Below are 56891 nucleotides of genomic sequence, written 5' to 3' on the forward strand. Positions count from 1 at the left end.
CACAGCGAACGTCTGGGCGGTGGCGTTTTTGATGCGCTGGCCGTAGGAGCCATTGAGGGTCAGGGTGCTTCCGCCGGTGACAAAGGATCCGCCGATGCTGTTCCATCCGCCGCCGAGCAGAATTCCCTGGCCACCCGCATCGAGGGTGCCGGCGGTGAAGGTCATGGTGGAAGTGACGGTCATGGAATCCTGCAGGGTCCAGTAGCCGCCGGAGCCGCCGAAAGCGACATTGTTAAAGCTGGTTCCTTTGGTGGTGATCTTGAGCCCGGCGTTGGTGCCGCTGAAGGTGACGGTGCTCCCCGCCACAAAGGTGCCGCTGGCGCCGTTGAGCCAGCTGCCGGCGGCGAGCATGTTATAGCCGGCGGTATCGAGGGTACCGGCAGTGATCGTCATGGACGAGGTTAACGTCATGGAGTCGACCATGGTCCAGTAGCCTGTGCCGCTGATGTGGACGCTGCTGAAGGGGCTGCCGTTGGATTGGATCGTATTGGCGACGCCGGTGCCGTTGAAGGTGACGGTGCTGGTCTGGGCGGCGAAGAGGCCGCCGGTGTTGGACCAGGAGCCGGCCACAGCCAGATTCAGATTCGCGGTGTCGAGTTTGCCGGCATTCATGGTCAAAGCGGAGGTGACGGTCATGGAGTCGGCCAGGACCCACGAGCCGGAGCCGTTTACGGTGATGTTGTAGAAAGGTTGGCCGCGCGAGGTGATGGTCTGGTTGGCGGCGCTGCCATTGAAAGTGACGGTGTTCGTGCGAGGCGTGAAAATGCCGCCGGTGTTGAACCAGGTTTTGCTGACACCGATATCGTAGTTATTGGTTGTGGCATCCAGTTCCCCGGCTCCGAGCGTCAGATTCTCGTTGACCGTCAGAGAGCCGCCCAGGATGCTGAAGGTCCCGGCGCCGCTGATGATCAGGTTTCGGTAAGTCCAGGTGGAGAGCACAATAGATGTGCCGGCGCTGTTGTAGACGACGGTGGATCCGGCCTGGTTGTACGGAGCCGAGGTGACGGTATCGGTCCCCATGACGACCAACGCTCCGGCGTTCGTAAAGCTGGATAAGGTGAGCGTATAGCCGGCCAGCGTCATTGTGGAGCCGGACGTGATGGTCAATGTCGAGAGGGACACCGCCTGAGTCAATACCGGCATAAAGGCGGCCGGCGAGATTGTCGCGGCGTCGTTGGTCCCCGGGACAGTCAGGGCATTCCAGTTATTGGGATTCGTCCAGAGGGTGCTGCTCCCCGCTCCGGTCCAGGTGAACTGCCCGAAGTTCCATCGCGAGTTATTTCCGGAGTTCCGGGAGTTCGAGGCATAAATCGTGTTGAGGGTGGCGCTGGAATCCTGCACATCGACGAATGAAACATTTTCTGACGTCGTGTTCGTCAGCTTCCAGACCGTGCCGTTGGTGGTGGAGCGCAGCGTGATGATCTGCGCGGCGGAGCCGGTGAGCGTGAGATTGGCGATCGTGTAGCTCGAGCCCGCGTTGAAATAGACGGTCATCGCGCCGACATCCGCCGCGTCAACGATCAGGCGGTTTGCCGTAAAGCTCGAGACGAAGATCACCCCGCCGGGGGTTGTGTTGGAGTCGAGCAGGACCGCGAACGTCTGGCCGGTGGCGTTTTTGATTCGTTGGCCGTAATATCCGTTGAAGGTCAGCGTGCTTCCATTGGCGACAAAAGCGCCCGCGGTGCTGTTCCATCCCCCGCCAAGCAGTATTCCCTGGCCATTGGCATCGAGGGTGCCGGCGGTGAAGGTCATGGTGGAGGTGACGGTCATGGAATCCTGCATCGTCCAGTAGCCGCCGGAGCCGCTGAAAGCGACGTTGTTGAAGCTGGTCCCTTTGGTGGTGATCTTGAGGCCTGCGTTGGTGCCGTTGAAGGTGACGGTGCTGCCGGCGACGAAGACGCCGCTCGTGCCGGTCAGCCAGCTCCCGCCTACGGCCACATTGAGACCGGAGGTGTCCAGGGTGCCGGCGGTGATCGTCATGGTGGAGGTCACCGTCATCGAGTCCGCCAGCGCCCAGTAGCCTGCGCCGTTGATCTGCACGTTGCCGAAAGGATTGCCGTTCGATTGGATCGTGTTGTCCGCGCGAGTGCCATTAAACGTGACGGTACTCTGCTGCGGCAGATAGGTTCCGCCGCTGTTGGTCCAGTTGGCCGCTACCCCTATCGTATAGTTGTTGGCGGTTGCATCGAGCGTCCCGGCGTTCAGAGTCAGATTCTCATTGATTGTCAGAGAACCGCCCTGGATGGAGAACGTTCCACCGTTTCCATCAATAATCAGGTTGCGGTAGGTCCAGGTGGAAAGCACGATGGAAGCCCCGCTGCTGTTATAGGTTACGGAGGAGCCTGCCAGATTGTTGGGCGCCGGGATAACGGTTTCAGCGCCGCGCAGCGCCAGCGTTCCCGCGTTGGTAAAGCTCGAAAGGGTCAGGTTGAACCCGCTGAGCGTGACGGTGGATCCGGCGTTAATCGTCAAGCTGGAAATCGATACGGCCGCTGTCAGCGCCGGCATGTTGGTCGCGGTGGAGACGATCAAAGCGGAGTCCTGGGAGGCTGGAATCCCTTTGTCCCAGTTCCGGGCGTTCATCCAGTCCGTGCTGATGCTCCCCCACCAGGTCTTGCGCTGGCCCGAAGCCCCGGTAAAGTTCCAGTTCTTGTTGTTGTCGGTATCGGACGAGTTGGCGGCCGTAATCTGGTTCCCGGGACGGGCGTCGGAATCCCGGGCATCCGCGTAAGAAACGCTGTTGGTGCCGGTATTGTTCAGCAGCCAGCTTGTGCCGTTGGTTGTGGAGCGCAGGCAGACCAGCTTGCCGTTGGCGCCGGTGAGCGACAGATTACTGATCGTGAAGGTGGCTCCGGCCAGGAAGTAAACAGTCGTCGCATTATTCAGTCCTGTTGCCGAGCCGTTGATGATCAGTTGGGCCGCCGAGAAACTCGAGAGGAAAATGACTCCTCCTGCCGCCGTATTCGAATCCACCAGGACGTTGAGGGATTGTCCGCTGGTATTGATTTTTTGGGCAACGGCGCCGTTCAGCGTTAACGTGCTTCCGTTCACGGCGAAAACCCCGCCGTTATTAAACCATCCGCCTCCCAGCAAAATATTAAAGTTGGACGCCGACGTGTCCAGACTTCCGGAGGTGATCGTCATCGTCGACGTCACGGTCATGGAATCCTGCATGACCCAGGATCCGGTCCCGTCCGCGCTGTTGATCTGGACGTTGCTGAAGGGGCTGCCGTTCGATTGGATCGTGTTGCCCGCGCCTGTGCCGTTAAAGGTCACGGTGCTGGAACGGGCGGTAAACAATCCACCGCTGTTGGTCCAGTTCTTGGTCACGCCGATCCCGTAATTGCTGGTGGTCGCGTCCAGCTTCCCGGCGGTCAGCGTTATCGTCTCATTCACCGTCAAAGAACCGCCCTGGATGTTGAAGGTCCCGGTGCCGCTGATGTTCAGGTTGCGGTAAGTCCAGGTCGAGAGCACGATGGAGGTCCCGGCGCTGTTGTAGGTCACGTTGGATCCCGTCAAGTTGCTGGGCGCGCTGGTCACCGTTTCTGTACCAACCATGACCAATGTCCCCGCGTTCGTGAAGCTGGAAACCGTCAAGCTGTTGCCTCCCAGGGTCAGGGTGGCGCCGTTATTGATCGTGACCACGGAGGCGCTCAAGGCATCCGTCGGCGTCCAGTTGCCGCCGGTCCCGCTGAAGGCGATGCCTCTGAAGGGATTCCCCGCCGAACCAATGGTGCGGCCCGGGTTCGTGGAGGTAAATGTCACGGTGGAGCTTCCCAGGGTGAAACTCGCGCCGCCGCCGGTCAACCAGTGGCCGCCGACCGTCATTAAGGAGTTGTTCATCGCGAGAGCCGATTGACCGCCCTGGATAGAGACGTTGCCCGTGACAGCCACGGCATTGTTGCCGGATCCGACGTTAACATTTCCGGCGCTGATGGTCAGGTTTTCGTTGATGGCCCAGCTGGAGGCGCTGGTCAGGTTGAGCGTCTCGCACCCGGCGTTGAACACCAGATTGCGGTAGGTCCAGGTCGAAAAGACCAGGAACGTATTGCAGGACCCGCTGTCGCTGTAGGTGATCGTTGAACCGGTCTTATTAAAGGTCGTTGGGTTGGGGAACGATACCGATTCGTTGCCGTAGAGGGCCATAGTCCCGTAGTTGGTCACGCTGTTGCTGACCGTCAGGTTCTTCCCGTTTAACGACAGCGTCGCAGCTCCGGGGAGAATCGTCAGATATCGGATCGACGCATCAGCGGTCAAAGCGGGCTGAGTCGTTGCTGTTGAAAGGATAATAACGGTGTCCTGAGCGCCCGGGATCCCCCAATCCCAGTTCAATCCGTTCTGCCAGTCGTTCTGGTCCCCGGACACCGCCCCGCCGAACCAGGTCTTTGTTTTCTGTGTTCCCACCGCCCCGAAATACCAGTTCCGGTTGTTGCCGGAATCTGTTGAAGGGGGAACCGCCACAATCTGTTTTCCAAGCCGGGCATCGGAATCCTGCGCGTCGACGTATATGACGTTGTTGGCCCACGTATTATTGAGATACCAGTGCTGGCCTGAGGCGGTCGATCGCAGCGTGACTATCTGGCCGCTGTCGCCGATCAGCGTCAGGTTGGCGATGGTATAGGTGGATCCCGCTTTAAAATATAAGGAAGCGGCGCTGAGATCGCCTGCATTGACGTACAGCTGCGTGGCAGAGAAGCTCGATGGGAAGACCACGCCGCCGGCGGTGGTATTGGAATCAATCAAGACGCCGAAGGCCTGTCCCCTGTTGTCGATGATCTGGCGGCTGGTCCCGCTCAGGGTCAAGGTGCTTCCCGCCGCGGTAAAGAGCCCTCCGGTGTTGGCCCATCCCCCTCCTATCCCAATGGCCTGGCTGCTTCCCGCATTCAGCGTGCCGGCGGTCAGCGTCATGGTGGAGGTCACCGTCATGGAGTCTTGCAGGATCCAGGAGCCGGTGCCGTTAAACGTCACGTTGTTGAAGGCCTGGCCGCGCGAGGTAATCGTCTGGTTGGTGGTGCTGCCATTAAAGGTTACGGTGCTGGTGTTGGCCACAAAGATACCGCCGTTATTGAGCCACGTTTTGGCTACGGCGAGGTTGAAGTTGGAGGCGGACGTGTCGAGTGTCCCGTTGGTGAGGGTCAGGTTGCTCAGAACGGTCATGGAATCGGCCAAAACCCAGGAGCCGCTGCCGGTAAAGGAAATATTATTGAAGGCGGAACCATTGGACCGGATCTGCTGCGCATCGCCGGCGGTAAACGTCACGGTATTGGTACGGGGGTTGAAGGATCCGCTCGTATTCGTCCAGCTTCCGCTCACTGTCAGGCTCAAGTTGTTGCTGTCCAGCGCGCCCTGCGTGAGGGTCACGTTCGCCGCTGTCAAGGCGTCCTGGAGGACCCACGCGCCGCCTGATCCATTAAAGAGCACGTCAGCAAAGCTGTTCCCATTCGACCGGATCGTGTGCCCGGCTGTGGTGGCGTTAAAGGTCACGGAACTGGCGTTGACCGTAAACGTTCCGCCGTTATTGATCCAGTTGGAACTGACCGTGACGGCATAATTGGACTCGGTGGTATTCAGCGTCCCGGCTGAAAGCGTGAGGTTCTCCTTGATGGTCAGGTTCCCGGCCGCGTTGAACGTCCCTCCGCTGCCATTGATGATCAGGTTCTGATAGGTCCAGCTGGAGAGCACCGGGCTCTCGCCGGAGCGGGCGGTATAGGTAATGGTGGAGCCGCTCAGGCTGAGCGGGATGGAGCCAACCTGCTCCGTTCCTTTAAATAGGAAGTTGCCGGCGTTGGTGAAACTGCTCAGCATGAGGTCGAATCCGTTCAGCGTTACGCTGGAGCCCGCGATAATGGTCAACGTGGAGATTGTCACGTTCTGTGTCAGGGTCGGCATGCGCGCCGCGTTAGCGATGATGGCCGCGTCTTTTGTGCCGGGAACGGTCCTGGAGTTCCAGTTGAGAGGGTTCGACCAATTCGTGTTGATCCCGCCCGTCCAAACGAACTGTCCAAAATTCCAGTTGTAGTTGTTGGTGGAATCCTTTGAATTGGTGGCGTAAATGGGATTCGCGGATGAGCTGGCGCTGGAATCTCTCACATCGACAAACGAAACGGTTTCAGAACCGGTATTCTTCAGCCACCAGACATTGCCGTTGGTGCGGGAACGCAACGTCACCGATTGGCCATCGCCGCCAGTCAGGGCCAGGTTGGCGATGGTGTAGCTGGAGCCGGCATTGAAATAGAGGGCCATGGCGCTGCCCAGTCCCGCCCCATCGGCGGTCAGGCTGGTGGCGGTAAAGCTCGAAAGGAAGGTGATTCCGTTCGCGGAGGTGTTGGAGTCAACCAGAACGCCAAAGGATTGGTTGTTGTTATTGATCATTTGGGCGGCAGAGCCGTTGAAGGTAATGGTGCTGTTCCGGACCAGCAGTGTGCCGCCGTTGGTGAGCCAGCCCCCGCTCACCAAAAGGTTGCAGCTGTTGCTGCCGCAGGCCGACGCGCTGGTGTTGGTGTCCAGGGTGCCCTGCGTGAGAGTCATGGTGGACGTCACGGTCATGGAATCCTGCAGGACCCAGGAGCCGGAGCCGTTGAACTGAATATGATTAAACGGATTGCCGCCGGATTGAATGGCTATGTTTGACGCGCTGCCTGTGAAAACAACGGTCGAGGCGTTCGCATTGAATAACCCTGCGGAATCGGTCCAGGCGCCTCCAACGGTCATGGACGATGTGTTCAAGGTCAGCGTCCCCTCGCTGTTGGGCAACAAGACGTTTTTGGCCACGGCGACGCTGTAATTGCTGGCGGTGGTATCGAGCGTCCCGGCTAATACGGACAGCGACTCGTTGATGTTGAGTCCGCCTCCGGCGTTGAACGTTCCGTCGCTGCCGTTGATGAGGAGGTTGCGGTACGTCCAGCTGGACATGACCATGGACGTCCCGCTGGCGTTGTTGTAGGTCACGCTTGATCCGGTCAGAAGGTTGGGCCTGATGGTCCCGAACTGGGTGACCGTTTCAGTCCCCCTCATGACCAGGTGGCCGCCGAGGGTAAGGCTGGAAACCGTGACCCCCAGCCCCGCCAATTCCAGTGTATTGCCCGTATTGATCGTCATGGTGGATACGGTCATGGAGTCCAGCAAAGTCCAGTAGCCTGTGCCGTTGAAAATCGCATTATTAAATTTCTTCCCGTTCGATTCGATGGCCAGGCCCGTGGATGTTCCGGTGAAGGCGGTGGTCGTGATCCGGGCCACGTAAGTCCCGCCGGTATTGAGCCAGGATCCACCGAGACTGATGTCTCTGTTTGAGCCGCTGTCCAGCGTCCCGGCGGCGATGGTCATAGTAGACGTCACGGTCATGGAATCCTGCATCGTCCAATAGCCGGAGCCGGTGACGGCGACGTTGTTAAAGCGGTGGCCGCGGGAGGTGATCTTCTGCGCGGTGGTCGTGCCGTTGAAGGAAACGGTGCTGGCGTTCGCGACAAAGGTGCCGCCGTTATTGAGCCAGGTTCCGGCTACCGAAATATCATTGCTGCCGGTGTTGAGCGTCCCATTGGTGATGGTCATGGTAGACGCGACCGTCATAGAGTCTCGCATCGTCCAGTAGCCGGAGCCGTTGAATGTGATGTTGGAGAAATTGTTGCCGTTGGTTGCAATGGCCTGCCCGGAGCTCGAGCCGTTGAAGGTGACAGTGCTTGCGCAGGCATTGAAAGATCCGCCGGCGTTGATCCAGCTCTTTCCCACCGCGATGTTGCTGGCGGTGCCGCCGCAGCTCCCGCCTGAGCCTGTCGCGGAGGTGTCCAGGGTGCCCCCATCCGTGGTCAGATTGCCAACCACGGTCATGGAGCTCATCAGGTTCCAGTAAGCGTTCGATCCGCTTCCGTTGATGTACAAATTGTAAAAGTTCTTGCCGTTGGAGCGGATCCGCTGGCCGCTGAGGTTGCCCGTGAATGTCACGGTGCTTGTCTGGGGGATGAACGACCCGCCGGTGTTCATCCAACTGGCACCCGAGCCGCTACCCGCGCTTCCCCCAATAACCATGTTGCAGCTTGCGCTTGCTCCGCCAAAAGTACAGTTGCCAGCTGAAGCATCCAATGTTCCCGCGCCAATGGTCAGGAGCCCCGTCACCGTCATGGTGTCCTGAAGGGTCCAGTAGCCGCCGCCTCCGTTGACATACAGGTTGTAAAAATCGCTGCCATAGGTTGTGATCGTGTTGCCAGTTGCTGTGCCGTTCAAGGTAACCGTACTTTTGTTGGCTGTGAAGAAGGCGTTGGCGCTGTTCAGCAGCCAGCTGCCTCCGACCGTCACATCGCAACCGGCGGTAGGACATGTCGTCGTAATGGAGTCCACTGTGTCCAGAGTACCTTGGGTGATAGTGAGGTTACGCGTCACCGTCAGGGGGTCATACAGAAGCCAGGTCGAGCCCAGCTGATTCAGTTGCAGATCGTAGAAACTTTTGCCATTCGAGCGGATGATGTTGCTTGAGCCGGTGCCGTCCATGAGTACTTTGGCGGTTCCAGGAGTAAAAAGCCCGCCTGAGATCTGGAAATTGCCGTCAAATTGAGAAAGAGACCCTGAATTCGTCAACGTGAGAGCGCCGGCGTCCATGGAGAAATTTCCCTCGACCAGCAGGGATCCGCCGGATTGGATTGTGACCGAGGCGGCGGAGATGGCGAAATCGGAAGCCGCATCAATTGAACCGCCGCTGGCAACGGTAAAGGCTCCGCTGTTAAAAGAAGAACTGCCTGACGTGTCAGAATTCATCGTAAAAGCAGCTGAAATATTAAAAATAGTTGCGACGTTTGGAGAGAGACTCACGTTGCCGGTAACGGTCAGGTTGTTTGAAATAGTCCATGTCCCGTTACTGTTTACTGCCACGGAGAGCTGGGCGATGGTTATGGGTACATTAATCGTGTATCTGCGATTGGTGCTAACCGTGGCCGTATCCGTGGGGTCACTTGCGCCGGGGTAAGTCCCCCCGCAGCTGGTCCAGGCAGCCGTGTTGTTCCAGTTGACGGCCCCTGTTCCAGTTGAAGCGCAGGCATTGCCTGCATACACCCGGGTGGTCATAGAGAGGCAGAGGAGCAGAACACTACCCTGCAGGAGAATGGCGCGCATCAGATTGCGCTGTTTAGCGCCCATTCGCCCCCCCCTTGTTTCGGGAGCCGCTGCAGATGCCGGAGTGTGCCGGATGCGTCAAAGCCGGGTCTGTGTAGAGTGTGTCATCGGTGCCCAGGTAGAAGCGCAGAAGGCCTTCGCTTGGGATCGTCATTTCAGGCAAGGCATACGTGTAAAGCTGGTAGTCGGCCTTGATCACCAGATAATCGCCTTTTCGAATGACCAGGCTGTCTTTCCCTGCTGGTAGAGCCGCTATCGTGATGGCGAGCGGGCGCCGGGGGGACGGCTGCAGGGTTTTTCCCGGGCGAATCGATTTTGGGTAATTCCCGTACGATCCGAGGAATTCGATATCCAAGGGCTTTGGGTCCGCCGCGGCCTGGAGGCCTTCCAGCACAACAACCCCGAGAACCGATTGGATGTGGGGAACAACCGCCGCGCCTTCCGAGCCAACCAGCGCCATCGCTGTGGGCTGGTTCTTTGCCCATTGGCAATTGTCCGAGATATGCATTTTCTGGCGGGTGGCCGGTTCCTGGCTGTGATTCAGATCAAATTTGAGTTCCTTGGCGAAAGACGGCAGAGTGGGGAGAGCGAGGTAAATAAATGCGAGGGGCGCCACCGCCAACGACCCGCGGTGCCAGCGCGCTATAAGAAATTGCGGAAGCGCAGGCAGCAGGCGCCCCCTACTATATTTACGCGCGCGCGCACGCGCGAAAAATAAAACTCCCTCGCTTCTGATGGATTGAAAAACGTCCATTGCTTCTCCCGATTTTTGAAATGATTACCCGTGACCGAACAGCTGAGCCTCCCCGTTAGGCAAAAAATACGGGGCGACAGGAAAGATTAACAGCGGAGATTGAGCTTTAGAACGGACCTTTCAAGGCAGAAATTTTGCGAGAGGAGAATACCGATCAAAATCCCGACGGAAATTGTTATCCACAGGTTATGAACATTGTGCACAACACGTCTTTTTGATGATAAGAACGCCTCATCAAGAACCTTTAAAACAGGAGCCATAAAATCAACAAACAGGTTGTTAAATAGACGTGAAAATAACGAGGCTGATTCAGCTGTTTCGCGCCAGGAATGAAGCGGCGCTACCACCGCCAGATTGAATAGATTTTCCATGAAGAGCATGGATAAAATCCGCTGATTTTCAACGCTTTTCAGCGGCCGGTTTTGAGTGTCTCTGGCATCCAGGTTTGAGAAATCAAGATCAGCGATCGGAAGGAAAGCAGAGGCATAAGAAATCCCTTTTGTTGGCGCCGTCTGGAGAGATTGGACCCCCTCCCAAAGGCCAGCAAAAGGGACAAATAGTAACAGAGATATAGCGAACTTCTTTAATTTCATTCGAATTCGGTAACCCCGCTGCCCCCGCGAACAACGCAGGGGCCGGAAGCTTTGCGCCCCGTTTCAGATGTTCATTTGAAACGGGCGGCCACCATCCGCCGGTAGCCGTCGCCAGCTTACGCTGACTTTGCCTTTATCGTTCTCGACGGTAGTTTCATGAAACCCAACCGCCGGCACTAGTCAAAGATCAGACTCCTTAAAGGGAACCGGCTCGCACAGTCTCGGGGAATCCGAGGGGTGGCCGGTTCGTTAGTGCGAGTCTAGCCCCGACTCTTTGGACTGTCAAGGATTAATCGATACTGTAAATTAATATGAATTTGAAAGATGTGATCCTAGTTAAACCCGACTGGAAAAGAAGAAAAGATGTTTTTGAGATGCAGCTTGCCTAAGCAATTTTATGACTTGAGGAATTTCGCCTTATTGATCTCCCTTAAAGGGCAACAGGGGACGTAGTTGCCTTGTTGCCTTTCAGTTTGTTTCAGGTTTCAGGGGACGTAGTTGCAACTTTGCATGGTCGTTTATCTGGCAATGTGCAATCATGCAAAGTTGCAACTACGTCCCCTGATGATGAAAATATGCAAGCATGGGAACTAAATTACTCTATTTGTAGATAATTTTTATTGTTTCTGCGCGCGGCGTTCTGCGTCTACAAAGGCTTTTAGTTCATCAAATATAGCTGATTTATTATAAAGGTATCCATTGGAACCGTTCCAGTGTTGGACGTATTGCGATTGGACATCATAATAGGCGGGAATAACAGCCGGGCGGTTTTCAAACGGTGTTCGAAAAACGTCACTGGACACTTCCGACAGCGTCACCGGTTCGGTGGCGATGTTGATGACCTTCATGGAATACGTAATCACCTTCTTCAAGTCATCCCATAAATGATTGATGGGATAGAACTGGAACTGGCTGTCGGCATGAAGTTTTTGGAGTTGATTGCGATGAATCAAATCAAAAATCGCATTGCTTTTGAGCCCGAGCCCGAAAAGTTCCGGCAGACGAACAATACATCGGTCAAAATGTTCCGCGACAAACCGTTCCAGCTGCCAGCGATGACGCCCATAAGGAGTCGCCTTTTCCGAATTTACGTTTGATTCTTCATCGACTTTCCAAGGGTCCGGATAAACCTCGATGGTTGAAATGAGAATAAGCCGGCGGGCACTCACGTCCTTCAGGCAATCCATCAAGTGCTCGAGATTGGTCTTATCCGCTTCGGGATTCTGGTTGGCCCTCCATTTATCCGCCGGCGCTCCGGCGCAGACCACCAGGTCGAAGCGTTGGCCTCGAATGGATTCGATATTGTTCGAATTGTAAAGGGCCCCAAAGCTCGCCTGGCGCAGGAGATGGCTGCCGATAAATCCGGTATGTCCGATAAGGGCATTGACCATAGGTCTTAAGACGCGCCGGTCGGCGCGTCTTCCGGGTGCCAACGTTCCAGCTGTTCGACGACCACCTGTTCAGCCTGCTCGGGCAGGATGTTCTTCATGCAGACATTGTTTCCCTGACAAATGGGCCGCGTCAGCCCGTAGTAATTCAGGCAGGGGCTGCATTCCACCCGCGCATAGAGAATCCGGTGCCGGGGCCCTTTGGGGCTGAATAGATTCACCGGAGCCGGGCCGAAGAACGAAACCGTGGGCAGCTCGACAGATTCAGCGAAATGAAGCGGACCGCTGTCATTGCTGATGAGAAGCGCGCTGCGTCTCATGAGCGCGGCCATCTGATAGAGTGAAAATCCTGCGGCATTCAGAATCCGAAATTTATCTTCAATCGACTGAAGTGTTTCATCGACGTAAGCCTTTTCCTTCGGTGCCCCCACAAACAGGAACCAGACATCCGTATACCGTTTTCTCAGGGCTTGGACCAACTCGCGGTAGTACGCGGCCGGCCACCGTCGTTCCAGGCAAAGATCGCCGGCGTGGATGTTGACCAGAATAAGCCGGGCGTCTGATGGAACCGCCTGTTGTGACAGGAAAGAGACGACGAACGATTCGTCCTCCGCGTTATAGCGCATGGGGCTGAGTAAGAGGTCGGTCGTGTCCGCGCCGATGGCGCGCACCTGAGAGACAAAGTTTTCAGTCACATGGCGGTAATGATTGAAATAAACCGGATGGGTCAAGAGTGATCCACGAAAAACCAGGGGCGAGCGAAAACCAACGATATGACAGGCTCCGGAGAGAAAAGCCAGCACGACTGAAAACTTGGAGAAAAATTCAAAATCAAAAGCGACCACATACCCCTGCCGCCAGCTGTGAAAGAGAAAGACCACCGTGTCATAGCCAAACACCCAAAGATTGGCCGTGCGCAAGGAATGGATTTCGTCAAAAATCCGTAGATTGTCCGCCATGTGCCGGGCGTTCCGGAAAGTCACCAGATGGAGTCTGGCTCCCGGGAATTGGGAGCGGACGGCCCGCACCGCCGGGGTGGCCAGAAGGATGGAACCAATCCCCATCATTTTGATGAACAGAATGTCAGACTTTTCTTCGACTTGTAAGACCGCCGGCCGCAAGATGTGCCGTCCGATCCAGGCCAAGGGGGTCAACAAGACACACAGTGGAATGCCGACCAGCAGGTCGATCCATTTCATGGTCAGAATGTTCATTGGATGTTAAGCGTCCACCACTGCCGCCGCAATGCCGGAAAAGTCTTCCAGATAACGCAGCGCTTCGTTCGTGGCGGCTGGCGCGAGCCGGATGCGATCCGCCAGGATCCGGCAGGACGGATCCCGGGCGAGCGTTTCGCATCGGTCCCGGTTGGGTTTCATGAGAAACCCGTTCGGATTAAAAGGAGCCAGCACAGGCGAAGAAGGGAGTTTCCACTTCCCCGAGCGGAGGTAAAACAGACCCAGGTTGTTTGTCCCGAAGCCGCTGGCGGTTGTTTGGGACAGGCGCGCGACGGACGCGTTGAAATCGGTCAGCACGCGGGAGTTTTGAAAGGACAGCGCCAGATCCGTGATCTGGGGATGCAGAAAAACGCCTTTCGCCTGCAGGGGAAGGATCTGGCTCAACTCGAATTCAACCAGAATCCGCATGATGGCGCAAAAATCGTTTTTCACTATCCCACGTAGTTCCCGAGTCACCCGCCATCCGGTTCGGATCAAGGCCTGGATTCCTGCGTCACGGGCGATTTTCAGCCCGGCCCTTGGCGCGCCGAGCTGGCTGACCAGCCGGACGTAGATAGTCATATTCGGGACCACCGCAAACAGATCGAAAGGCACGTTCTGGCGGCGCAAGCTTCGCAGTCTCTTGAGAAGGGTTCCATCCGCGGTCGCCAGAAGGCCGGGCGCGGCGCCCATCCCTTCCAGTCGTTTCTTGAGCTGGTCGATGGATGGCGGCTCGCCAGGGCCGCGCAGGTCCAGAACCTTGGAAAGACGATATGGTGTGTTACGCGGATCAGTCATGGAGCGTGACCGGTCCTTCCTTAAAAGAGCGATAGATCGCGTCGATCACGCGCTGGATCGCCCAGCCATCGTCAAACGTCACAACCGGTTGTCCCCCGCTTTCGCAGCAAGCGATAAAATCGGCCTCTTCATTGAAATAACCTTCCCCGCCATAATCCGGGCTGAAATCGTAGGTGGCCCGGTCGAATTGGGAACGGTGAAAAAAGGTTTCTTTTGAGGCCGGGCCGGACGGCTGGCGAAGGCTGAAGCCGGAATCGTGCGCCACGATCGTTCCCTGCGTCCCCTGAATTTCGACCTGCGTCTGTTCGAACGGATATCCCGGCACGCTCCAGGAAGCGTCAAAGGTCCCCTTGAGCCCTGAGGCGAATTCCATCTCCACCCGGGCCTCATCCTCCACGCGCTGGGAGTAAACGGAACGTCCTTCCGCCTTGAGGCGCTGAGGGATTCCAAACCAGCGGTATAAAAGGGAAAGCGCGTGGCATCCGCAAGTCATCACCATGCCCCCGCCGGACAACGCCGGTTCATACATCCATCCTTTGGGAGGACGCATGACCTGGCTGAGGCGCAGTGTGGCCCGGAAGGATTGAAGCGCGCCGATCGCCCCTTCCTTCAGCAGCGCCGCCACCTTCTGGTAGTGGGGGTAGTGAAGTTTCATGAACCCGACGGCGTGAACCCGTCCTTTGGCCCGCGCCAGCGTCCGCATCCGCTCCGCGGCCTGAAGCGAGTTGGCCATGGGTTTTTCCGAGAACACATGAAGTCCGCGCTCCAGGCAGAGCGCGGCGATCGGCTCATGGGCGAAGTGGGGCGCGCAGATCACCGCGGCATCGAGCGCCTGATGACGAAGCGCTTCTTCCAGCGACGGATAAAAAGGAATTTGTTCTCCGATCAGGCTTTTGGCGCGTCCAACGAGGGAGGTGTTGCTGTCGATCAGGCAGGCGAGCGCGGCGTTGGGAACCACGTTGACCACCGCAGCGTGCATGAGACCGATTTTTCCTAATCCGATGATCGCGGTTTTCTGCATGGGTTAACCTTTCAGCGTCTGCCCAAGCCCTTCGGCTAGCCCACGCGGCTTGTATCCAAAATCCCGCTCCGCCGGTCCGTTATCGCAACTCTGCAGTTGCTCCATCCCCACGATATTATCAATGGTCATCGGCGGTGAAGGCATCCAGCTCAGGAGCTGAGCGGCCAAACGGCAAGCCCACACCGGCAGATGAATCTGCCGGACGGAAACCCCGAGGCAGTCGGCGATCGCTTGAACAAATCCGCCGAAGGTGACGACGTCCGCTCCTCCGAGATCATAGGTGTGCTGGAGTGACGCGGGTCCCTGAAGACAGGCTTCAATGGCGAAGGCGATATCATCCACATGCACCGGCCGGAATTGTTCCAGGCCCCGGCCGATAACCGGAATGATCCGGACCGACTTCGTGAGATGAACCATTTTCCAGAAGAGGCCGCGCGTGCCCGGCCCATAGACGGTGCTCGGACGCAAGATTGTATAGGAAAACCCGGAAGACCGGACCAATTCCTCGGAGAGCCACTTGGTATGTCCGTAGGCCGTTGGGTTTTCCGGGCGGGCGGATTGAGAGCTGATATGAATAAAGCGGCGGCATCCTGCGGCCCGGCAGGCCGCCAGAAGCGCGCTCGTTCCGTCGACGTTGACCGCCTGGCTCTGCCGCGCATCCGGGGCTCCTTCCGAGGTGCGGGCCGCACAGTGAATCACGGCCTCAAGTCCTGCGGCAAATTGCTCCAGGCTCCGGGGGTCGGTCAGGTCGCCCTTCACGGTTTCGATAGGGGTGCGGGTTGCCGATGATCCCGGGGTCCGTACGAGTCCTCGGACCGCATGACCGGCGCGAAGGAGACGCTCCGCGGTCACCGATCCGATAAATCCGTTAACACCTGTGATGCCTATTTTCATGCGCCCATTCTACTTTAATTGCTTTTGCGCTGCTACAGACGGAGCCCAGCGACCCAAAAAATTAAGCGGAATCTCATGCGGCCGGGCGGCGTCTGTTTCGGAGAGAAGTTCATACACATAAAGACTCTTCAGCTGTCCCGGAGTGAAATTCTCCTTCTTCCAGAGAAGCCGGACAGAATGGTTCCAGAAATCGGTCAACACAGGCCAGCTCACGGGGTCCCAGGGGAACAATTGGTAACCTTCGGTCCGGACCGCTTCGCCAAAATTTAAGAAAAGATGGGTCACCCCTTCCTCGCGCAGCCGCCGGGCCACTTCCGTTCCGTCGCGGGACTCCCGGATGATTTTGACGATCGCTTGCCCGCCGGGAGTGGAACTGGGGACCGCTCGCCGTTCGAGGTAATAGCTGCGGCAATCTCCCATGAAAAGAACTTTCGCCTGGGCCGGGAGATGCGTATTCATCCAGGCCAGCGCGTCATAAGACGGGGGGGGATACGTCGGGTGCATTTCCCCCAGATACTCCGCTTCCGGGACCCATCCGCCGACTACCTGCCAACCGCCCACCTGGTGGATCATCTTCGCCAGCATCGAAAAATTATTGAGGGTTCCTGCCAGAACGCTTCCCAGCACGAGGGTTCGGATCCACGCGGAACGGCTGGCCATAATAAGTGTTTCAGCAAACAACGGGCTGGCCAACGCCAGCATGGGCAAGCTGTAGCGCAGGACTTTCGTTGTCAGCAGCCACAGGAGCCAGGTTAAGGCCGCGTACCGCCGCAGCATTTGAAAGGCGGGGGTTCGTGCGCGGACCCAGAATAGAGCCGGCAGGGCCAGCAGACAGAGCGGCCCGAGAAGCCCCAGCTCATTTTTGTTTTCCAGCGTAAGAAACCAGGGATGGAAAATGAAACGAAGCGCGCTGTCCCAGTGGCGAAGCTCCGTCGCCAGGAGGCGCGGGTTTTGATCGTAAAAGAAGCGGTTCCATTCCGTCACGTCGATGCGCGGGATTCCCCAGTGTGTTCCGAGGAAGGGATAGACCGGGTTGTGGTTAAACACCATGTTTTTGATCAATTGAGGGAGAATAAAAAGAGAAGCGGCCGCCATAAAATGGATCAGCTGATTCAGGATGATCCGTCCGCTCTGGTGTTCATCCCAGCGGCGCCAGACAATCAGCAAGCCGGCGATCGGGACAAACGGAAATCCAGTGTATTTGCAGCTCGCGGATAAACCGGTCAGTCCGCCGGCGATCCAGAGCCAGGCGCGGTTGCCGGACGGGGTCGACGTTTCGTCGAGTGCCCGGATCAGCGCGAAAGCCGCCAGGAACTGCAGGGCGCTGTAGCCGATATCGATGCCGGCGGTGGTGAGCGTGATGCCGGTCATGGGGATTCCCAGAAAAAGAATGACCGACAGCATCGCTGTTTCCGCCGAAAGGTACCGCCGGCTGAAGCCAAACAGGGCCAGGCCCAGAAGCCCCGCCATGCCCAGGTGCAAGAACTTAGCGGTCAGGGTGTTCCCGATCGTGATCCCGAGCCCATAAAGCATCTGAAGCGTCATCGTGAAATTGGCATACAGTAAGCTGGGGACTGACAGAAGGCGATGTTCCAGGCCGTATTGGGCCGGTATTCCCAGATGATAGTGCAGGGAATCAAAGAAGACCTCCGGGCTGAGGCTGCCCAGGAGCCAAAGACAGGCCGCCACCGCTAACGCGATGTGCCAGGCGGTGTTCCAAAAGCCGGGTTTTGCGGAGGGTTGTTGGAGCGAAGCCGTTAACGGTTTGTTTTTCCGGTAGAACCAGGCCAGGCCGGTGATCCCGGCCAGCCCCGCGTAGAAGACAGAGGCGTACCAAAGCCGTACCGCTCCCAGAAGAAGCACGGCATTAGATAAGACGCCGATGCCAATCCCGCCGCCGAAAACCAGACGTTCGAGCGAGGTCAACGAGCCTCCCGGGCACAAGCGGTCCAGCACCCCTTGGCCCACTTGAACACAGGCCCAGAGAATCCAGGACGCCGTGAGAATTCCAACCAATCCTTTCAACAGATAAGGATGCCAGAAGCGCATTTGAGTCCATTGATCCAGTATGGATAAAAGACTGTCCGGATGAATCGGCAAGCGGTCAAAATAGAGATAGGTCACGAGAACAGACCAGATCGCCAGCAGAATAGGAAATATGGCCGGACCGGATCGCCAGCTGGCCGGGAATTCTTCCGGCGGTTCCTTCGGTTTTTTGGGGGGATGAGGTTTCATCGAGGTGTCATTTCTGCGGGAAAAGAATCGCGTGCGCACCGCTCGTCAGCAGTTTTTCAGCTAAACGCGCGCCGATGCCGGAGGCTTCATCGAGTGGACCCTTTTCAACATCTCGGACGAGCCGCCGGCCATCCGGCGAGGCCACCAGCCCATCGAGGACCAGTTGTCCGTCCGAAAGATGCGCGTACGCGGCAATAGGAGTCTGGCAACTCCCTCCAAGGGTTTTCAGAAAAGCACGCTCCGCTTGTACCGCCAAAAAGCTGGGTTGATGATTCATGGAGCCCAGATAAGACACCAGACGATCCTCCGGACGCGTCTCGATGGCCAGCGCTCCCTGCCCAACGGCGGGGAGAAGCCTTTCCAGTGAAAAAACTTCGGTGACTTCTTTTTCCTGCCCGAGGCGTTTCAAACCGGCCAGCGCCAGAACCAATCCGTCGAAACTTCCTTCTGAAAGTTTCCGGAGGCGGGTGTCGACGTTCCCTCGAAGCGGGACCAGCTCAAGGTCCGGTCGCATGTGGCGGAGCTGCGCTTGACGCCGGATTGCGCCGGTGGCCACCCGGGCGCCTGCCGGCACTTCCCGGAAAGGCCGGTCCTCACGTGAAATCCAGACGTCGCGGGGATCTTCCCGGAGAGGGACCGCTCCGATTACCAGTCCTTCCGGGAGCTCAATCGGCATGTCTTTCATGGAATGAACAGCCAGGTCGATACGATCGTCGAGCAACGCGTCTTCGATTTCTTTGGTGAAAAGGGTTTTGAGGTTAGTGGCAGAACGGACAATGCCATCATCTCCCACTCCCCTTACGTCATTCCCCCCGGTCACTGGGGGGGAATCCATAGATCCCCCGCCAGAACCCGCGGGGGATGACGATCGCGGAGTGGCTTCGGACGAGGATGGTCGGGTGTCGCCACTCGTCGTGATCAGGACCCATTCCACCTGAAGATCCGTGAAGGCCTGATGAAGCTGGTCTGTCACCCAGCGGGATTGCGCTTGAGCGAGAGGGCTTCGACGCGTTCCGAGACGGAGACGGGTCATGCGATGGCCGCGGGACAGGGAGTTGGATGATGCCGCAAGCCGTGCCAACATCCGGAGCGATGCGCCTGAAGCCAGCGGGCAAATTCGCGGGTTTCTTCTTCAACGAGTATTTCGGCCGCTTGAATTTCACGGGATCGTTTCGATTGGCTGTCGTCGACGATGGATTGCAGGTCGTCGATGTTATAAACATGAACGTTGTCGATGGCCTGAACAGCCGGGTCGACATCCCGCGGCACGGCGATGTCGATCAGGGAAAGGGGCTGTCCTTGCCGGCGTTGCATCACCGTTTTGATCAACTCCGGTCCGATCACAGGATGCGGCGCGGCGGTTGAGCAGATAACCACATCCACGAGGGCCATCTGGCGCAGTCCTTCTTCAAAAGGGATCGCCTGGCCGCCAAATTGAGCGGCCAGTTCTTGCGCGCGCTCAAACGTACGGTTGGATACCAGAATGGCTTTCACGTTTTGAGATAAAAGGACTTTCGCTGTCTGCTCCGCCATTTTGCCGGCTCCCAGGATCAGGATGCGGCGATCGCGAAGGCTCCCGAAGATGCACTCGGCCATGGTGACAGCGAGACTTCCGATCGAAGAGAATCCTGATGAAAGGGCCGTCTCCGTACGCACCCGTTTGCCGACATAAAGGCTGCGTTGAAAAAGCACATTCAAAAGTTTGTCGGTGGATCCGTTTTGTTTCGCTGACAGATAGGCCTGTTTAACCTGGTTCAGGATTTCGTTCTCTCCTTTAACCATCGAGTCTAGGCCGGACGCGACCCGGAACAGATGGCGAACCGCTTTCTCGCCCTCCTGGTAATAAAGGCAGGAACGAAGGCTTTCCACCTGGGCCTGCGCTTGAAGTTGCCGGGCGAGCGCTTCGCGTGTTTCGGCGCGATGGGTCGAACAGGCATAGATTTCGATCCGGTGGCAGGTGGAAAGCAGAACCATCCCGTTCAGAGAGAAGGGTTCCTTCAAGCGCCACAGCGTCTCCGACAAATGGGCAGATAAATTTGCCAGCTTCTCTCGGAGCGGGAGGGGGGCGGTTTCGTGATTGAGTCCGACAACAAGCGGCATCGAGAAACCTGTTTTTCAGCGGGCGGCCGCGCGGGGATCCGCGTCAATTTCCCCCTCGCGAAGCATGGCCGAAAATTCGGTTAAAATTCGTTTGTCCCACCAGCCTTTATTGACTTCGTCCCACAGGATCTCGAGAGCCACTTCCTGCGGCAGGCGCTTGCGATAGGACCGCGTGGTGGTCAGCGCATCATAAATGTCGACAATGGTCATGATTCGCGCCAAAACAGGAATCTCATCCCCGGACAGATGGTCCGGGTAACCGGTACCGTCCAGGCGTTCGTGATGGTGACGAATAATCGGGACGGCGCCGCGGATGGACTTCAGTTTTTCGCAGATTTTGGCCCCCTGGACCGGATGCATCCGGACAATCAACCGCTCTTCCGTCGTCAAGGGACCGGCCTTATTTAAAATTCGATCCGGTATGCCGATCTTCCCGATGTCATGCAACACCCCGCCTTTGCGGAGCGAATCGAGTTCTTCGTCGGAAAGACTCAGCCGTTCCCCGAGACCCATGGCCAGGCGGGAGACCCGTTCGACATGGCCTTGCGTATAGGAATCCTTGGCTTCGATGGCGCGGGCCATTGAAAAAAGCACGTCTTCCGCGCAATCGAGCTGTTCATTCAGGTATTTCACGCGCAGGAGGGATTTGATGCGCGTGAGAAGCTCCAACGCGTTGTACGGTTTGTTGACGAAATCATCCGCTCCGGCCTCGAGCGCGGTCAATTTTTTGTCGAGGTCGCTGAACGCCGTCAGCATCACCACCGGGATGAGGCGGGTCGCTGGATCGGCTTTTACTCGCCGGCAGACTTCCATTCCATCCATGCGGGGCATGTGGACATCCAGGAGCAAAATGTCCGGGGAAAGGATTTTAACTTTCTCCAAACCTTCCACGCCGTCGCGCGCGACGGCCACGGAAAAACCTTTTGAAATTAAGATGGGTTCTAGAATTCCTGCGGCTTGAGGGTCGTCTTCAACCAGAAGGATTTTTGCGCCAGCGAGACTGATTCCCGAAACATCCATTAAAACTTACTTTATCAACTTTTCGACGGGATAGTCAAAAGTCGGGAGTTTTTGCGTTTCCGCGATAGGTCGGCACACGACCTGTCCCTGAGCGCATTGAATCCCTTTTCGGAAAACCGGCGAGCCGCGAACGACTCGCGCCAATCCTTCGCGCGCCAGGACAAGGATGTAGGGGAGAGTGGCATTGGTCAACGCCAGCGTGGAGGTCCGGCCATAAGCCCCGGGCATGTTGGGAACGCAATAGTGCAGGACGCCTTCCGTCTCATAGGTCGGTTTAAAATGGCTGGTTGGACGTGAGGTCTGGCAGGAACCGCCCTGGTCAATCGCCACATCGACAATTACGCTGCGCGGTTTCATCTGCCGGACGAGTGAGCGGCTCACCAGCTGGGGGGTGCGCGCTCCCGCCACATGGACGGCTCCGATAAGAATATCCGCGCTGGGAACAGTGGCCCGGATCGCGGCTGGATCCGCCATGACGGTCGCCACATGAGGCAGGATCTCATCCAGATAACGCATGCGTTCGGCCCGGCGCTCGAGAATGGTCACGCGCGACCCCATGCCGGAAGCGATCTTGGCCGCGTTTTCTCCGACGGTTCCGCCGCCCAGGATCACCACATGGGCAGGGGATACGCCCGGCATCCCGCTGAAAAGGACGCCGTTGCCTCCCAGCGGATTGGCTTGATAATACGCGCCGACCATCGCGGCGATGCGCCCGGCGATTTCCGACATCGGTTCTAAAATGGGAAGTTTACCGTCTTTTTCCTCCATGGTTTCGTATCCGATGGCGTTCACGCGGTTCTTGATAAGGGCTTGGACCAGCTTCGGGTTTGGTGCGAGGTGCAAAAATGTGAAGAGAATCTGGCTCGGGCGAAAGTAGGCGAATTCTTTTGGAAGCGGTTCTTTGACCTTCAGGACAAGATCCGCCGCCCAAACGGAGGAAGCGGCCGGGGTGATTTTGGCGCCGGCTTTGCGGTAGTCCTGATCCGTGAATCCGGCGTGTAAGCCGGCGTCTTTTTGGATCCGCACCTGGTGACCGGCGGAGCACAGGGCTTCGGCGCCGCCGGGCGTGAGGGCAACACGGAACTCGCCTTCTTTAATTTCTCTGGGAACGCCGATGATCATGGTCATTTCTCGTTCTGCAATTTTCCGCCCATGCTCCATTGTTCACGCGGCACGTCTTCGAAGACGATCCACGTATGGTCGTCGGTGATCGTGCAGTGCTTGCTGATCACCTGGGTCAGTTCTTTCGCCAGGGCTTTCTTCACTTCCTGCGGACGAGGAAACATGCGAATGTGAACAAACGGCATACAAGCCTCCAATTCACGACATTAGGATTGTTGGGGCGGACCGCTGTCCGCCCACCGTGACAATCAATTGAAAGAACGGGCGCACAGCGGTGCGCCCCTACGGTTCTATTTACCAACGCAGAATTGACTGAAAATTTGATCCAGCAAATCTTCCGTGGCGGTTTCGCCGATGATTTCTCCCAAAGCCTGGAGGGCCGACTGGATTTCCAGCGCCACACATTCCTCGAACGCTTCGGATTGCGCGGCTTCCCGGGCCCGGCGCAAGGCGTCACGGGCTCGCTCCAGAGCCGCCCGGTGCCGCGCGTTCAGAAGCCATTGGGCTTGCCCTGTGCTGGACGTTTCTTTCAGGGCTAAGGTTTTCACCCATTGCACCAGACGGTCAAGCCCGACTCCCGTTTTCGCGGAGAGGGGCGCTACGGGGGCTTGGCCATACGGTCCGGAAAACGCGCCGGAGTCCCATCGGGATGGCAAATCAATTTTATTAATGGCCCAAACATGAGGCTTGGGCAAGCAGGCTTCCATCACCTGGCGGTCTTCGGGAGTCGATGGCGCAGAGCCATCAAAGACTCCGATCACCCAATCCGCCTGCGCCACCGCTTGCCGGGTTCGCTCCATTCCCAGGCGTTCCGCCAGGTCGCTAGAACCGGATCTCAGGCCGGCGGTGTCCGTCAACACAACCGGGATACCGTCCCAATCGACGGATTCTTCCAGCGTGTCGCGCGTTGTTCCGGGGATGGGCGTGACGATGGCGCGTTCTTCGCGCAGCAAGGCGTTCAGGAGGCTTGATTTCCCAACGTTCGGGCGTCCAACGATCGCGATCCGCAAGCCCTCCCGAAGAATTTTTCCAAGTCGAGCGGAAGCGAGAATCTGATCGAGCGCGGCCTGGCTGCGGCCGCATTTCTTGAGGAATTCTTCGCGGCGAAGAAACGCATGGTCTTCATCCGAATGATCCAGACCCACCTCGATGTGGGCTAACAGGGGCAACAGGTCGTTGCGCAAGCTCCGGACTTCGGCGGCTAAGTGGCCTTGAAGCTGTGCCAGCGCCGCGGCCTGGGCCTGATCGGTTTTGGATCGGATCAAATCCGCCACCGCTTCGGCCTGGGTGAGGTCCATCTTCCCATGGAGGAAAGCGCGTTGGGTAAATTCACCGGGACCCGCCAGACGAGCGCCTTCTCGGAGGCAGAGGTTCAACACGGTTTGAAGAACAAACGGGCTGCCATGAGCGGAAATCTCCACCACGTCTTCTCCGGTGTAGCTGTGGGGGGTGCGGAAGATGGAGACAACGACTTCGTCAATCAGACCCTCACCCTTGCCCTCTCCCTCAGCAGGGAGAGGGTATGTTTGTCGGTTCCCCTCCCCCTGTTGAGGGGGAGGGGCTAGGGGGGAGGGATTCATTGCCGTAATAACTCCAAAATGGCACGTATGAGTCGGGACTTGATTCAGATCGTGCACTTTCTTTGATCGAAAGATTCGATTGGCTATGGAGATGGCGGTCGGACCACTTATTCGAATGACGCCCAATCCGGCCTCGCCCAGGGGAGTGGCGACGGCCGCAATGGTGTCTTGCAGCGACTCCATGACTTAGTGAACAACAGACGGGGTTGAGGATCCTGCGTCGGGAGCCGTCACGCGCTGGAACCCCCATTGAATGGCCATGGTAAGCAAATTATTGATCAGCCAGTAAAGGACCAGCCCGGACGGGAAACTATAGAACATGAACGTAAATATGATCGGCATGAAGTACATCATCTGTTTCTGGGTCGGGTCCGTGACTGCACCGGACATCCGTTGCTGGAAGAACATGGCTCCCCCCATGACCAAGGGCAGGATATTCACCGGAACGCCTGAGACGTGAAAGAGGGTGTCCGGGGCGGAGAGGTCTTTGACCCATAGAATCCAGGGCACTCCCCTGAGCTCGTAGGCATTGCGCAACGTCGTGAAGAGCGCCCAGAAAATCGGCAATTGGAGGAGCATCGGAAGACAGCCGCCGAAGGGATTCGTCCCTGATTTTTTGTAGAGGTTCATCATCTCCACGTTCAACCGTTTGGGATCCCCTTTGTACTGTTTGTTCAGGGCCGCGATTTGCGGCTGTATTCTTTTCATGGCCAGCATGGATTTGGATTGTTTGATCGTCAGCGGGAACATCAGGATCTGCAGCCCGATGGTCAGGATCACAATGGCCCAGCCGTAGTTCCCGGTCCAGTTTTGCAGCCGGTAGATGACGTTCAAGATCAATTTCCCGACCGAACTGAAGAAGCCGAAATCCACGCCTTCTTCCAGACTCTTCCCGTACTTTTTCAACTGCGTGTATCCCTTCGGCCCGGTGTAAAGCTGATAATGCCGGAAGACATCACTGTGCGGCGGGACCGTCAGGGATTCGCGAACCGCCACGCGAGTCTGGTCTTTTGTCCCGGTAACGGATAGTTCAGGACGACCGGTATCTTGAGGCAAGAAGGCAACCAGGAAATAGCGGTTGTCGATCCCGGCCCAGGAGCCAAACTCGGTATAGTCCCCCGGTTTCAACACATGGGTCTTCAGCTTGCCCATGGAAAGAGCGCGAATGAGGCCGCTGTTTTCTTTTTTCTCGGAGAGGGTTGTTCCCAGCCCCGGCCCCCATCCCCATTCCCAGTTCCGGACCTCCACGGGTTGTCCTGACCTGTTCTGAAAATGGAACGTCAGATCATGTAAATAGCCATTCGGCTTCAGCGTGAGGGTCTTCGTTAGAACGAGATTTTTGTCAACGGTTCCTGTCAGCGCGACGGTGTTGTTTTTTTGCGTGATCGCGAAGATCTTTTCCGAAAAACTGCCGGGGGGCAATGGCGGTGCCTCGGGCATGTTGACCAGGTCGACCTCATGTCCCTTGAGATTCAGCCGCCAGCCTTTGATCCTTCCGCCCATCGGTGACAAAACAACCTCGTTCTGTTGATCTCGGAAAAAGACATCATCGGACTGCCGGGCCTTGTTGTTGGACGGAGCCACCAGATCCGCTGGTTTTTGAGCGATCTCCGCGGTGGCTGACGTCTGCGCCGGAGGCGTCTGAAGCGGCGGCTGGGTAAACCGCGGCTGGACAAACACCGACCAGAAAAGAAGAAAAATTCCGGAGAGAACAACGGCTAATAGAAGATTTTTTTGCTCCATAAAAGTTCCTTTAAGTAAGTTAATGAACGGGGTCGTATCCCCCGGGGTGCCAGGGATGGCATTTCAGAATTCGAACAAGGGCGGCCCATAAACCATGGAACAGCCCCTTCAGTCGAAGGGCTTCCTGGGCGTACTCCGAGCAGGACGGATAAAAACGGCAACGATGAACCATTCCCGAAGTGACGAACTGATACCCACGGATCAGGGCGCGCGGGAAAACGGTTGTCAGGGATTGGAAAGAAGCTTGGATTTGCTCCATAACGCTAAGACCAGAGGTTCGATGGTTTGGTACCGAGGTTTCCCGCTCATTGGGAGGGCGGAAAAGACCATGTCTACGCCCGGCAACAGCTTGTCCTTATTCAGCCGGAACACTTCGCGCAAAAGACGCTTCAGCCGGTTGCGATCCACCGCTCGGCCGTAACGCTTGGGGATGGCCAAGCCCAGGCGAGGAGGAGTCTCTCCTTCGGGCAGGCGATGGGTCCACAAAATAAGACCAGAGGCGCTCACCCGACGGCCTTGCCGGATCACGCGTGTAAAATCTGCCTCGCGATGGAGGCGTTCATGCCAGCGAAACCGGTGATTCATAACGGCAGCGACACTATTTCGGCGTGAGGCTCCAGCGGCCTTTGGCGCGACGCTTGGCCAACACGCGGCGTCCTCCGGCCGTTTTCATCTTGGCGCGAAATCCGTGAACTTTGGCTCGATGGCGTACGTTGGGTTGATAAGTGCGTTTAGGCATAACGGCGCTATTATAGGATAAGTAGCCCTCTCGTTGCATTTATCGTCGGTGAAGAAGTACCATATCGTTTCAAAGATAGTCGACCGGATAGGCCAGACATTGACATGCAAGAGGAGGCTGTCATGAAAAAGAAAGTTAAAGCAAAAGCGAAGCCCGCAAAGAAAGCGTCTCGTACACGGAAAACCGCTAAGCGGCCGGTCAAAAAAGTCCTGAAGACCAAGAAAGCGAAAAAAGCCGCTCCGGCGAAGACGCCCGCTCCTCCCAGGGTGATTGCCCCGCCCAACAGCGTACTCCTTGGAATTGTTGAAGATTATTTTGCCAAGGTAGGGGTGATTGCGTTAACGTTGCAGAGTCCGGTATCGCTCGGCGATCGTATCCAGGTGCTTGGACATACCACCCATATTGAGCAGACCGTCGATTCCATGCAAATCGATCATCTGCCGGTCACGCAAGCCGGGCTGAAGGACGGTGTCGGCATTAAAGTCATCCAGCGGGCGCGTGCCGGCGATCACGTCTATTTGCTTCAGTAAAGGCTTGAAAAAAACCATCGTTGTTCTTGTTCTCTCCCTGGGGACGGTTCTGGCTCGGGCGCAGATCGGGCCGGAGCCTCAGCCTCTTTATGGGAAAATCATTGTTCTGGACCCCGGTCATGCGGTTCGAAATGAGGGGGGAGCTGTTATTAATCCGGGGTCTCGTGCCCGTCGGGGGGTCTACGAACGAGACGTGGTTCTGTCGGTCGCCGAAAAGGTGGCTGGGCTTCTGGAGACCCAGGGAGCCCGCGTTTATTTGACGCGCACGCCGGATAACCCCTGGCGATACAACCCCCGAAGGATGGGAGATAACCGCGCCCGCGCCATTTTTGCCAACGTGATGCGCGCCAATGCCTACGTGCGCATCCATTGCGATTGGAACCGGAGCCGATCGTTTAAGGGTTTTACGACCTTTTATTACCGGTGGGGAAGCCGTGATCTGGCGAAGGGACTTCGCCAGGAAATGGTAAAGAATCTACCGGATCATCACGATAATGGCATGCACCGGCGCAGTTTTGTCAGTATTACGGCGCGGATGCCCGCTGTTTTGTTGGAAATCGGTACCTTGTCTTACAAGCCGGAGGCCAAGGTGATGGGTACGGAGGCCTTTCAGGACAAAGTCGCACAGGCCGTGGCCAAAGGAATTTTGGATTACTTCCAGAAAGCGTGAGATGGTTTCCTACCCTAAAAAGTATGCGGTGATTGTGGTTGGCGCCGGGCACGCCGGATGTGAGGCGGCGCTGGCCAGCGCGCGCCTGGGTTTGCCTACCTTATTGATCACCATGAACCTCGACAGCATTGGCCAGATGTCCTGTAACCCGTCTATCGGCGGGTTGGCCAAAGGGCAGATGGTGCGGGAGCTTGACGCGCTGGGCGGCGAAATGGCCCGGAACACCGACCACGCGGGCCTGCAGTTCCGGATGCTGAACGCTGGGAAAGGCCCGGCTGTTCAATCGCCGCGTGCCCAGTGCGACAAAAAGCTTTATCAATTCACGATGAAGCATACCCTCGAGCGGCAAAAAAATCTCGATCTCAAACAAGGCGAGGCTGTTCGGATCCTTACGGAGCACGGCCGCGTTGCCGGGGTTCAAACAAAGACCGGAACCCTCTACCGCGCTCAGGCTGTTATCCTGACGTCCGGGACTTTCCTGCAGGGGCTCATGCATGTGGGACTGACACAGAATACCGGAGGCCGCGCCGGGGAGCATTCGGCACAGTTCCTCTCCGATTCCCTGCGCGAGCTCGGTTTTCAGGTCGGGCGGTTAAAAACAGGTACTCCTCCCAGGCTTAACGCCAGGACGATCGACTTTTCCGTCTGTGAAATTCAACCGGGAGACGATCCGCCGGTGCCCTTTTCTCATTTTACGGAGCGCCTGACGCAGCCTCAGAAGCCCTGCTGGATCACCTATACCAATGAAACGACACACCAGATTATCCGGGACAACCTGGATCGTTCGCCGCTCTATTCCGGCGTTATCCAATCCAAGGGCCCTCGCTACTGCCCGTCGATCGAGGATAAGGTTGTGAAATTCCCCGAGAAAACGCGTCATCACGTTTTTCTGGAGCCGGAAGGCTATCACACCGAGGAAATTTACGTCAACGGCATTTCCACCAGCCTTCCGGAAGACGTTCAGCTGGCCGTCGTCCGGTCGATTCCGGGACTCCAGAATGCCGAGATCATGCGCCCGGGATATGCGGTGGAGTACGATTATTGTCCCCCCACCCAGCTGCATCCCACACTGGAGACTAAAAAAGTTGAAAATCTTTATTTCGCCGGCCAGATCAATGGCACCACCGGATACGAAGAAGCCGCGGCTCAAGGGCTGATGGCAGGCCTGAACGCCGTGCTGAAGATCAAAGGAGAAGAGCCGTTGATCCTCAAGCGGGATGACGCCTACATCGGCGTGATGATTGATGATCTTGTCACCAAAGGGGTAGACGAACCGTACCGGATGTTTACCTCCCGCTCGGAATATCGTTTGATGCTGCGTACGGATAATGCCGATCTGCGGTTAATCGCCATCGGACGCCGCATGGGACTGATCGGGGAGTCTGTTTATGAGGCCTTTGAGCGGTACCGCCAGCTGGTGGATCAAAGCCTGAGCCATCTGGAACGCACGCGCGATTCAGATCCCCGTTTCTCATTGGCCAAACGGCTTCGTCAAGGCGAGTGTCTCCCGATGGACTGGCTTAACTTGGAAGTGGGCCCCACACATCGTCATCCTCCGCGGTCTCTGGCGGAGGATCCAGACATCTCCGGAATCGACTCTTTGGATTCCCCGCCAGTAGCTGCGGGGAATGACTTTATAGAAATATCCCCCTGGTCGTTGGAAAAGGTCCGCCAACAGGTTGAAATTCAGGTCAAGTACGAGGGTTACTTAAAACGCCAACAGTCGGAAATTAATCGTTTTGTCCGCATGGAACGCCGTCAAATTCCATCCAGCATCGATTATGACGGCATGACAGGACTTTTAACCGAAGCGCGTCAGAAGCTCAAGGCGGTTCGCCCGGCATCCGTGGGTCAGGCGAGCCGTATCCCGGGGGTGACGCCTTCCGATATCAGCCTGCTCCTGGTGCATCTCCAGCGTGCCCGAGCAGAATAAATTGCAGAGTGGTTCGACTACGCTCACCACTCTGAGTGAGCGAAGCAAATCGAAGAGGAGATTCTTATGGCCGACAAACCGTTAGTCGCTATTCTCATGGGCAGCAAATCCGACTGGGAGACTATGCAGCAGGCGGATGCCGTCTTGACGCAGTTTGACATCCCGCACGAGTGCCGCGTGCTTTCGGCGCACCGTACTCCGAAAGAAACAACCGAGTACGTTTCCGGCGCTGAATCGAGGGGGATGGCCGTGATCATCGCGGCGGCGGGTGGCGCCGCTCATTTAGCGGGAGTCGCCGCGGCGCATACCGTGCTTCCCGTTCTGGGAGTGCCGATGACCAGCGCCTTAAGCGGTTTGGATTCTCTTTTGTCGACGGTTCAGATGCCCGGAGGGATTCCCGTCGGAACGCTTGCTGTTGGAAAGCCCGGGGCGACGAATGCGGCGTTGCTGGCCATCGCGATTCTGGGTGTTCATCGGCCCGAACTTCGCGATAAACTGCGCCGTTACCGCGAAACACAAGCCGAAAAGATACGGAAGGAAACCCTCCCCTAATAATGGGAAGGCCGGACGTTAGACAATTGTTGGCTTTTTGAAGTAAACCGGTTCCTGGCCAATTTTCCATTTAATACCGCAGCCAATGCTGGGGATTTGGTCAGGGGACACCGTTTTATCGGAAAGGACAGCATTTATGGCAGCCCGAAGATCCCGGCCGGTCACCGGTCTTCTGTTGCCGGGGCGGCTGTCATCCAGTTGGCCCCGGTAAACAAGTCTTCGGCTGCTGTTGAATAGAAAAAAGTCCGGGGTACAGGCCGCGGTAAAGGCTCTGGCGACTGTTTGGCTTTCGTCATAGCAAAGCGGAAAGTTGAAGCCTTCGGTTTTGGCGAACTTCTTCAGGTTGTCGGGCGAATCATCAGGATAATTTTCAGCATCATTCGAACTAATCGCCAGAAGGCCGATGTCTTTGTCCATATAATCCCTGCCAATCCTGGCCAGTTCGCATTTGATGTGTTGGACATAAGGACAATGCTGGCAGATAAACATGACGAGAAGGGCCTTATTCGCCTTAAAGTTGTTCAGCGAAATGCGGTGCCCGCTAACGATATCCGGCAGATCAAATCCCGGCGCTGGAGTGCCAAGCGGTAACATCGTTGATGGAATCAGGGCCATGGAGAAATTCCTCCCGATCTTGTTTTTACTGTAATGTGCGGCGAAATCGCGAAATTCTTAGGACATATATAGTACAGGATGAGTCGACAGGATGTAAAGTATTTGTGAACGTACAAATTCAGCTTAATTTATAGAGTCGATTTTGTACAAGACAGTATACAAGGAGGATAATCATGCGACGGATCATTCCGGTTAGTCTTATTTTACTGGCCCTGACCCCATGGGTTCAGGCGGTGACTTTTACCATCGACCCCAGCCATTCGAGCGTCAGTTTCCGGGTCAAGCATGTGGTTGGCAAAGTGCTCGGTCATTTCGATCAGTTCAATGGCATCTTCAACTACGACCCCGCTAATCTCAAGACCGGCAGCGCTCAGGCGACGATCCAAATCGGCAGCATTAGCACCGGTATAGGGAAGCGGGACAACCACCTCCGTTCCCCTGACTTCCTGGAGGTCCAGAAATTCCCTGTCATGACCTTCAAAAGTACCGGTATAACGGATGTCAACGGCAGCCACGCCAAGCTCCATGGTGATCTGATGATCCATGGCGTGACGCGCCCCGTCATTCTGGATCTGGATGTGGCGGGTATGGCCAAAGACCCCATGGGACCGGGCCAGCGGGCCGGTGCGACCGCTACCACGCGCATTGACCGCCGGGACTTTGGCGTCGGCCCCACGACCGGGCCGATCGCCTCCATGGTTGGGAATGATGTGGAAATTACAATCGAAGTCGAAGGGGCGAGCCAATAAGAAAGGAGTTACCGCCGTTTGGCGGTGTTAACGCCCAGAAGCTTGTTGATATAGCAAAAGCCGAACCAGGCGGTAACCAGACAGAGCGCCGCCACGACCAGGGCCGATACCCTGGAAATCGGCGATGAGAGAAAGAACAGACCCAGCGCGGTTAAAATAATCCCCACCAACACTCGAACAACGCGATCAATTCCTCCGACGTTACAGTCCATAGTGATCTCCTTGGTCCCTGAGTGGCGACGTGAACGCATCCAAAAAACGGAAAAGCGCGGCATGAAGCGGAGGAGCATAAGCCGGTGCTCGGTCCACCATTTCCCGAGAATTCTGGACGAAAGCCCCTTCTGTTAACTCCGCCGCCCCGTGCTGAACCCACGATTCGATCTCCGGCCGCCCGACTTCGATATGAAACTGCAGGCCAACCACTTGCCGGCCGATTCCAAAAGCCTGGTTCTCGCAGGCCCGGCTGCGCGCCAAATGTTGCGCTCCCTTGGGAAGGTCAAAGGTTTCTCCATGCCAGTGGAAAACCGTCGCCCTCTGCGGCAGAACATTTAATGGATGTTGCCGGACATTGGGGGGATTGAGTTCAATCGGAAACCAGCCGATCTCTTTTTCCCGGTTGGGGTAAACGTTGGCGTCCAGCGCGCTGGCAATCAATTGCGCGCCAAGGCATATTCCGAATACCTTTTTCCCCCCTTCAATCGCTTGAGCGATGAATTCTTTTTCTTTTTTCATCCAATCCAGCCGGCGATCATCATTGGCGCTCATGGGGCCGCCCATGATGATCAGGGCGTCCACTTCGTCAAGTGGCGGGAGAGGGTCGTTGGCAAAGAGGCGCGTTGTCCCGGTCGAATGGCGCCGGTCCTGGGCCCAATCATGAATTTTAGCCGGTCCTTCAAAGGGAACGTGGGTGAAATAATGGATTCTCATGCCTCACCGTTGGGAACATTCGTTGCCGCGTTCAGCGCAAAGACAAAATAACCCAAAGATAGAAAGAACATCAGTAGGCCGTTGGAATTAACCCCTCCCAAAGTGTCAACCAAGAAAGTCTGAATCATCAGTGCCGGAGAAAGGGACACCAGGGCGATATTCAGCACGGAAAGGAAATCGAGTGATTTCCCCATCTGGCGAACCATAAAGCGTCCGGCTAAAGCCAGCAGCGCCGCCTGCAAAAGCCTCACCCCGAATTCCATGACGAAAAGAATGGGGTAGAAAAATACAGGAGACCATTTTTTGATCAGATTGATCCACTCGACCATGTGATCCCGATCGATGGTTTGGTCTTCGATATTGGACAGGGAGAAAACGCGCGTCTTTCCGGGAGACATCCGGAGGAGTACTTCTTTCTGAGTGACAAGAATGGTTGCCGTTGTTTGAGAAAGTGACGCGGTTTTCCCCGTCGGGTCAATCAGGATCCAATTCGCCGTGTCTCCCCCGAAACGGATTTCGTAGGGCTTGGATTCCGGGGTGCGTATTTCGCCTTTCAGGAGGGTGATTTGAGGGAGTTGCCGGCTGAACTCTGATTGAATGGTTTCAAGCCTTTCATTAAATGTTCGGTGGAATTGAAGGAAAACCGGTAACGTAATGAGAACAACCAATAGGACCAGATAGGCCAGCCCTCGCGCCCGCCAGATCCGGCCGACCGATCGATAGAGGTCTTTCGAATAAAAGGAAAGCCACAAAACTTCCGGTAAATAATATTTTTTCACGACTCATTTCCTCCATGGCTATCTTACAAAACGTCTTTGGAATGTGTCGTTGTCGCCGGGCACGCTTACAAGTACAATCCAGTAGTCCATTCTTATGCGAGCGATTGTTTTGGAACGTTTTGATCCCCCCTCTCTTCAGGTCAGGAGACTTCCCCTCCCGGTTCTCCATCGTGGACAGGTTCTCGTTAAAATAGCGGCGGCTCCTATTAATCCCTCGGATTTGATTTTCCTGCGCAACCAGTATGGGATTCAAAAACCGCTGCCGGTTGTCCCGGGGTTTGAGGGAAGCGGCACCGTTGTGGCGGCCAAGGGCGGGTTCTATACGCATTGGCTTGTGGGGCGGCGTGTGGCCTGTCGTGCGCCCGAGGACGGGAATGGTACGTGGGCCGAGTACATGGCCTGCCAAGCCGACCGATGCATCCCGCTCAAATCCTTTGTAGCCCTTGAAGAAGGCGCTACCCTGGTTGTGAATCCTATGACGGCCTGGTGTTTGCTGGACCGTATCCGCCGCGAGCGCCATCGCGCATTTATCCAAAGCGCGGCGGCCAGCGCGTTGGGCCGCATGATTTCGCGCCTGAGCCGTCGTTATGGTTTGAAGAGCATCCATATTGTCCGGCGGCGTGAGCAGGCGGATCTTCTGAGGCGGGAAGGCGCGGCCTGCGTTTTGGATTCCAGTGAGCCGGGATTTGAAGAGTCACTGCACCGGATCTGCCGGGAGGTAGGTGCGACCATCGCCCTGGATGCGGTGGGCGGAGAATTGACTGCTCAGATGGCGCGCAGCCTTCCGCGTTGCTCAAAAGTCGTGGTGTATGGCGTTCTCTCCGGAGAAGCCTGTCAGATCAACCCGAGCGATCTGATCTTTTCCGGTAAGCAACTGACCGGCTTCTGGCTTTCAGAAGCCATCAAGCGGATGGGATGGTTTGCGCGCCTGGGGATGATAATGGATGTTCAGCGCCTTCTGAAGAAGGAACTACGCACCGATGTGCAGGCCCGTTTTCCCCTCGAAAAAATCCAGGAAGCCATCGACTTCTACAAAAAGAACCGAACCCGTGGAAAAGTGTTGCTGGTGCCCTGATTAGCGAGTCGACACCAAGCGCCTCTGAGAAAAGGCCTTGCAATATGGAAGAAGTAATTCCATAATGAGACGCAATATGGAAACATTGATTCGTTTTCTCCAGCCGCCCCAGAAGAGTTTTTTCCTTATGGGACCTCGTGGAACAGGAAAATCCACTTGGGCTCAAACGGTCTTTGAGGACAGCGTGCGGATTGACCTGCTCGATCCTGAGACTTTTCGAAGTTATCATGCCAAGCCGGAACGCTTGAAAGAGGTGGTGTACGGTTCCCCTTCCAGGAAAACGATCATCGTTGATGAGATCCAAAAGATTCCAGCGCTTTTGCCGGTGGTACATGCGTTGATTGAAGAAAAACAAGGGCGGCAGTTTGTGTTAACGGGGTCCAGCGCGCGCAAATTGAAACGCACGGGAGCAGATCTTTTGGCTGGACGCGCACTTCTTCAAACCTTGCACCCTTTTCTGGCGGCTGAGTTAGGCAAACGGTTTGATTTTGAGCGAGCTCTGCAGCAAGGGCTTCTGCCGCTTGTCTGGTTTGCCTCGCAGCCAGAGGAAACGCTCAAGGCGTATGCGGCGCTGTATCTGCGAGAGGAAGTTCAAATGGAGGGGCTCGTCCGGAATATCGGCCATTTTTCCCGCTTTCTGGAAGCCATCAGCTTTTCGCACGCCTCTGTTCTGAGCGTCAGCAACGTGGCCCGTGAATGCGAAGTGGAACGTAAAGTCGTGGAGGGATATGTCGGGATTCTGGAAGATCTTTTACTCGCTTTTCGTCTCCCGGTTTTTACCAAAAGGGCGAAACGGGAAATGTCGACGCACCCTAAGTTTTATTTTTTTGACGCAGGGGTCTTTCGGTCGCTTCGGCCTAAAGGACCCCTCGACTCGCCGCACGAGATTGACGGTCATGCCTTGGAGGGGTTGGTCGCTCAGCACTTGCGCTCATGGATCGCTTATAGACATGAAGACACCACCCTCTCGTTTTGGCGGACGCGCTCCGGCGCAGAGATTGATTTTGTTCTCTATGGCCCGCACGGGTTTTGGGGAATCGAGGTCAAAAATAGTTCACGGGTGCGTGATGAAGATCTTCGGGGGCTGAAAGCCTTTGGGGAGGAGTATCCGGAAGCCAAAACGCTTTTCCTGTATCGAGGCAAGGAACGTTTAAAGAAAGGAGCCATTCTCTGCGTTCCCTGCGAGGAGTTCCTTCGTCAGCTCAATCCACAAAAAACCTTGGACGGCGGGCTATAGCCGGACACGTGGAGCTTTCCCCCTCTAGCGGGCCGCCGCAAGCTCCTTCAGGGTCATGGATTGGCCGGGTTTCATGACGACGATGCTCGTTGGGATTCCGCGGCGTTTCATCTCCGTGGCGAGTTGTTCGGGTGTTCCTTTGAGAGCGGAGAAAGTCCCATAATGAATCGGCACGATCGTACGGACCGCGAGCATTCGCGTGGCAACGGCTGCTTCGGATGGCCCCATCGTATAAACTCCCCCCACCGGCAGAAGCGCAATTTCCGGATGATAGAGCTCGCTGATGAGCGCCATGTCTGAAAAGACCCCGGTGTCTCCGGCATCATAAAAGGTCCGGCCGCCCTCTTCGGCGATCACAAAGCCAAGAGGCGCACCGCCATAAATGATTGTCCCCCCCTCCATGTATCCGGAAGAATGAACAGCCGGAACAGCCGTAATCGTCACGTCGGCGATGCATTGGCTGCCCGACGGATCAATCGGAAGAACATTTTTTATGCCGTGCATTCTGGCGATGTCGGTTAATTCGTTGGAGGCGATAATCGGCGCGTTGAACTTCTTGGCCAGATCGAACGCTTCTCCGACATGATCGGCGTGAGCATGGGTCAGGAGAATCCCATCGACATGGTCCAGCTGGATATTTTTCGGCGCCTGAGGATTCGCCAACCAGGGATCGATGAGAAAAACATTCCCGCGCCGCGTCGTCAATTGAAAGGCCGAATGGCCTAGCCACCGCAGAGAGGACTCGGGAACAAAGGCGGGGCTCGTCGGTGTTCCCGAAAAAATGACACAGAGTCCGGCGATAAACGTCACGCGTTGAAGTTGTCGCATGGGGGGCTCCTCAAAATAGAGATGCGGCCTTTTCTTGTAAGATCATTGTATTTCCTATAGTGCTACAAGCCAACCGGAAAACTATAATTTGGATCGCCGTTCTTCTGGCTCCGGTGAAGAAGCCTTCTGCCGAGCGACACTCTTCGGCGATGCCTGCCGTCGCGTCTCCGATGGCCGGCAAACCAGAGGAAGACTCCGGGAGGTCGCCTCAGGCGACCGAACGGTGCCGGCCAGTGCTCTCGTCGCCGCTCCGGCGCGCCAACGGTGAGGAACGAAGAATTCTATAAGTAGAATCTATTATGAGCGACTCTCTGCTAGCGGATATTTCCCCGTCTCAACTTGCACTTTTGAAAAAATATTCAGAGGCCATTGAGCAATCGCCCTCTTGGTTTGGGATGACCGCGGCCAATGAGCGGTCGCGTTTTTGGAAGCGCCATGTACTGGACGCTTTGGCCATGGTGGAGGCATTGCCTCCTGAATGGAGGGGGGAACACTGGAAAGTCGCGGATGCGGGAACCGGGAATGGTGTTCCAGGGCTACCCATTGCGATAGTAATTCCGAAGTGGGACATGCATCTAATTGATTCAGATAACAAAAAAGTTGGATTTCTAGAGCAGTTCAGTAATTCGTATTCAATAAAATCAATTTCGTATATATCTGAAAGATTAGAAGTATTTTGCCATACGGGTTCACGGGAGACATTCAACCTCGTATTCGCACGTGCTCTCAGCAAACTGAGATCAGCAATTGAACTGACAGCACCTTTAGTGAAAGTGGGGGGGAGATTAATTGTTTCACATGGAACATCATGGCCGGAAGAACTGGAGGTGGCGAAAAAAGCCATGAGAGCTTTAGGAGTAGAATTTGAACGAACAATTCAATACGGAACTGATAAAAATTTGGTAATTCTCGTTTTTAGTAAGAAAGACAGCACGCCATCGCAATATCCAAGGCGAACCGGCGTTCCATCAAAGAAGCCTTTATGATTCCTTTAAGGGATAATGCCCCATCCAAAAAATTCCCTGCCATTAACTGGCTCATCATCCTGGCTAATGCTTATTGTTTTTACCGTGAGCTTACGGCTGGAAGCCCTTCGGCGCTCAAGCATATAATTGATCGTTGGGCAGTTGTTCCTCCACTCCTTTTTCACCATGGTGAATGGTATAGGCTTTTGACGGCAACTTTTCTGCATGGGGGATGGCTACATATCGCTTCCAATATGCTGTTCCTGTATATTTTCGGGGATGCCATTGAGGATAAAATAGGACATTTGAAATATCTGTTCTTTTATCTGTTCGCCGGAGTTGTAGCGAATTTTGCTCAAGCCTTCATGACCCCTAGCGCAAATATCCCAATGCTTGGAGCTTCTGGAGCCATCGCCGGAGTTCTTGGAGCTTACTTCTTTTTCTATCCTTATGCGCGCATTCTCACATTGATACCGATTTTATTTTTTATTACAATTCGAGAGGTGCCTGCATTTATCTTCCTCGGAATTTGGTTTTTCCTCCAGACCTTTAATGGCGCGATGGCGCTTTCAACTCAACTTATAACGAATCACTCTATTGGGGGAATTGCCTGGTGGGCGCATGCGGGCGGGTTTATGTATGGGATACTGCTGGCCCCTATGTTAGGGAGCCGAACAAGTAAATATCGCTGAGATGTTTCACGCGAAACAATGAAGATCCTCGCAATCGCAAATCAAAAGGGTGGAGTCGCCAAGACAACGACAGCGGTTAACCTGGCTGCCTTCCTTGGACACATGGGGAAGCAAGTCCTTCTCATCGATTTGGATCCTCAGGCTAACGCAACGTCAGGCCTTGGCATCGATAGGGATAAGGTTGAGAAAAGTATTTACAACGTCCTCATCGGTCAGGAATCCTTGGAATCCATCATTATCGAATCACCTACTTCCGGAGTGTCTGTTGCCGTTTCGACACTCGGGCTTGTCGGGGCCGAAGTTGAGCTCGTAAACACAGACCGCCGTGAGTTCAGATTAGCGGATGCAATTAATCAGAACGCATCTAGAAATAGATATGATTTAGTAATTATTGATACGCCTCCGTCGCTTGGTTTGCTGACCTTAAATGCTATGACAGCGGCTGACAGCGTCCTGATCCCGATGCAATGCGAGTACTACGCGCTGGAGGGACTGGCCCAGCTTTACAAGACCATTCAGCTGGTCCGGAAGAAGACGAATCCATCTTTGGCCATCGAAGGGCTACTTTTTGCGATGGTCGACATGCGCTCGAATTTGACTGTGCAGGTCATGGAAGAGGTCAAGAAATTTCTGAAGGACAAAGTTTATGAGACGGTCATCCCGCGGAACATCCGCCTGGCTGAAGCGCCGGGATTCGGGAAACCGATTCTCTCCTATGACCGGTCGTCGAAAGGCGCCGATGCTTATGAACGCCTGGCCAAAGAGTTTTTGGCGCGAAGCGCCCCGGCGCAGGTTTCGGAGGCGCCGGCACCCGCAGAATCCATTTCTCAACCTCAGGAGGTCGCCACACCATGAGATCCGCTCTCGGTAAAGGACTTGATGCGCTTATTTCCGAAGACACCGCCGCCAGCGTTGCCGCTGCGCTGCCCAAGCCCTCCGGGCCTGTCACGATCGCGATCGACAGAGTTCGTCCCAACGCGAAACAGCCGAGGCACACTTTTTCGTCGGACTCTTTGAACGAACTGAGCGCTTCCATTCAAGAGCGCGGCGTCCTTCAGCCCATCCTGGTGGCGCCGCTTCCGGATGGGAGTTATGAAATCATTGCCGGCGAGCGCCGCTGGCGAGCGGCTCAGAAGGCGGGACTGTCCGAAATCCCGGTGATTCTTCGAGGGGGAACGGAAACCGAGCGCTTTGAGATGGCTTTGATTGAAAATATCCAGCGCGAAGACCTCAACCCCATTGAACTGGCTTTAGGCTACCGGCGGCTGCAGGAAGAGTTCGGATTAACGCAGGAAGCCATCGCCAAAGCCGTGGGCAAAGACCGCGCGGTGGTGGCCAACACGCTTCGGCTTCTGAATCTTTCCGACGAAATTCAGCAGGTGCTTCAGGAGGGGAAAATCTCGGCCGGGCACGGCCGCGCGTTGGTCGCTCTGGAGGATATCGCGGCCCGTCAGGAACTTTTTCAGCGCATCATTTCAGAGGCGCTTCCGGTGCGCATCGTCGAGCAGGTGGTTCGCGTCAAAAAGCAAACACCCGCCTCCAAACAGAAACGGTCATCCGATGAGACGGCCAGACCTGTGGAAATCCGCGCGATTGAAGAAGAGCTTCAGCGCCTCTTCGGCCGCAAAGTGCATCTCCATGGGGATGCTTCTCATAAGGGATGGATTAAGTTAGAATTTTATTCACTCGATGATTTTGACGCGCTCATCGCCCTGCTTCGGAAAACGACCTCTTAACAACGTAGGGGTCGCCGGCTGGCGACCCTGTCATCGGCGGGCGCACAGCGGTGCGCCCCTACAATTCTTATTATCTTGTTGTTTATTTATTGCTTCGTTCATCTTCGCGCAAACGCCTGATTATCCCGTCACCGTTCTGAAGGTTCCCAATCCGAATGACTACACCCTTTTCGCTAACAGCGGCTGGGACGGCAATTGGTATGTCGGCTACAACACCTGTTGGATTAAGAAACTGCCGCCGGTCCCGTCCGGCCGGTACGTCCGAGCGTATGTCGGAGCCAGGCTGGGGCGGATGAAACTTTCGCCGGCCGGGAAAAAGCCATGGGAGCAGCAATCGCTTCCCGGGGAAATCTTTATGGCCATCAGCTCGACCGCCGCTTGGACTAAAAACCAGTATGTTCGCCTGACCGGGACCGAAGACATCCCTTCCGAAGGTGATCCGGAGAGCGCGATCGTTACCGCCGGGGAATCCCAGTGGTTCTGGGCGGAAGTACCGCTTAATCAGGTGAACCAGGCCGGAGAGAATTTTCTGGCGCTCTGGTCTCCGACGCCAGGATTTCTGTCCATCTCGTCGAGCCCGGTTTTGGCGGCGGCCTGGGGCGGGCGTGATATCGACAGCTGGGTGGATCATGCCGTGAAGGGGGAACCGTCGCATGGTCCTGGGAAGGCTTTGGCCACAGGTGTTTCGTATTTTCAGCCAGCGTTGGCGCTCAAACTCATTCCTGCTGGTGCGGCTCATCCGGTAAAGGTTCGGATGGTTTCGTGGCAGAATGGGACCGCTGACCATCCTTTCCCGATTGTCACCGCGGCGGTGGAGGGGGATTCGATCGAACGTGCCTGGGTCGAATTTTCCGTTGATCAGAAGAAATGGACAAAAATTGATCGGCCGTTATGGAAAGCGCCTTTTACTTTTTCGCTCAACCCGACGTCTCTGCCGAAAACCCGCCTGGCCTTGCGCGTGAAGGCCGCCAACATCTGGGAAGAAACAGACACCAGCACGCCTTTCCTCGTCGATGTTTCTAATAATCCCGAGACAAAACACTAATGAACCAGTAGTTATGCCGCCTGCCTCAGCAGCGTCTCGTTGATGACGGTCTGATAGCCGATGCCTCGCCGTTTCGCTTCAGCCCGAGCCCAAGCCAGAGCACCCGGATGTAGTTTGATGAATGTCGGCACGTACCGCTCCGCAGGAGCCTTGTGCAGGGGCCCGCGTCTGGGCGGGGGGTGCCCGAACGTTCGAATATACGCTGTTTTGAAGCGGGCGCGGTCTTGCGGCGACGAACGCCGGGCGCGCTTAAAATCTTCCGCCGTCCATTCCGGGATGTCGCTAAAATCAATCTTTTTCCTTTTGGACTGCCGCATACAATCTCCTTTCCTGGCGACTGGCAAAACGTACGCTGATCAAACGGATGTTGTCCCCTCGCAGAGTGTAGGCGACTGCCAGAATGCCGCGTTCGGAGCGTCCCATCACGTGCCGGCGGCGCTCCTCTTTGGAATGCGCCTGATCTTCCCGATAAAGAGCCCGGGGATCTCCGAAGACAACGGCCGCCTCCCGAAAAGAAACATTGTGTTTGGCGAGATTCAACGCCGCCTTGGCGTCATCCCACTCAAACCGCATAACCTAGTATATACCGTGTTATCATAAAAATCAACAGACCTCCTGTCTATTAGAGGGGATTCCGGACAAAATATTCGTTATGGTGGGGAGCGGGTTCTTAGTGGGAGGTAATCTCGAGCGTGCCTTCGTAGGGGACCCAATCCGTCCGGCCGCTTTCCGCGTCAATAGTGACACCAAACTCCGCGGTGCTCACGCGGCAAGTGTTGGTTGGGGTTTCAAACGCCGGGCGGGCTTCCGCCTCTTCCGGTTGCGTCAGGGTCGTGACGTGAAAGGTGCCTTTTTGAAGTTGAATGGAAAGCCGGTTTCCTTTTTTGGAATTTGACAGTCGGCTGTTCGGTTCCAGCACCACCCGATAATCCCCGCGCATAAATCCCCAGGCCATGCCGTTATCCCCTGTTGCCAGGCGCTCATTGGGCGCGAGTTCCGCGCCGATCACCGCCTTCCGGGCGATCCCGTCGGGTCTGAGGATGAATACCTCTCCTTCCACCAACGCCAGCCGGACCCATTTCCCGTAGATCAGCGGACGGGTATCGAGGGGGATATCCCGCGACCACCCGCGTTTGCTCAGGTCTTTCTTGTCTGTTGCCATGGCGGAGAGATCGATTTTCCCGGAGCCCAGTACCAGATGCGTTCGATTGGCTTCGTCGAGCGATAAATTAAATGTTGTCCCGCGCACGATCGCGATGGCCGATGTGGTATGGTATTCCACCAGTCGAAGAACATTCTTGACCGCGCTCGGACGATGGTCCACATGGATACTGCCGAAGATTAACTCGTACGTGGTTTCCGAAGCGCTTTGTTTCTTGAGTTGAAAGGAACTGTTCGGAACCATCAAAATATGGCCGCCATCCTCGAAAATCAGCAGAACGCGCCCGTCCGGCCCGGTCCGTAGCACTTCTCCGGGGAGCACCGGGGTGGTTTTGCTGATCGGGCTCCAGCGGGAACCGGTTTGTTTCTCGACCAGGCCGCTCATTTCGTAAGGAATTCCGAGAAAGTCTCCCTGAATGGCGCGCTCGGAGAGGCGCAGGCGTTCTTTGGTTCTGGAAAGCGCTTCCTTGTCCTTGGCCAGAGTCTCCGCCAGGCCTTTGTCGGTGGTCCGGTCTTTCGGCAGGGTTAACGTTGAGCGCAAATCATGGATCTGATCCAGGTGAGCCTGCAGAGCTTCTGTATCGTGTTCGGCCGCACGGTGTTCGAACGCTTGTTGTTCTCGAAAGGTCTTGAAAATCTGCTGGATATCCGGAAATTCATCCGCTTGGCACCACGCCGCGCTGAGAACGAAAGCAACCCCGAAGGAAAAAATGCGCTTCATGCTGTTATTGTAATAACTCGAAGATCCCTTGTGCCGGTTGCTTTCGATATAGTTGCGACAAGGGCACGGCAACTGACGGCAGTGCCCCAGCCAGGGATGATGATGCGCACGGTGATGCCCGCAAATGCAGAAGTTAACCATAAGTCAATAATATCATTAGACTTATGGATTATGTCCCATCACGTGATGCCAGTTTAGAATCTCTTTCATAGTGTTACAGGACATTTATCGGTTTGTGAGCCAGCGGGTGAAGGAGGAGCGGCTCCGCGCCGGGTTGACCCTTGAGCGGTTGGCCGAGGCATCGGACATTTCTCCATCTTTTTTGGCTTACATTGAGAAAGGCCGAAAAAAACCAAGCCTGCAAACTTTATGGAAGATTTCCCAGGCCCTTGATCTGTCTTTGGGGCGGTTGCTCGATTTGCCGTCGAAAACACCCGCCCCGGCCCGCTCCGCCTCCAAACAATTTGATTTTCTTCTGCGCGACAAATCCACCCCGCAGAAAAAAAAGCTCCTCCGCGCGCTGCATACCCTACTGAAGCATTCCGGCTAGAACTTCTTTCGAAACAAGATCCCCTGCCGGGTTTCCCGGGCAGGGGATTCAAGAACATTGTCATCCCCGAGGGGGATGACGACTGTATAGTTATCGTAGTAACTTGGGCATCCCTTCAAAACAGTCGCCTCGCCCCTTCGAGTACTTCCTCCTCGGGAAATGAATATTTTGTCGACATCTTCATCTAAGTGTTGAAGGTCAAGAATGAACAGGAGGTTAATTTCGATGATTGTGATTAGAGCCTTGGAGAATGGAATGTGGGTAATCGATGTGACGGTTCGGAAAAGCCGGACCCAATTCATCCGAAGGGGGAAAGTATGTCGCGTTTAAAGAGTAATAGAGGGCAGGGATTGGTGGAATACGTGCTGGTTCTCGTTCTGATGGCGTTGTTAGCCATTGGGTCGCTGAAGTTTCTGGGGCAGAAAACGCACAACGCCTTTGCTCAAGCCGGTCAAGCACTGAATACCCAGATGGATTACAGCAAAAGCATGGCGCAGGAAAAAGGAGAAGTCGGTGACTAATCGTCCACGACGCCGGGTTCTGCGGTGGGCATCGATGGTCGTATGGCTGATCGTACAGGGCAAGATCACCTTCGCGCGTCAAGAGGCCATTGCTCAGGCGGCTTCGAAACCCTTGATTCAAATAGGGGTTGAGGTGGTGGAAGTCGATGAGCAAAAAACCCATAAGCTGGGGATCCAATGGTTGAGTCAGCTGCATGTTGAAGAGGCGAGCGTGCCGAGCCTGTTATCGGTCGGCACGCTCACGCGAGGCAAGGTATTTGCTGATTTACAGATGATGTTTGAGCACGGCACAGCTGATTTGCTGGCCAATCCAAAGCTCGTCACGCGTGACGGTACCACCGCCACATTCCATTCAGGAGGCGAACTGCCTTATGCTGTTTCTGGATCGCTGGGAACTTCTACTGTGGAATTCAAACCCTACGGGGTTGATTTAAAGATTGCTCCGCATCTGGACGAAAGTGGCCGGATCGCTTTGTCCATTCATGCCGAGGTCAGCAGCCCGGACAATCAAAACAGCGTGACCTTATCAGGAAATGTCGTTCCGGGGATCCGCTCCCGGCAGGTGTCTTCGCAGATCACGCTGGAGCAAGGGGCAACCTTGACTTTGGCCGGGCTGATCCAGACGGATAAGGAATCGACCCGAAAAGGGATTCCGGGCCTCATGCATATCCCGCTTTTGGGATACCTCTTCAGCTGCAAGGTGGATACCTATCGGCGCACGTCGATTGTGGTGTTTGTCACGCCTACCGTTCTGCAAGAGGGTCAATTTCACACCGCTCCCGTGGCTCCGTTGCCGGTGGAGGCGGGGGAAGCAGGAAATTTATGAAATTTATGAAACCCGGACATTCTCTTAACGGAAAAAGAGGACAGAGTCTTATTGAGATGGCCCTATTGTTGCCGGTCGTATTTTTAACTTTTGTACTGATGTTGCAGCTTCTCTGGTTGATTCGCGTTAAACTGGTCTTTCAACTCTCCGCTTCGCAACTCGCTCACACCGTGGCGGTCGGGCGTTATGTTCAAGCTAAAGCCATTGCTGAACTGGCGTGGCAATTCCGTAACGAAATCCGACAGACACAGGGGATTCCGAGTACTCCGAAGCTGACAATCTTCAGGATGGGTCGACTGCCTTCTTATCCATTCCCCAGTGTCGGTTCCTGGTCAGGGGAAGGAAAGATTGCCTCCGTAAACCTTTCCTTCCATGTATTCCCAAAATGGTTTCTGAGGAGTGGCCTGCCTTCCCCGAAAGTGATTGGGTACGCTGAACTCCCTTTTGAGCCGGAGATCCCCGTCTATGAAGAGTGAACGCGGGCAGATTTTATTGCCGGGGCTGGCGGTTTTCCTGACCCTGCTTTCGTTATTTTTTGCGCTGATTGTTTACGCCAGGAAAACGCTCATGCAAGCGCGTCTAGCGATGGCTGCTGAAGCAACAGCCCTGAGCGCCGCCCGAGCCCAAGCAGAGATGTTGAACAAGTTTTCATCATATAACGATGGGCTAAATTTAATTGTTTTCCCGAAATACAAAAATTATGCTGCACCTCAAATCGCGGCAAAGAATAGTTTGATCACAGGCAGTTACGTGCAATACTACCGACAACTCCCTCAATTCAATAGCTTCCCCAAAAAGGTTGGGAGATGGGTCGCCAAACAGAACGGATGCGATCAGCCGGCCAGAACATTGCCGGTCATGTCCCACCTGCAGTTGCAGGATCTCGAAGTGATCTGGCTGGATAAATATATACCGGTCAATCTGAAACCGGAAACAGTGGAACATGTCTATTACGCGCGTTTGTGGGGTGTTGGGAAACGCAAGGCTCAACCTCCGCATCAAACCCATTGGATGGTTTCAAAAAACGGGCAGAAAGCGACCGCCAGCGCGCGCGTTTATCTGGATGCCGCTTGTCGGGGCAGCCTGTGTAACGGTGGTTTCCCAAGCGTGGATGACCAGAAGTGGTGGGAAGATGCACAACTCCAGTCTTTTTTCCCGCAATTCAACGGTCTGCTGCTCGAAAAAACTCCACTTTATGTCAAAAAACTGCTCGCGTTATCGTAGGAGAGGGCAAAATGGTCAAGCGCTCGTTGAATGGGCGCTTCTGCTGTGGCTGTTTCTGGCGCTTTTTTCAGCGATTTATGGTTTCAGCCAGTGGTTTGCGATCCGAATGCAGCTCATCCAGGCGGCAAAAGAAGGAGCCCGGCTTTACAGCTCCGGACGTATTGAGATCCCGCAAGTCAAACGGCTTGTTCAGCGGGCGTTGTTAAGGGGGTCGCCTCCTTTGCGCGTTCCCTTACAGGATATTCGTGTGGGATCCAGTCGTGACAGCCAGGAAAAGTTCATGCAATTGGACAAAGTCATCATTCGTTACAAACCCAAACAGATTTGGCTGAAAGTTCTGCGTTCGACAATGGAGGAATCATGCGTGATCAAACATGCGCCGCCTTATGGTTATCCCGGTGTTCTCGGCTATGGACCGCCGGTGCGTTGGGGAAAAATCCACACTTGATTCGGTGGATGCTTCTAGGGAGCATCGGGTTGGTCGGTGCTGTTGTGCTTTGGAAGTCGTGGGCTGGTGTCGACAATGCTGAACAGGAGTCGGCTGAAACTGTGCCGGTGATTGTTGCCGATCGGTTTCTGCCGGCGTATTCCCCGCTTAAAAATAAGGGCTTGGTCATTCGAAACTTCCCGGCCCATTTCGTTCCTCCAGGGGCTTTTCGATCCTTCTCTGAGTTGGCCGGCGAAAACGGCCAGCCTCGCTTCGCGAGTGTGGCCGGCCTCCCTGAGGGGCAACCCCTCACCAGAGCGTTGGTAATGGATTTAAGCCAGAACCGAGGTCTCTCTTCCATTCTGGGTCCCGGCCGCGTGGCTGTTTCCTTTGCAGCGGATCGTATACAGGGGGTCGGCGGTTGGATTCAGCCGGGGGATCACATCGCTATCTATAAGGTTTTTCATCACTCTGACGCTGCTCTCCAAGCCAAACGGGCGACTGAGCTTCTTTTTTCTGCGGCGGAAGTGGTGGCGGTGGATCATCACCGAGTGGGCGCTGTCGTTCCGGAAACAAAGGACGATGCTGCTGAAGGCGATATGAACATTATTACGGTGTCCATGAACCCGGTGCAGGCGGGCGCTTTGCTTGAAGCCCGCACGCAGGGATCTTTGACGGTGGCGCTGCGGGCGCTGGGGGATGATGCCCCTATAGAGGTGGGACATGAATAGAGTGATTACCGCCTGGTCTTTCCAGCCGGCGTCCGGGAAGACGACCTTGGTCCAGGCGGTCGCTGCCGAACTTTCCCGAAATTCCCCAGTATTGCTGATTCAAATTAGTTCCGATTCGAAAAAAGAACATGCACCCTCTCCCGCCCTTGCGGCGAGAGAAGGGGAAATTGCGTTCTGGGTCCGGACATTCAAACCATTGGGATCCCAGATGGTTCGGAACCATTTTCTTCAAGACGGGCGATCGCTGGCGGAACTGGAGTTGGCTGCTTTTCCTCCTTTGGAGTTGTGGAAGGATTTATTGGCCATGGTTCGAAACGCTTTTAGCTGGGTTTTTGTCGATAGCCCGGCCGGAACGGAAGCCGGCCATCTGGCCCTTTTGGATCAGTCTGATTTGTTGCTTTGGGTCGCGAAGCCGAACACGGATGTCGAGCATCAGTTGAGTGAGCGGTTGGACGCTTTAGCTTCGAAACATTATCCCATGGCTTTTTCACGTGTAGTATTGAACCGTCTTCCATTTCGTCGGTTGTCCGATTCTTTTTCCGCGCTGGCGGGCGTTCCCATTCTGGAGCGGATCCCGGAAGATAAGGGAGCGGATTTTCGCCAAAGGGTGCGTTGTCTGGCGATGCATCTTCAATCGGACAACCTTTATCTTCCGAAAGAAACGCCTTCAAATGATCCGCTGGTTGCCGACGCTGCTGTCCGGGAGTTGAAGGACCGTGTCCAGCCTCAGCTTTTGAAAGCGTTACAGCAAAAAATCGCGACTGAGAATAATGCCGCTGCTTCCGTTGAAATGGCCCAAAAGACCGTCGAATCCTGTCTGGCGGACGATGACACGATTTCTTCTTCGCGGCAGGAGAGGGGACAGATCTTTCAGCGCGTGATGGACGAAGTCCTTGGTTTGGGGCCGCTGGAGCCTTTGCTGAAAGACCCCGGGGTCTCTGAGGTGATGGTCAATGGACCGCAGAAAATATTTGTGGAGATAAAAGGCCGTCTCCATGAAACAGGCATCCGTTTTTCCGATGAAAAACAGCTGCGGATTATTATTGACCGCATTGTCGCACCCATCGGCCGGCGCGTGGATGAGAGCATGCCGTTGTGCGACGCGCGTCTGGCGGACGGGTCGCGAGTCAATATCATCCTGCCGCCCCTGGCGCTGGACGGTCCGACCATTACGATCCGGAAGTTTTCCGCACGGGCCTTGAGCCTGGATGATTTAACGGCTCTCGGCTCCCTGAGTCCGACGATGGCTGATTTCTTGAGCCGCAGCGTGGCCGGCCGGAAAAACGTGGTGGTCTCCGGAGGCACAGGCAGCGGCAAAACAACCCTGCTGAATGCTTTGTCCTCAGCCATACCGGACGATGAACGTATCGTGACCATCGAGGATGCGGCTGAGCTGCGGCTCCAGAAACCGCACGTGGTCCGTCTGGAAAGCCGTCCTCCAAACACGGAAGGAGAAGGTTCCATCCCGATCCGTCGCCTGGTGATCAATGCCCTGCGCATGCGGCCGGACCGCATCGTGGTTGGAGAATGCCGCGGCGGAGAGGCCCTCGACATGCTTCAGGCGATGAATACCGGTCATGACGGGTCTCTAACCACCGTGCACGCCAACTCGCCGCGCGATGCCCTGGGACGGCTGGAGACGCTGGTCCTGATGGCCGGGATGGACTTGCCCATCCGCGTGGTGCGAGAACAGATTCGCAGCGCGGTTCATCTAATTGTTCAGCAAGCGCGCTTAAGCGACGGTTCGCGGAAAATCGTTTCAATTACGGAAGTGACCGGCATGGAAGGGGATCGCCTGACGACACAGGAGCTTTTCCGTTTTCATCAGGATCGTTTTGAGACAACCGGCTTAGTGGCAACGTTCCTGCAGGAGATACGGCGATGACCCCGGTAAAATCGCTTTGGCTGGCCCGCGCGGTAGCTGGTGCTGGAGCAGCAGGCCTCATTCTGATGATTACCGGTTCGGCGGTGCTGGCCGGGACTTTTGGAATTCTGGGATATTGGGCGCCTTGGATTATGCGTCGTCAACAGAAACAACGGGATCGGCGTTTGCTCGCGCGGCAGCTGCGTTTAGCCTTGCAGACGTTGACGCACGCGTTGCAGGTCGGCGCCAGTTTTCAGCAGGCGTTGGAGCGTGCCGCACGGGAAGGTGAACCGCCTCTGGCCCTCCATTGGAGCGAACTGCTTCACTCCCTTCAGGTTGGAAAACCGCTAACGTCAGCGCTTCAAGAGTTGCCCTCGCGCGTTCCTATTCAGGAGATCCGCTGGTTTGTGGCGGCGGTCTGTATTACGCAGCAGACGGGCGGGTCGCTGGCCGAAGTCCTGGAGACTTTGGCGGCCACCCTTCAGGAACGTCAGACGCTCTTTGAGAAAGTGGCAGCCCTGACCGCTCAAGGTAAAGCGTCCGGTTATCTGTTAAGCGTTTTGCCATTCCTGTTGATGGCAGCGCTCTACCTGATGGCTCCGGAACTGATTGTTCCGGCGATGCATACGTTAGCCGGTCAGATCTTGGTCGCTGTTGTCGTCGGGCTGGTGACGGCGGGGAGCCTCATAATTCAGCGGATCGTAACGATCCATGTGGAGTGATATGGTTTTTTCGTTGGCGGGTCTGGATGTCTCTTTTCGCGAATGGAACCGGCGGCGCCGGCTTTTCCCGGCCATCGCATCAGCCTTGCCGGAAGCGATCGATCTTCTGGCGCTGGTGATGCGGGCCGGACTGGATTTTCAGGTGGCGCTGCAGCAGTATCTGATCTGGGGGCCTCCGGGTCCGTTGCGGGATGAACTGGTTCTTGTTCAGCGAGAGATTCAGACCGGTTCGTCCCGGACAGAGGCTTTGCGCAACCTCCTGAAGCGCGTCCCGGAGGCTGGCCTCCGGGAAACGGTGCAAGCGATTGTGCAGGGGATAGAGATGGGGACCAGTCTTTCTCCGCTTCTTCGGCAGCAGGCGCAATCGCTTCGCCAACAGCGGGGCTTCCAGGCGGAAAAGAAAGCGGCCGTTGCCCCGCTAAAATTAATGTTCCCTCTTTTTGTATTTATCTTTCCAACTCTCTTGCTTGTGCTGTTTGGCCCGATGGCGATTTCCCTGATTCAAGGGAAGGGACTTCCATGAAAACAACGCATGCCTGCTCTGTTTCTGTTCTGTTGGTGATTGGTTTATTGGCCAGCCAATGGTTTTTCTGGAAAGCGGCTCTCGAAGCGCAGGAGCGCCTCGGTCTGCGGCGCCTGCAAAAAGCGTTTACCCAGTTAGTGGAGCGGGCTTGTCTTACGCAGGATGATCTGTTGGTCCAGCAAATTTTGAAGGCTCTTTCAGGCGCCCAGGGTCTCGCTTATGCCGCTTTGCTGGATGATCATCAAGGCGTACTCGCTCATACCGATCCTTCCCAACTGGGAGCGCGCTTAAACTTGTCCACAAGAAAAAGGAACCAGATCCGAATGGTGTCCACGGTTTCGCTTTCAAACACCTCATCGATTCAAGGACAGCTTTTGATCGTGTATTCAAATCCCCAACGCCGTCAATGGCTGAAACGCGGAGCTCTTTTGTTATCAGGAATGGTTGTTTTTCTAGGGGGTCTTACCTATTGGCAGTTCTGGCGATTCAATCGCGATCTGCAAGGCAGGGAAAAACGAATTCGGGATTTGGAAGAGACCCTCGCGGATCTTCAGGGGCAGGCCCAGCATGCGCAGCATCAAGCCCGGCAGATGGAGCTAACCTGGCAGCACTATCTTTCCAGTGCGCTCAAGCGTATTCCGGTTTCTCTGCTTCTTTTGGATAATCATCAGCGGCTTGTCGCCCGGAGTCCGGCGGCGTCTTCCTCCATTGCTCCGGGGTGTTCCTGGCATGAGATGCCCTTCCTGTCGAATGCCGGAGCTTCCCTTGAGAAATCTCTCCAATCCCCCGGCCAAGTCTTCGAGGTATCCTCTCCGGAACATGGCCGAATCCAACTGGAGACCTTTCATGTTAATGAGGAAACCTGCACCTGGGTTACCTTGCTTTAATCCCTACCACTTTTTGGTTTTGTCGAGGAGGTAGACCGTTACTTCGCGGTGGTTGTAGCGTTTTTCTTCCTTGGCGTCTTTGACGGCGAGATCGATTCGCATGCCTTTGATGGCGCTGCCGGTGTCCGCGGCAAACGCGTAACCATATCCCGGGATGTAGAGGCGCGTGCCCAGGGGAATCACCGCCGGGTCCACCGCCACCAGTCCCCTCTGCAGTTTGTATCCCATCCGCGTTTCATCACCCGGAACCATCGGGTCCCCGATGTAGTATCCCGTCGCCAGCATTTTAAGGGTTCTGACTTTCAGTAAGTCGTATTTCTTGAATGGGAACCCCGAGTCATTAAAAAGGGTAAGCGTGAAAAAAGGGTGATGCTGCGTTATTTTCTTGACGAGTTTCCGGCTGACTTCCTTGCCATCGTAATAGGTCATACGCCAGATCTCAAGCCGTCCGAACGCTTCGCCTTTTTGCGCCAGGGCGCGCCGGAGGTTCGCGCGCGTGCGGGTTTGCCAGCGAATGGTCGGCGGAAGGTTCTTCACATATTTTTCCAGGGTCGTCTTCACCCGGGTGATTTTGACGGGCATGTTGCGCGTGAGCCGCGTGTTGAGAGGAGGGGATATCAGATCCGCCTTTCCTAAAGTAATCTTTTGCTCTTTCAGCAGATCAGCCAGAGTATTCTGGTGGGTATAAATTTTCCGGGTGGATCCGTCCGCCGTCAATATCACGCTGGGGGTCCGCCACCAGTAAAGGCCGCTGGCAAAGGGGAATAAAACAAGCGCCGCGCTGATGATCAGCAGGAAATAACGGTGCCGTTTTCGGGGTCCCGTGGTTATCGGAGGTTCTATCGGAGGTTCGACAGGAGGAACGGATTCGAAGTCAGAACTCATGCGGGAGGGAGCCGGAAGAGCTGCCGGGCGTTCTGTGTGGTCCGGTGAGCCACCTCATCCATTGTTTTGTGTTTCACGGTTCCCACGGTTTCGGCGATTACTGGGATGTTGGCCGGTTCGTTGCGCTGGCCCCGCAGCGCCTGGGGCGGGAGGTATGGGGCGTCTGTTTCAAGCACGAGGCGCTCCAGCGGCATACGCAGCACGATCTGCTGAAGCGCTTTGGCGGATGGATACGTGACCGGCGCGTCAATTCCAAGGAGAAAACCGTGTGCCATATAGGTCTGTGCCTCCGCCCAGGTGCCGGAGAAGCAATGAATGACGCCGGCGGGGCGGGGACATTCAATAGCCGTTGAGGTCCCCGGGAAAAATTCCTGGATGGCCGCTTGGATATCCGTATTAGCTCCTTCTCCCGGCCTTGTGCCGGGAGAAGGTTGGGATGAGGGCACGTCTCTGCCCTCACCCTTTCCCTCTCCCACCTTCGGCGGGAGAGGGGGGTTGACGTTTGGACGCTGGCCTTCCCTGCAGTGGATCACCACAGGCTTGTCGAGATCTTTGGCCAGCTCCAGTTGCTTCCGGAAAAGAAAAGCCTGTTCGTCCCGGGTGTTGCGCATCCGGAAGTAATCCAGCCCGAACTCTCCGATCGCCACGGCTTTCGGGTGTTGGAGAAGATTGCGGAACCGTTTTTCCAGCTCAGACCATTCCTTTGCGCCGTATTGGTGAGCGTAGTGGGGATGAATTCCTAAACTGACATAGACCGACGGGTATTGATCCGCCAGGGCGATGGCCGCATCCCAGATGTCCGGCGATTCGGCGATTTCAATCAGGGTGGTGACGCGGACCGCCAGGGCCCGTTCCATCACCGCTTCGCGGTCCGGGCCAAACTGGGAATCTGCCAGATGGAGGTGCGTGTCAGTAAACATCAGCCACCAGCCCCGTTATTTTCTTGGGAATAAGGGTGTTCCGCGTTGAATCGATTGACCCGCTGAAATATCGACCGCCTCCGGGCGGTTGAAAAACTCCCGGCTGCGGACGATCAAATCATCCGTCTGCCCGAGCTGGCCCCAGATCGTCTGGGCGGTTTGCGGCATGAAGGGCCAGAGGTAAAAAACCAGGACCTTCACGCTGAGAACCACTTCCCGTAGGACCGCTTCCGTTTCCAGCAACGAGGTCTTGGCGAGTTTCCAGGGGGCTTTCGCTTCGATAAAACGGTTGACCCGGTCTACGGCGGTGAGGAGGGTGGCCAGCGCTTGATGGAATTGAAGATGTTCCATCTGCATATCAATGGGTTTGAGATCGGCGAGCAGCGCCTCGGTCAGGGCGCGCCCGGAGCGTCCCGGCACTTTGCCGCCGCAATATTTCTCGACCATCGTCAAGGCCCGGCTGACTAAATTCCCCAGATCATTGGCCAGGGCGGCGTTGTAAGCCATCCGCAAGTTATCGGCTGAGAAATCCCCGTCCTGCCCGAAGGGAAAAGCGGACAGCAGCAGGTAGCGCGTGCCGTCGACCCCATAGGATTGAATGAGGTCCGCCGGCCGGATTACGTTGCCAAGGCTTTTGGACATTTTCTGGCCATCCACGGTAAAAAACCCGTGGGCAAAAACAACTTTCGGCAGTTTCAGCCCCGCGGCCATCAGCAGCGCCGGCCAGACCACGGCGTGAAACCACAGAATGTCCTTGGCCATCAGATGAAGATCCGCCGGCCACCACTGCTCGACGCGCCGGGCGTCATCGGGATAGCCGGTGGCGGTCAGGTAATTGAGGAGCGCATCCACCCAGACATACGTGGTCTGGGAGCGGTCCCAGGGAAGCGGAATGCCCCAGTTGAGCGTGGCGCGGGAGATGCTCACATCGTTGATCTCCTGCTTCAGTTTCCCGATCACTTCGTTGCGCCGCTCGCGGGGGAAAATCTTGAAATGCTGGGGATGGTCTTCCTGAGTGATTGCAGCCAGCAGATCCTCGCGATATTGCGATAAACGAAAGAAATAGTTGGTCTCGGACTGGACTTCCGGGGGGATCCGGTGGTCCGGGCACAGCCCGTCGACCAGCTCGTCGTCCGTGTAAAACCGCTCGCACTGCACGCAGTATTTCCCCTGATAGCGGCCCTGGTAGATGACGCCCTTTTCCCAGAGGGTTTTCATGAACGCCTGCACGCGCCGCTGATGCTCGGCGGAGGTGGTGCGGATGAACGCGTCATTGGAAATAGCCAGAGCCTTCCAGCACTCCTGAAACTGAGCGGAGATCTCATCGCAATACTGCTGGGGCTCTTTGTTGTGGGCCGCGGCGGCCTGGGCGATTTTCGTGCCGTGTTCATCGGTCCCGGTGAGGAAGAAAACTTCGTCATCATGCAGCCGGTGCCAGCGCGCCAGCACATCGGCCGCAATCGTGGTGTAGGCGTGCCCGATATGGGGAACGTCATTCACGTAATAAATGGGGGTGGTTATAAAGAAGCGGTTCATGGTCGACGGGATAATTGTAACAACAGATTTTCGAAAACCAATCCGGGCTGGACGTTTTGACGCAGCTGCGTCAGCGCAGACTGCAGGAGCTGTACGGAACGGCCGGCGTCCGGTTGGCCTCCCCGCAGTTCCCGGACGGCCGGGACGAGGAGGGCGGAGATGCGCTGCTCGATGTCCGTCCGGGTGGGCCGCGCGGTGCGGCCGCGCCCTTCCAGCGCCCGGATCAGTTCCATGGGCCGTTGTCCCGGGATCGTTTGCCAGAGGGCTTCCGCTTCCTGGACCGCTTGAATATGTTCTTCGCGGTTCATGTGGAGGGCGCGCCCGGGGGAGCCGAGCGCCAGCTCGATCAGTTTCATGTGAGACTCTTCCGGAATCCCCTTCCGGCCCAAAATCTGCCGCATTTCATCGTCGGTCAGTGGGCGGAACCGCACCGGCTGGCAGCGGGAAACCAGCGTGGGGAACAGCCGGTCCCGGAACGGAGTCATCAGAAAAATGGCGGTCCGTGCCGGCGGTTCTTCCAGAACTTTTAAAAGAACATTCGCCGCATCCGGAGTCAGCCGGTGAGCTCCATCGATGATGGATACTTTCCAGCTCCCTTCCACAACCGATTGAAGCAGGCGCCGGCGTTCGGTAAGGATCGTTTCGATTCGAAGAGTTTGTTGTTTGGCCAGGTCCTCTTTGCGTTCCAGGGCCTGCCATGGCAGATCAATCACGCGCACGTCCGGGTGCTGACCGGCATCAATTTTATGGGTAGAGCCGTTCAGGACTTTGGCGACTTCCAGCGCTAGAGTCCTCTTGCCAGTCCCTTCCGGTCCGTAAAAAAGGAGGGGATGCGTGGTTTCTTTCGCAAGCCATTGGCGGCAGAGGTCCACCGCCAGAGGCTGTCCGATAATCGATTCTAGCGGCTTAGCCATAAAAAGCGGTCCACGGCTTCCCGGATCAGCCGTTGGGTTTCGTTCAAATCGGATTGCTGGCGGATCATCCGGAACCGCCGGGGTTCTTGCCGGGCTTGCCGCAGATAGGCGGCCCGGACGCGTTTGTGAAATGCCAGTCCCGCGCGTTCCAGGCGGTCATTCCCATTTTTCTTCTTCGCCGCCAGCCGGAGACCCCGTTCCGCCGGCACGTCCAGCAGAATGGTCAAATGGGGCGCGAGTTTTTGGGAGGCGATCGTATTCAGCGTCCGGATCACCCGTTTATCCAGGCCGCGCCCATCTCCCTGATACGCCAGAGTCGAATCGGTATAACGATCGCACAGGACGATGTCGCCTCGTTTGAGCGCGGGCAGAAGTGTCTCTTCCACATGCTGGGCCCGATCGGCTTCATAAAGGAAGAGCTCCGCCAGGGAAGAAAGCCCCTCCCCGGTTTCCAGAAGGACCTTCCTCAAAACGTTGGCCAGGGCGGTGCCGCCGGGTTCCCGTGTCACCCGGACGCGGAACCTCCGCTTTTTTAAATAGCCGGCCAGCAGCTGAATATGGGTTGATTTTCCGCTGCCTTCCGGTCCTTCGAATGTGATCAGCGTGCCTTTTCTCATGGTTCGATTCCGCTATGCTCCACTCCCCATAGCCCTGAGCTACGTCGAAGGGCATCGGTTTAGCCATTATACTTGAATCGTTTGAGCGAGAGATGAATGAGCGATGATGTAACAATGTGATTGATATAATGATTTAAAATGGTCGTCATCCCCGAATGTCTCTGTCGGGGATCCATCATTGATGTTTAGATCCCCCGCCAGAAGCCGCGGGGGATGACGGAGAAACATGAAACGATCCTTTCCGTGCATCACTTTCTTTTTCATGAGCGCGCTGGTTTTGCTGCTGGGAGGGTGTACCCCTCCGGCTTCAAAGGTCACCAAGGTTTCTGTGGCCGCTTCCGCTGTTCCCGCCCGCCGCCCCGCGCGCACCGTTTTGATTTTTGTCCCTCAAACGGATGACAACGCGGCGTCCTGGTTTCAATGGTTTGACCGGTATCCCCGCTTGCGGATGGTGGTTGCCGTCTCGCCCCGTTTCGTCCGTCTGGCCAAAGATCCGGTTTTGAAAAATAGAGTGCTCGGGCTGGAACGGGCCGGACGTCTCGAGCTGGCGCTGCAATTGTCGAATGCCCCTTTCCTTCCATTAATTATCGACAGCCAATCGGCGAAAGACGCACTTCCGGCCGGGGCTGTCTTGCCGGAACCCCCTTACGCGAATCCGGATGACGTGATCCAGATCGTCGCCCGCGCCAAGGCCGCTTTTTTCCGTCAATGGAACGGATTGCCGCATGGACTCGTCCTGCCTTATGGGGCCGCCAGCCCTCAACTCCTCCGTCTTTTTGACCGGCTTGGTTTTACCTGGATCGCGGCCTCCCTGGGAGCTCCACGGGTAGACGGTCCTTATCAGAGCGGATCGGTTTCAGTCTGGGACGGGACGCCGTCCGGATCGAAAGCCGGGTCCTTTGTGCGCGTATGGGATGAGCGGAGCAGGGATGGAAAAGCGGGAGCGGCCACACTCGTTTCCTGGTTGCAGGAAATAGAGAAAGACCATCTCGAAGCGATTCTCCCGTCGGATGCCGGGCTTCAGGCATTTCCCTTTCCGAAAGAAGATCAATGGTCCCGCCGCAGCTGGGCGACATCCGATTGGTCCCCGTGGATTGGGAGTCCGGTCAAAAACGCGGCCTGGGGATGGTTGCGGCGGACACGGGAGGCGCTGGAAGCCTACAAGAATTCGGGCCAGGCTTCCATCAATCACCTGGACACGGCCTTCGAGGAATTTTATACCGCGGAAA

General features: G+C 56.1%; 56 protein-coding genes and 1 riboswitch (1 of these 57 running past the window's edge). Of the genes, 24 read left to right on the plus strand and 32 right to left on the minus strand.

Annotation, left to right across the window (positions count from 1 at the left end):
* From WC859_05915 to rpmH, 19 genes are all read right to left on the minus strand, one after another.
* Positions 1-9123, minus strand: a 9123-nt coding sequence (locus WC859_05915; GenBank protein ID MFA5975688.1) for a hypothetical protein, incomplete at its 3' end; no start/stop codon positions are given.
* Positions 9113-9715 (minus strand): hypothetical protein, encoded by a 603-nt coding sequence (locus WC859_05920; GenBank protein MFA5975689.1) that lies wholly within the window; start codon positions 9713-9715, stop codon positions 9113-9115. The genes WC859_05920 and WC859_05915, both read right to left, overlap by 11 nt.
* 224 nt (positions 9716-9939) lie before the next feature.
* A complete protein-coding gene (locus WC859_05925; GenBank protein ID MFA5975690.1) occupies positions 9940-10446 on the minus strand; it encodes a hypothetical protein in 507 nt (168 codons plus the stop codon).
* A 5-nt stretch (positions 10447-10451) separates the two neighbouring features.
* Positions 10452-10588, minus strand: a riboswitch (cyclic di-GMP riboswitch).
* Between the two features lie 475 nt (positions 10589-11063).
* Entirely contained in the window at positions 11064-11837 is a 774-nt protein-coding gene (locus WC859_05930; protein MFA5975691.1) for an NAD-dependent epimerase/dehydratase family protein, read from the minus strand.
* A 5-nt stretch (positions 11838-11842) separates the two neighbouring features.
* On the minus strand, positions 11843-13048 hold the full coding sequence (locus WC859_05935; protein MFA5975692.1) for a glycosyltransferase family 9 protein: 1206 nt from the start codon (positions 13046-13048) through the stop codon (positions 11843-11845).
* 6 nt (positions 13049-13054) lie between these two features.
* Positions 13055-13846, minus strand: coding sequence for a hypothetical protein (locus WC859_05940; protein MFA5975693.1), 792 nt, complete (start codon positions 13844-13846; stop codon positions 13055-13057).
* On the minus strand, positions 13839-14867 hold the full coding sequence (locus WC859_05945) for a Gfo/Idh/MocA family oxidoreductase (protein MFA5975694.1): 1029 nt from the start codon (positions 14865-14867) through the stop codon (positions 13839-13841). Before WC859_05945 ends, WC859_05940 begins: the two co-directional genes overlap by 8 nt.
* 3 nt (positions 14868-14870) lie before the next feature.
* The gene (locus WC859_05950; GenBank protein MFA5975695.1) at positions 14871-15761 is read right to left on the minus strand and encodes an NAD-dependent epimerase/dehydratase family protein; all 891 of its coding nucleotides are present in this window, start codon (positions 15759-15761) and stop codon (positions 14871-14873) included.
* Positions 15762-15770: 9 nt separating this feature from the next.
* On the minus strand, positions 15771-17996 hold the full coding sequence (locus WC859_05955) for a glycosyltransferase family 39 protein (GenBank protein ID MFA5975696.1): 2226 nt from the start codon (positions 17994-17996) through the stop codon (positions 15771-15773).
* Positions 17997-18003: 7 nt separating this feature from the next.
* Positions 18004-19029 (minus strand): hydroxymethylbilane synthase, encoded by a 1026-nt coding sequence (gene hemC, locus WC859_05960; protein ID MFA5975697.1) that lies wholly within the window; start codon positions 19027-19029, stop codon positions 18004-18006.
* Complete coding sequence (gene hemA, locus WC859_05965) at positions 19026-20096, minus strand: glutamyl-tRNA reductase (GenBank protein MFA5975698.1); 1071 nt, start codon at positions 20094-20096, stop codon at positions 19026-19028. Before hemA ends, hemC begins: the two co-directional genes overlap by 4 nt.
* A 15-nt stretch (positions 20097-20111) precedes the next feature.
* Positions 20112-21116, minus strand: coding sequence for an HD domain-containing phosphohydrolase (locus WC859_05970; GenBank protein MFA5975699.1), 1005 nt, complete (start codon positions 21114-21116; stop codon positions 20112-20114).
* Positions 21117-21122: 6 nt separating this feature from the next.
* Positions 21123-22238: an alanine dehydrogenase gene (gene ald, locus WC859_05975; protein MFA5975700.1), complete on the minus strand. Its 1116-nt coding sequence runs from the start codon at positions 22236-22238 to the stop codon at positions 21123-21125.
* 2 nt (positions 22239-22240) lie between these two features.
* Positions 22241-22423, minus strand: coding sequence for a tautomerase family protein (locus WC859_05980; GenBank protein MFA5975701.1), 183 nt, complete (start codon positions 22421-22423; stop codon positions 22241-22243).
* Between the two features lie 105 nt (positions 22424-22528).
* The gene (gene mnmE / locus WC859_05985; protein ID MFA5975702.1) at positions 22529-24001 is read right to left on the minus strand and encodes a tRNA uridine-5-carboxymethylaminomethyl(34) synthesis GTPase MnmE; all 1473 of its coding nucleotides are present in this window, start codon (positions 23999-24001) and stop codon (positions 22529-22531) included.
* Positions 24002-24004: 3 nt separating this feature from the next.
* The gene (yidC, locus tag WC859_05990; GenBank protein MFA5975703.1) at positions 24005-25561 is read right to left on the minus strand and encodes a membrane protein insertase YidC; all 1557 of its coding nucleotides are present in this window, start codon (positions 25559-25561) and stop codon (positions 24005-24007) included.
* Between the two features lie 19 nt (positions 25562-25580).
* Positions 25581-25820: a membrane protein insertion efficiency factor YidD gene (yidD, locus tag WC859_05995; protein ID MFA5975704.1), complete on the minus strand. Its 240-nt coding sequence runs from the start codon at positions 25818-25820 to the stop codon at positions 25581-25583.
* Positions 25787-26146 carry a ribonuclease P protein component gene (rnpA, locus tag WC859_06000; GenBank protein MFA5975705.1) on the minus strand — a complete coding sequence of 120 codons (360 nt, stop codon included), beginning with the start codon at positions 26144-26146 and terminating at the stop codon, positions 25787-25789. Before rnpA ends, yidD begins: the two co-directional genes overlap by 34 nt.
* Positions 26147-26159: 13 nt before the next feature.
* On the minus strand, positions 26160-26300 hold the full coding sequence (gene rpmH / locus WC859_06005) for a 50S ribosomal protein L34 (GenBank protein MFA5975706.1): 141 nt from the start codon (positions 26298-26300) through the stop codon (positions 26160-26162).
* A 122-nt stretch (positions 26301-26422) separates the two neighbouring features.
* On the opposite strand from rpmH, the gene WC859_06010 reads away from it, so the two are divergent.
* The 4 genes from WC859_06010 to purE all read left to right on the plus strand — a co-directional run bounded on the left by WC859_06010 (position 26423) and on the right by purE (position 29985).
* Positions 26423-26830, plus strand: coding sequence for a hypothetical protein (locus tag WC859_06010; protein MFA5975707.1), 408 nt, complete (start codon positions 26423-26425; stop codon positions 26828-26830).
* Positions 26769-27500, plus strand: a complete 732-nt coding sequence (locus WC859_06015; GenBank protein MFA5975708.1) for an N-acetylmuramoyl-L-alanine amidase — start codon at positions 26769-26771, stop codon at positions 27498-27500. The genes WC859_06010 and WC859_06015 overlap by 62 nt, the downstream gene beginning before the upstream one ends.
* A 1-nt stretch (position 27501) precedes the next feature.
* The gene (mnmG, locus tag WC859_06020; GenBank protein ID MFA5975709.1) at positions 27502-29433 is read left to right on the plus strand and encodes a tRNA uridine-5-carboxymethylaminomethyl(34) synthesis enzyme MnmG; all 1932 of its coding nucleotides are present in this window, start codon (positions 27502-27504) and stop codon (positions 29431-29433) included.
* A 66-nt stretch (positions 29434-29499) separates the two neighbouring features.
* Positions 29500-29985 carry a 5-(carboxyamino)imidazole ribonucleotide mutase gene (gene purE, locus WC859_06025; GenBank protein ID MFA5975710.1) on the plus strand — a complete coding sequence of 162 codons (486 nt, stop codon included), beginning with the start codon at positions 29500-29502 and terminating at the stop codon, positions 29983-29985.
* An 18-nt stretch (positions 29986-30003) separates the two neighbouring features.
* On the opposite strand, the gene WC859_06030 is transcribed toward purE, so the two are convergent.
* Positions 30004-30600, minus strand: coding sequence for a thioredoxin family protein (locus WC859_06030; protein MFA5975711.1), 597 nt, complete (start codon positions 30598-30600; stop codon positions 30004-30006).
* A gap of 173 nt (positions 30601-30773) precedes the next feature.
* Between WC859_06030 and WC859_06035 the strand changes: the two genes are divergently transcribed.
* Positions 30774-31349, plus strand: a complete 576-nt coding sequence (locus tag WC859_06035; protein ID MFA5975712.1) for a YceI family protein — start codon at positions 30774-30776, stop codon at positions 31347-31349.
* Between the two features lie 8 nt (positions 31350-31357).
* On the opposite strand, the gene WC859_06040 is transcribed toward WC859_06035, so the two are convergent.
* From WC859_06040 to WC859_06050, 3 genes are read right to left on the minus strand one after another with little or no spacing between them, the layout of a single operon-like run.
* Positions 31358-31561, minus strand: coding sequence for a DUF2892 domain-containing protein (locus WC859_06040; protein MFA5975713.1), 204 nt, complete (start codon positions 31559-31561; stop codon positions 31358-31360).
* Positions 31551-32276, minus strand: coding sequence for a type 1 glutamine amidotransferase (locus WC859_06045; protein ID MFA5975714.1), 726 nt, complete (start codon positions 32274-32276; stop codon positions 31551-31553). The genes WC859_06040 and WC859_06045 overlap by 11 nt, the downstream gene beginning before the upstream one ends.
* Positions 32273-33055 carry a DUF1189 family protein gene (locus WC859_06050; protein ID MFA5975715.1) on the minus strand — a complete coding sequence of 261 codons (783 nt, stop codon included), beginning with the start codon at positions 33053-33055 and terminating at the stop codon, positions 32273-32275. The genes WC859_06045 and WC859_06050 overlap by 4 nt, the downstream gene beginning before the upstream one ends.
* Before the next feature lie 94 nt (positions 33056-33149).
* Here WC859_06050 and WC859_06055 point away from each other — a divergent pair, with 94 nt between their 5' ends.
* Together WC859_06055 and WC859_06060 are read left to right on the plus strand one after the other, a co-directional pair.
* Positions 33150-34130, plus strand: coding sequence for a zinc-binding dehydrogenase (locus WC859_06055; GenBank protein ID MFA5975716.1), 981 nt, complete (start codon positions 33150-33152; stop codon positions 34128-34130).
* Positions 34131-34206: 76 nt separating this feature from the next.
* Positions 34207-35367, plus strand: a complete 1161-nt coding sequence (locus tag WC859_06060; GenBank protein ID MFA5975717.1) for an AAA family ATPase — start codon at positions 34207-34209, stop codon at positions 35365-35367.
* Positions 35368-35391: 24 nt separating this feature from the next.
* Here the strand turns inward: WC859_06060 and WC859_06065 are convergent, their stop codons facing one another.
* On the minus strand, positions 35392-36195 hold the full coding sequence (locus WC859_06065) for a metal-dependent hydrolase (GenBank protein MFA5975718.1): 804 nt from the start codon (positions 36193-36195) through the stop codon (positions 35392-35394).
* 299 nt (positions 36196-36494) lie between these two features.
* Between WC859_06065 and rsmG the strand changes: the two genes are divergently transcribed.
* From rsmG to WC859_06090, 5 genes are read left to right on the plus strand one after another with little or no spacing between them, the layout of a single operon-like run.
* Positions 36495-37181, plus strand: a complete 687-nt coding sequence (gene rsmG, locus WC859_06070; protein MFA5975719.1) for a 16S rRNA (guanine(527)-N(7))-methyltransferase RsmG — start codon at positions 36495-36497, stop codon at positions 37179-37181.
* On the plus strand, positions 37178-37852 hold the full coding sequence (locus tag WC859_06075) for a rhomboid family intramembrane serine protease (protein ID MFA5975720.1): 675 nt from the start codon (positions 37178-37180) through the stop codon (positions 37850-37852). Before rsmG ends, WC859_06075 begins: the two co-directional genes overlap by 4 nt.
* Positions 37853-37870: 18 nt before the next feature.
* Positions 37871-38707 carry an AAA family ATPase gene (locus tag WC859_06080; protein MFA5975721.1) on the plus strand — a complete coding sequence of 279 codons (837 nt, stop codon included), beginning with the start codon at positions 37871-37873 and terminating at the stop codon, positions 38705-38707.
* A complete protein-coding gene (locus WC859_06085; protein ID MFA5975722.1) occupies positions 38704-39588 on the plus strand; it encodes a ParB/RepB/Spo0J family partition protein in 885 nt (294 codons plus the stop codon). Before WC859_06080 ends, WC859_06085 begins: the two co-directional genes overlap by 4 nt.
* On the plus strand, positions 39548-40633 hold the full coding sequence (locus tag WC859_06090; protein ID MFA5975723.1) for a hypothetical protein: 1086 nt from the start codon (positions 39548-39550) through the stop codon (positions 40631-40633). Before WC859_06085 ends, WC859_06090 begins: the two co-directional genes overlap by 41 nt.
* 11 nt (positions 40634-40644) lie before the next feature.
* Here the strand turns inward: WC859_06090 and WC859_06095 are convergent, their stop codons facing one another.
* The 3 genes from WC859_06095 to WC859_06105 all read right to left on the minus strand — a co-directional run bounded on the left by WC859_06095 (position 40645) and on the right by WC859_06105 (position 42515).
* Complete coding sequence (locus WC859_06095; GenBank protein ID MFA5975724.1) at positions 40645-40950, minus strand: BrnA antitoxin family protein; 306 nt, start codon at positions 40948-40950, stop codon at positions 40645-40647.
* On the minus strand, positions 40922-41206 hold the full coding sequence (locus tag WC859_06100) for a BrnT family toxin (protein ID MFA5975725.1): 285 nt from the start codon (positions 41204-41206) through the stop codon (positions 40922-40924). Before WC859_06100 ends, WC859_06095 begins: the two co-directional genes overlap by 29 nt.
* A gap of 97 nt (positions 41207-41303) precedes the next feature.
* A complete protein-coding gene (locus WC859_06105; GenBank protein MFA5975726.1) occupies positions 41304-42515 on the minus strand; it encodes a FecR domain-containing protein in 1212 nt (403 codons plus the stop codon).
* Positions 42516-42750: 235 nt separating this feature from the next.
* Between WC859_06105 and WC859_06110 the strand changes: the two genes are divergently transcribed.
* The 11 genes from WC859_06110 to WC859_06160 all read left to right on the plus strand — a co-directional run bounded on the left by WC859_06110 (position 42751) and on the right by WC859_06160 (position 50790).
* Positions 42751-43065, plus strand: coding sequence for a helix-turn-helix transcriptional regulator (locus WC859_06110; GenBank protein ID MFA5975727.1), 315 nt, complete (start codon positions 42751-42753; stop codon positions 43063-43065).
* 317 nt (positions 43066-43382) lie between these two features.
* The gene (locus WC859_06115; GenBank protein ID MFA5975728.1) at positions 43383-43586 is read left to right on the plus strand and encodes a Flp family type IVb pilin; all 204 of its coding nucleotides are present in this window, start codon (positions 43383-43385) and stop codon (positions 43584-43586) included.
* Positions 43579-44412: a type II and III secretion system protein gene (locus tag WC859_06120; GenBank protein ID MFA5975729.1), complete on the plus strand. Its 834-nt coding sequence runs from the start codon at positions 43579-43581 to the stop codon at positions 44410-44412. Before WC859_06115 ends, WC859_06120 begins: the two co-directional genes overlap by 8 nt.
* Positions 44409-44888 carry a TadE family protein gene (locus tag WC859_06125; GenBank protein ID MFA5975730.1) on the plus strand — a complete coding sequence of 160 codons (480 nt, stop codon included), beginning with the start codon at positions 44409-44411 and terminating at the stop codon, positions 44886-44888. The genes WC859_06120 and WC859_06125 overlap by 4 nt, the downstream gene beginning before the upstream one ends.
* 16 nt (positions 44889-44904) lie before the next feature.
* On the plus strand, positions 44905-45636 hold the full coding sequence (locus tag WC859_06130) for a hypothetical protein (GenBank protein ID MFA5975731.1): 732 nt from the start codon (positions 44905-44907) through the stop codon (positions 45634-45636).
* Entirely contained in the window at positions 45608-46084 is a 477-nt protein-coding gene (locus tag WC859_06135) for a TadE/TadG family type IV pilus assembly protein (GenBank protein MFA5975732.1), read from the plus strand. Before WC859_06130 ends, WC859_06135 begins: the two co-directional genes overlap by 29 nt.
* Positions 46081-46794, plus strand: coding sequence for a Flp pilus assembly protein CpaB (gene cpaB / locus WC859_06140; protein MFA5975733.1), 714 nt, complete (start codon positions 46081-46083; stop codon positions 46792-46794). Before WC859_06135 ends, cpaB begins: the two co-directional genes overlap by 4 nt.
* On the plus strand, positions 46787-48679 hold the full coding sequence (locus tag WC859_06145) for a CpaF family protein (GenBank protein ID MFA5975734.1): 1893 nt from the start codon (positions 46787-46789) through the stop codon (positions 48677-48679). Before cpaB ends, WC859_06145 begins: the two co-directional genes overlap by 8 nt.
* Entirely contained in the window at positions 48676-49380 is a 705-nt protein-coding gene (locus WC859_06150; protein MFA5975735.1) for a type II secretion system F family protein, read from the plus strand. Before WC859_06145 ends, WC859_06150 begins: the two co-directional genes overlap by 4 nt.
* A 1-nt stretch (position 49381) precedes the next feature.
* Positions 49382-49903, plus strand: a complete 522-nt coding sequence (locus WC859_06155) for a type II secretion system F family protein (protein ID MFA5975736.1) — start codon at positions 49382-49384, stop codon at positions 49901-49903.
* The gene (locus tag WC859_06160) at positions 49900-50790 is read left to right on the plus strand and encodes a hypothetical protein (GenBank protein ID MFA5975737.1); all 891 of its coding nucleotides are present in this window, start codon (positions 49900-49902) and stop codon (positions 50788-50790) included. Before WC859_06155 ends, WC859_06160 begins: the two co-directional genes overlap by 4 nt.
* 3 nt (positions 50791-50793) lie before the next feature.
* On the opposite strand, the gene WC859_06165 is transcribed toward WC859_06160, so the two are convergent.
* The 5 genes from WC859_06165 to tmk are packed head-to-tail and all read right to left on the minus strand — an operon-like array spanning position 50794 to position 55662.
* A complete protein-coding gene (locus WC859_06165) occupies positions 50794-51675 on the minus strand; it encodes a 3D domain-containing protein (protein ID MFA5975738.1) in 882 nt (293 codons plus the stop codon).
* Positions 51672-52595 (minus strand): TatD family hydrolase, encoded by a 924-nt coding sequence (locus tag WC859_06170; protein ID MFA5975739.1) that lies wholly within the window; start codon positions 52593-52595, stop codon positions 51672-51674. The genes WC859_06165 and WC859_06170 overlap by 4 nt, the downstream gene beginning before the upstream one ends.
* A gap of 15 nt (positions 52596-52610) precedes the next feature.
* Positions 52611-54131 carry a methionine--tRNA ligase gene (gene metG, locus WC859_06175; GenBank protein MFA5975740.1) on the minus strand — a complete coding sequence of 507 codons (1521 nt, stop codon included), beginning with the start codon at positions 54129-54131 and terminating at the stop codon, positions 52611-52613.
* Positions 54128-55045: an AAA family ATPase gene (locus WC859_06180; GenBank protein ID MFA5975741.1), complete on the minus strand. Its 918-nt coding sequence runs from the start codon at positions 55043-55045 to the stop codon at positions 54128-54130. The genes metG and WC859_06180 overlap by 4 nt, the downstream gene beginning before the upstream one ends.
* On the minus strand, positions 55030-55662 hold the full coding sequence (tmk, locus tag WC859_06185; protein MFA5975742.1) for a dTMP kinase: 633 nt from the start codon (positions 55660-55662) through the stop codon (positions 55030-55032). Before tmk ends, WC859_06180 begins: the two co-directional genes overlap by 16 nt.
* 226 nt (positions 55663-55888) lie before the next feature.
* Between tmk and WC859_06190 the strand changes: the two genes are divergently transcribed.
* On the plus strand, positions 55889-56891 hold the 5' portion of the coding sequence (locus WC859_06190; protein MFA5975743.1) for a glucodextranase DOMON-like domain-containing protein. 848 nt of this gene lie beyond the right edge of the window; 1003 of the gene's 1851 nt are visible here — the first part of the coding sequence; it begins with the start codon at positions 55889-55891; its stop codon lies beyond the right edge, outside the window.

This window comes from Elusimicrobiota bacterium (genome assembly GCA_041660185.1).
Taxonomy (GTDB): Bacteria; Elusimicrobiota; Elusimicrobia; order 2-01-FULL-59-12; family 2-01-FULL-59-12; genus JBAZWU01.

Bases quoted from the DNA above. Each gene is read 5' to 3' on its own strand.
- WC859_05925 (MFA5975690.1), bottom strand. From the start codon at position 10,446: ATGAAATTAAAGAAGTTCGCTATATCTCTGTTACTATTTGTCCCTTTT.
- WC859_05930 (MFA5975691.1), bottom strand. From the start codon at position 11,837: ATGGTCAATGCCCTTATCGGACATACCGGATTTATCGGCAGCCATCTC.
- WC859_05935 (MFA5975692.1), bottom strand. From the start codon at position 13,048: ATGAACATTCTGACCATGAAATGGATCGACCTGCTGGTCGGCATTCCA.
- WC859_05940 (MFA5975693.1), bottom strand. From the start codon at position 13,846: ATGACTGATCCGCGTAACACACCATATCGTCTTTCCAAGGTTCTGGAC.
- WC859_05945 (MFA5975694.1), bottom strand. From the start codon at position 14,867: ATGCAGAAAACCGCGATCATCGGATTAGGAAAAATCGGTCTCATGCAC.
- WC859_05950 (MFA5975695.1), bottom strand. From the start codon at position 15,761: ATGAAAATAGGCATCACAGGTGTTAACGGATTTATCGGATCGGTGACC.
- WC859_05955 (MFA5975696.1), bottom strand. From the start codon at position 17,996: ATGAAACCTCATCCCCCCAAAAAACCGAAGGAACCGCCGGAAGAATTC.
- hemC (MFA5975697.1), bottom strand. From the start codon at position 19,029: ATGACCCGTCTCCGTCTCGGAACGCGTCGAAGCCCTCTCGCTCAAGCG.
- hemA (MFA5975698.1), bottom strand. From the start codon at position 20,096: ATGCCGCTTGTTGTCGGACTCAATCACGAAACCGCCCCCCTCCCGCTC.
- WC859_05970 (MFA5975699.1), bottom strand. From the start codon at position 21,116: ATGGATGTTTCGGGAATCAGTCTCGCTGGCGCAAAAATCCTTCTGGTT.
- ald (MFA5975700.1), bottom strand. From the start codon at position 22,238: ATGATCATCGGCGTTCCCAGAGAAATTAAAGAAGGCGAGTTCCGTGTT.
- WC859_05980 (MFA5975701.1), bottom strand. From the start codon at position 22,423: ATGCCGTTTGTTCACATTCGCATGTTTCCTCGTCCGCAGGAAGTGAAG.
- mnmE (MFA5975702.1), bottom strand. From the start codon at position 24,001: ATGGAGTCGCTGCAAGACACCATTGCGGCCGTCGCCACTCCCCTGGGC.
- yidC (MFA5975703.1), bottom strand. From the start codon at position 25,561: ATGGAGCAAAAAAATCTTCTATTAGCCGTTGTTCTCTCCGGAATTTTT.
- yidD (MFA5975704.1), bottom strand. From the start codon at position 25,820: ATGGAGCAAATCCAAGCTTCTTTCCAATCCCTGACAACCGTTTTCCCG.
- rnpA (MFA5975705.1), bottom strand. From the start codon at position 26,146: ATGAATCACCGGTTTCGCTGGCATGAACGCCTCCATCGCGAGGCAGAT.
- rpmH (MFA5975706.1), bottom strand. From the start codon at position 26,300: ATGCCTAAACGCACTTATCAACCCAACGTACGCCATCGAGCCAAAGTT.
- WC859_06010 (MFA5975707.1), top strand. From the start codon at position 26,423: ATGAAAAAGAAAGTTAAAGCAAAAGCGAAGCCCGCAAAGAAAGCGTCT.
- mnmG (MFA5975709.1), top strand. From the start codon at position 27,502: ATGGTTTCCTACCCTAAAAAGTATGCGGTGATTGTGGTTGGCGCCGGG.
- purE (MFA5975710.1), top strand. From the start codon at position 29,500: ATGGCCGACAAACCGTTAGTCGCTATTCTCATGGGCAGCAAATCCGAC.
- WC859_06030 (MFA5975711.1), bottom strand. From the start codon at position 30,600: ATGGCCCTGATTCCATCAACGATGTTACCGCTTGGCACTCCAGCGCCG.
- WC859_06035 (MFA5975712.1), top strand. From the start codon at position 30,774: ATGCGACGGATCATTCCGGTTAGTCTTATTTTACTGGCCCTGACCCCA.
- WC859_06040 (MFA5975713.1), bottom strand. From the start codon at position 31,561: ATGGACTGTAACGTCGGAGGAATTGATCGCGTTGTTCGAGTGTTGGTG.
- WC859_06045 (MFA5975714.1), bottom strand. From the start codon at position 32,276: ATGAGAATCCATTATTTCACCCACGTTCCCTTTGAAGGACCGGCTAAA.
- WC859_06055 (MFA5975716.1), top strand. From the start codon at position 33,150: ATGCGAGCGATTGTTTTGGAACGTTTTGATCCCCCCTCTCTTCAGGTC.
- WC859_06060 (MFA5975717.1), top strand. From the start codon at position 34,207: ATGGAAACATTGATTCGTTTTCTCCAGCCGCCCCAGAAGAGTTTTTTC.
- WC859_06065 (MFA5975718.1), bottom strand. From the start codon at position 36,195: ATGCGACAACTTCAACGCGTGACGTTTATCGCCGGACTCTGTGTCATT.
- rsmG (MFA5975719.1), top strand. From the start codon at position 36,495: ATGAGCGACTCTCTGCTAGCGGATATTTCCCCGTCTCAACTTGCACTT.
- WC859_06075 (MFA5975720.1), top strand. From the start codon at position 37,178: ATGATTCCTTTAAGGGATAATGCCCCATCCAAAAAATTCCCTGCCATT.
- WC859_06080 (MFA5975721.1), top strand. From the start codon at position 37,871: ATGAAGATCCTCGCAATCGCAAATCAAAAGGGTGGAGTCGCCAAGACA.
- WC859_06085 (MFA5975722.1), top strand. From the start codon at position 38,704: ATGAGATCCGCTCTCGGTAAAGGACTTGATGCGCTTATTTCCGAAGAC.
- WC859_06095 (MFA5975724.1), bottom strand. From the start codon at position 40,950: ATGCGGCAGTCCAAAAGGAAAAAGATTGATTTTAGCGACATCCCGGAA.
- WC859_06100 (MFA5975725.1), bottom strand. From the start codon at position 41,206: ATGCGGTTTGAGTGGGATGACGCCAAGGCGGCGTTGAATCTCGCCAAA.
- WC859_06105 (MFA5975726.1), bottom strand. From the start codon at position 42,515: ATGAAGCGCATTTTTTCCTTCGGGGTTGCTTTCGTTCTCAGCGCGGCG.
- WC859_06115 (MFA5975728.1), top strand. From the start codon at position 43,383: ATGTCGCGTTTAAAGAGTAATAGAGGGCAGGGATTGGTGGAATACGTG.
- WC859_06125 (MFA5975730.1), top strand. From the start codon at position 44,409: ATGAAATTTATGAAACCCGGACATTCTCTTAACGGAAAAAGAGGACAG.
- WC859_06135 (MFA5975732.1), top strand. From the start codon at position 45,608: ATGTCAAAAAACTGCTCGCGTTATCGTAGGAGAGGGCAAAATGGTCAA.
- WC859_06145 (MFA5975734.1), top strand. From the start codon at position 46,787: ATGAATAGAGTGATTACCGCCTGGTCTTTCCAGCCGGCGTCCGGGAAG.
- WC859_06150 (MFA5975735.1), top strand. From the start codon at position 48,676: ATGACCCCGGTAAAATCGCTTTGGCTGGCCCGCGCGGTAGCTGGTGCT.
- WC859_06155 (MFA5975736.1), top strand. From the start codon at position 49,382: ATGGTTTTTTCGTTGGCGGGTCTGGATGTCTCTTTTCGCGAATGGAAC.
- WC859_06160 (MFA5975737.1), top strand. From the start codon at position 49,900: ATGAAAACAACGCATGCCTGCTCTGTTTCTGTTCTGTTGGTGATTGGT.
- WC859_06165 (MFA5975738.1), bottom strand. From the start codon at position 51,675: ATGAGTTCTGACTTCGAATCCGTTCCTCCTGTCGAACCTCCGATAGAA.
- WC859_06170 (MFA5975739.1), bottom strand. From the start codon at position 52,595: ATGTTTACTGACACGCACCTCCATCTGGCAGATTCCCAGTTTGGCCCG.
- metG (MFA5975740.1), bottom strand. From the start codon at position 54,131: ATGAACCGCTTCTTTATAACCACCCCCATTTATTACGTGAATGACGTT.
- WC859_06180 (MFA5975741.1), bottom strand. From the start codon at position 55,045: ATGGCTAAGCCGCTAGAATCGATTATCGGACAGCCTCTGGCGGTGGAC.
- tmk (MFA5975742.1), bottom strand. From the start codon at position 55,662: ATGAGAAAAGGCACGCTGATCACATTCGAAGGACCGGAAGGCAGCGGA.